This is a genomic window from Paenibacillus sp. CCS19, assembly GCF_033239625.1.
Taxonomy (GTDB): Bacteria; Bacillota; Bacilli; order Paenibacillales; family Paenibacillaceae; genus Paenibacillus_T.
In genome coordinates this window covers 1-57671 of the sequence record NZ_BTCK01000010.1, presented here as the reverse complement: position 1 = coordinate 57671, position 57671 = coordinate 1, and the positions used below count along the sequence as shown (strand labels likewise).

The following is a 57671-nucleotide window of genomic DNA, read 5'->3' as shown; positions in this document are numbered from 1 at the left end:
GAGCTCGAAACGAAGTTTAAGTTCGCTAGACAAAAGTCTAAGCTGGCCGGTACGATCCGCGGTTCGTTCTTTGTTATTAAAGGTGAATATTAAGCCATTCGTGAATGCAAAGGCACCCCGAATGGGGTGCCTTTGTGCGCTGCATTACGTCAATTTATCGTCATCGGACGGCGTTTGCTCTGTGCGATCTGTTGGCTCGGTCTGCTCTGATTGCACACTTTGCGGCGGGGCGGTTTGCGCTGTGGAAGCCTTTCGCTTGCTGCGGCGTTTCACAATGACCACTGCAAGGACGATGATTGCGATGATCGGAAGAAGCGGGAGCAGGAAAGCCCCAATAATGACGAGCGCTTTGCCGAATGAAACCACCATGTCCGCGCTCTGATGCAGCGAGTCTCCGGCTTTCTTCATCAGACCCGGCTTCTCGTTCAGCTCTAGATCGGCTTCATCGCCGTTAAGCGTCTGATACATGTCGATGTTGATTGTAGAATACTCTACATTCTGGTCAATGAAGCGCATTCTGCCTTTGATCCGTTCAATATCTTCTTGCACTTGGGCGAGTTCATTGGAGAAGGCAACGAGATCTTTTGACGTTTTGGCGTTCTCCATAAAGGAAATAAGCCGCGCCTCGGCTACTTCCCGAGCTTTCAGACGAGCGGAGAGGTCCGCGTATTCTTCGGTTACGTCTTCGCCGTTAATGCTTTTGCTCAGCTTCTTGTCCGGCAGCTTGTCGATGGCATCGATGAACGTATTGAACCCCTTGGCCGGCACCTTGATCTTGAACGAACCGCTCATACGATTGGATGATTCCTCTTCGTTAAAAGAAAGCAAGTAGCCGCCGCTGCTCGCAATCAATTGATCGATCGCATTGCGCGCGCTGGCGAAGTCTTTGACTTGCATCTGCAGATTGGCGGTATAAATCACCTGCCGATTGAAGCTTTCTTGCGCCGACGTATCGGCTATGCCGCTGCCCTGCTGCCCTGCTGCTGTGTTCACGGCCCCCGAATCTGCGTCTGCTGCTGCATCCGCTGCTGCTGAATTTGACTGCGGCGCTGCCGCCTCTGTCGAGGCCATTTCGACCGCCTTCGATTCCGACCGATCATTGCTGCTGCTGCAAGCCACAAGACCTGCTGCAAGCAATAAGACCGCCAACCATACCCCGACAAGCCGAATCCCTCTTCTTCTCTCTGTTCTCATTGAGACGCCCCCTATGGCATTGGTAACAATGGGATATTCTAGATGACTATCTGTATAGACGTATCCGTTCTTACAATGTTGCAATTCTCCAGGTTGCAGTCAAAGTCCACGGCTGCAAATTAGCAACTAGCCGCTTAAAGTGGTATCATGCAGTCAACAGGCGGCTATCCTTTAGCCTATATTTGGAATTGGCAAGATTTATTCCAACTACGATTAAACAGAAGCGAGGGGAAGACATGAAGACGGAACAGAGTGGACAGGCGTTACAGGCAGGACGCAAGCAGCCTGCTGTTGCAAGGAAGGTTCTGCGGGGACTGATGGTGGTCATTGGCGCATTCGTAACGTCCTATGGGCTTGAGGCGGTATTGATTCCGAACAATGTATCCGACGGCGGCGTGACGGGTCTTAGTATCGTAGGGTCGGAGCTCATCGGCTTGCCATTAGGACTTTTAATCGCGGTGCTTAATATTCCGTTTATTTTTCTAGGGTACAAGCAGATTGGCAAAAGCTTTGCGATCTACTCGGTGCTCGGCATAGCCTCGTTGGCAGTCGGCACAGCCGTCATGCATGAATTAACGCCGATCATTGAAGGCGACACGCTGCTCATAACCGTCGTAGGCGGTATTATTATTGGCTTCGGCATGGGTCTTGCCCTGCGCAATGGCGGTGCATTGGATGGTATCGATATGCTGGCCGTGCTGCTGTCGCGCAAGCTGCCGTTCGGCACCAGCGACCTGATTCTCTTCCTGAACACGTTCGTGTTTATCGTCGTCTCGACCATCTTCGGCCTTCAAGGTGCGATTTTGTCGGGTATTGCTTATTTCATTGCCTCGAAGGTTATCCATATCGTTGAGGAAGGTCTCAGCGGGGCCAAAACGTTCAAAATCATTACCAGGCATCCTGAAGTGATGGTCGAAACGATTCGTGACCGCTTAGGCCGCGGCGCAACCTATAATCTCGTCGAGGGCGGATACTCCAACGAGCAGTTCAAGGAAATCACCTGCGTCATTAACCGACTGGAAGAAAGCAAAATGAAAGAGATTATCCACGAGCTTGACCCAAGCGCGTTCGTCATGGTTTACGATGTGGCGGAAGTAAAAGGCGGGAACTTCAAGAAGAAGGACATTCACTAGGTGTGAAAAAGAAGAAGGGCGCCCGACGGGGCGCCCTATTTGATATTCGCTTCAATTGTTTTCTTGTGTTTTCTTTTATTCAAACGAGTGAACAATACGACTGCCAAGACGACAACGACCGTGAGAAGCAAATAAATGCGGTTATGGCTGGATGCCGATATGACGCCGAACGAGACCGAAGATAGAACGAGGCCATAGATGAAGTTGCCGATCGTCGTAGCCGTAATAAAGCGATGCGTCCGAATCGAGCTTAATCCCGATGCGATATTGATTAAGTTCGTCGGCATGAGCGGCAGAATGCGTCCGAATAGAACGAAGGCGAAGCCGTTCTTCTCGATTCGCTCCTGGAACTGCTGCATCTTCGGCGAGCCGGCGAAGATGTCATGGAACAAATGCCGAATCGATAAGAAGACCAGCGTACTGCCGATAACGCTGCATAAGCAGCCGTATAGATAGCCGTGCCAGAAGCCGAACAACGTGATATTGGCCGTAATGACGAGGATGAGCGGTATGAAGGTGAAGATGTTCTGCAGTGTCATTAAGACAAGCATAATAAGATGAAGCAATAGGATGTCATCGTGTGCGATTTCACGGATCGTATCCGGCGTTAGATCGGCTACGGTTAAGCCGCTGCTTCGAAGACAGAAGAATAGGCACAGCAGGAAGGCGATATAGCAAGCCACCCGAAAGATCAGTTTACGTTTATTCATAACGAACGAACTCCTTTAGGTTACCTAACTAACTATATTATAACGAAAATCACTTTAGAATTGTAAGAAGTAATAATCAGTAATTATGCAAATCGGGGAGACGGCGCCGTCGGTGTTATAGTAGAATGAATGCTGCTAGTGTTTATCTGTTGGTTGAAAGGATTGAAGTTACGCATCATGGAACTAACACAACATGCTAAACGCGAGCCAAGGGCACATAAGTCGGGTTTCCCGATCTCGCTGCTCTCGCTCACGATTGGTGCATTCGCTATCGGTATGACGGAATTCGTCATTATGGGGATTCTGCCGAACGTTGCTGAAGATCTGAACGTATCGATCTCCGCTGCCGGACAGCTCATTACGATGTACGCATTGGGTGTGGCGGTAGGGGCGCCTATTCTTACGGTATTGACCCATCGGATTCCACAGAAGAAGCTGCTGATCTTCCTTATGCTCTTATTCATCGTGGGCAACGGTGTATCTGTAATCGCTCCGAATTATGCCGTCTTAATGGGCGCGCGGGTCCTTACAGCCTTGACGCATGGCACCTTCTTCGGCGTCGGAGCCGTTATTGCAGCAAGCTTAGTTCATCCTGATCGAAGAGCCGGAGCCGTATCCGTCATGATGGCAGGGCTCACGATCGCCAACATTCTTGGCGTGCCGCTCGGGACCTACATCGGGCAGCATATGGGATGGCGCGCCTCCTTCGGCGCTATCGCGCTGATGGGCGTTATCGCCTTAATCGGCGTCGCCATCTTAATTCCACGTCTGAAGCAGGAGAAGTCGTCCAGCATCAAGCAGCAGATTGCGGCGCTGATTAGTCCCAAGCTGCTCGTATTTCTGCTCATCTGTGCGCTTGGCAATTCAGGCCTGTTCGCGGTATTCACGTATATCACGCCGCTGCTTGTCGATATTACAGGCTTCGCGGAGCATAGCGTGACGTGGATCCTCGTTCTGTTCGGCATCGGGGTCACGGTCGGCAATATTGTCGGAGGCAAGCTGGCGGATTGGAAGCTGATGCCCTCGATTCTAGGCATCTACGTGGTCATCGTCATCGCGCTGACGGCGCTGACTTTTACGATTCATAATGAGATCGCTGCTGTCGCGACGATTTTCGTATGGGGGGCGGGCTCCTTCGCCGTTATGCCGGGCTTGCAGGTTAAGATTATGGGCATCGCGAAGGGTGCCCCAGCTCTTGCTTCTACGTCCAGCCATTCGGCGGGCAATCTCGGCAATGCAGTGGGCGCTTTCGTCGGAGGATGGGTCATTACACATCTGTCACTGTCTTCGCTTCCGTGGGTAGGAGCGATCATGGTAGGCCTAGCACTGGCGGTTGGAGCAGGCAGCATGCTGTCGGAGCGCCGGGGAACGGTTTAGTTAGCGGACAAACTCAAATGATAATAGTCAACTATGATGAATGGGCACCTGTGAAGGTGCCCTTCGCTTTCGAATTCGAAGGGAGCATCTGCAGCTGTTATGAAATCGGAAACCTCGAATCGCATCAAAATCAACCCAGGCTTTTGGTCAGGACTAAGCCAATTAGGGATTGCTCCACATGACATTGTCCGCCAGGCACAGCTGCCTTCAACGATTGTTACCGACTTGGTTGTTTCAACGAGCGAGTACTTCGCGATCTGGCAGGCTTATTCTGAACTCATGGGCGACACGGCCGAGGCAATAATTAAACTTGCGACTGTGTTCGAAACGGCGCATTACCCGCCTGCCGCTCTAGCGACGTTCCATGCTCGCGACTATCGAGATGCGCTTAACCGAATGGCCCGGTACAAACGGTTGTGTCCTCCGGAGGGCTTCCGCATCTCCGAGAACGATGAGCGTTGTACCATCCAGCTCGAGTGGCAGAATGCGAATCAAGCTGGGCCGCCCGTATTGGTTGGCATCACGCTCGCCTATCTGTTAGAGCTTGGCCGTCGAGGCACGGGTCAACCTCTTCAGGCGTTGTCCGTTGAATTCATGCATGACATGGGCGATGAATCGGTTTTAGCCGCTTATTTCGGTTGCTCGATTCGGACTGGAGCAGCATGCAATCAGCTGACGCTGCATCGAAGGGATCTGGATCGCAGCTTTATCTCGTATAATGAGGAGCTGCTTGAGGTTCTGACGCCTATTCTGGATCAATCATTGAGCGATCAAGAGCAGAACCGATCGATTACCGACACGGTCAAATGGATCATGAAACGCAGCTTTACTAGGGGCCGTGCCGACATCCGGTATATCGCAAGTGAGCTGGGGATGAGCGAACGAACTTTGCAGCGCAGGCTTACGGATGAAGGCGTCACCTTCAAGCAGCTGTTAGCGGAGGCTCGCCATGAGCAAGCGCTTTTGTACCTGGCCGATCCCTCGCTGGAGATTAAAGAGGTGGCCTTCCTCATTGGCTATGAGGATCAGAACTCGTTCTACCGCGCTTTCCGTCAGTGGGAAGAAGATACCCCATCAAGTTGGCGCGTGAAGCAAGAACGTTGGCGCGGGGGGCTAGTTACGGATTAATCCAATCGAGCGATAATCAACTTACAGGTTGATTATAAAGGAGAAATGCACGATGGATATGGGATTAATCAATAAGACAGCGCTGGTTACGGGATCGACGAGGGGTATCGGTAAAGCAATTGCAATCGAGCTTGCTCGAGAAGGCGTGAACGTCCTCATCAATGGACGGAGCACCGAAGACGTAGAGCGAGTTGTAAACGAGATCCGAGCGGATTTTCCAACGACCTCTCCTCGCAATGCGACGGCAGATATCGTCGATATCGAGCAAAGAGAAGCTTTATTCAAACAGTTTCCCGATATCGATATTCTAGTGAACAACACCGGAATCTATGAGATGATGCAATATGAGGACGTTACCGATGAAGTGTGGGAGCGTTACTTCCGCACGAATGTACTTGCCGCCAATGCGCTGTGCAAGTTTTATTTGCCGAGAATGATCAAGAATGATTATGGCCGTATCATCTTCATCGCGAGTGAGGAAGCGGTTATGCCTTCAGGGCTTATGCCTCAATACGGCGTGACGAAGTCCATGTTGTTATCCTTGTCCAAGAGCTTATCGAAGTTAACAAGAGGGACAGAGGTAACCGTTAATACGATTATGCCTGGACCTACGCTTTCGGAGAACGTGCACCAAATCATCGACGGGATGTACTTGAACGAAAAGATCGCATTTGCAGAGAAAGAGCGAAGATTCATGTCGACCAACCTGCCTCAATCCGAAATCGAGCGATTCATCCGGCCCAGCGAAATAGGCAGGTTGACCGCTTTCGTGAGCAGCCCTTATGCATCCGCATTCAAAGGTTCACCGATTCGGATGGACGGTGGAATGGTGCCGACGATTTTCTAATCGTCTCTTCCTTCAGCCTCAAGTGGATCTCATGTTCATTGTCGTGTGAATAGGAGGATTTGCGGTGGCAAAATGGGACAATATGCTGTCCATGCTCTGGATGCTGCGTTCCGGCAGGAAGCTGACAGCAGCGCAGATTGCGGACAGTCTGGAGATCAGCGTCCGTACCGTGTATCGCTATATCGACGCCTTATGCGCCAGCGGCGTACCGGTCGTTGCGGAAGCCGGCCATGACGGCGGCGTCCGAATTCTGGAGAGCTTCAAGGAGACGCCCTTGTTCTTCAACGCAGTGGAGCTCAAGGCATTGGTAGATGCTTATAAGTTCGCGCAAGGCGCAGGCTACCCATACACAACAGAGCTGGAGAGCGCGCTTAAGAAGGTAGAGAACGGACTGCAGGAGGAGCAGCGTCAGGATCTGTCTCTTCAGACGAGCGGTTTGGATGTCATCTCGCCGGCCCGGGCGCCTTCGGTCATTTCATTATTGCGGGAGTTGGAACAGGCGGCGCAAGAAGGGCATACCGTTCGTATCGCTTATCGCAAAGAGAGTGCGGAGCAAGCCGATGAACGTCAAGTCGATCCGTATGGCCTCGCGTATGATCGGAATGAATGGTACATGGCTGCATACTGCCATCAAGCGGATGCGGTAAGGACCTTCCGAGTCGACCGCATCGAACGGTTGGAGCAGACTGACGCGAATTTCGTGAGGCCCGACAATTTCTCTGCGTCCGCCTATTTCCGTGTTCAATCCGAGAGGAACCGAGAGTCGGAAGAACCGCCAATCGTCATTCGAATAGAGGGGGACCCCGATGCGCTGAACGCACTGTGCAGTCATTGGCATCTGCGCCACTATGTCATGGAACGGACGGACCATGACGTGAGATTTCGGATCGACGCCGCGACAATGAATAAGTATCTGCCAATGTATCTGATCACATTCGGCACGGCCATTCGTATACGGGAACCGCAGGAGCTGAAGCGTACTATCAAGGAGATGGCGTATCGTATCGCGCGCAATTGTGAAGAAGATGACTCTGCTTGAACTTCGCTGACAGCGGTTGTCAGTGAAGCTGGTATACGATAGAGGCAAGGTTAGGGCAACACTCATTAACGTATACATGAAAGGTGGATTTCACTATGCTTCATCATGCACATCAATTGTACGATTACAATGTCTGGGCGAACGAACGATTATTCGCTCATCTCCAGCAGCTTCCGGAGGACGTGTTGAGCGCCGAGATAACAAGCGTGTTCCCGACTGTATCGGTCACCCTCGGCCATATGTATGTGTTCGAGATGCTCTTCTTATCCGTGCTGTCAGGGATCTCGAACGAAGCCATTTATCCCGAGATGATGAAATGGAGAGCGCATGTGCAGGGCCGCACGCTTACTGAGATGCAGGAGCTCTTCGCTGACGCTGCCGGGCAGTTCCGCGGTCTGCTCGAACGTACACCTGATCCGGATAAAGCGATAACGATCGAGCATCCGAGCTATGGCCGTATGGACACGCGTTTCTCCGAGATTGTGCAGCATGTCGTGAACCATGGCACGTATCACCGCGGCAACATTACCGCAATGCTGAGGCAGCAAGGGCATACTGGCGTTTCGACGGACTATATTTTCTATCTGGCAGAGCGTGCATCTAACTAGTACCTACTCTATATAAAAAAAACAGGCATCGGTATTCTAACCGATGCCTGCTTCATTATTTATGCTAAACGCACTTTAAAATCTTCATAACCGAACTGGCGAACGATACGGCAATCGCCGTCGCGACCTTTAACTGCAATCGCAGGAAGCGCCATGCCATTGAACGTGTTCGTCTTCACCATGGAGTAGATCGCCATATCTTCGAAGACGAGGCGGTCTCCTTCTTGAAGCGGTTGATCGAACGAGTAGTCGCCGATGACATCGCCCGTCAGGCAGGTTTGACCCGCAAGGCGGTACGTGTGCGGCTTCTCGCCAGCCTCGCCGGACGTTTGGAGCGGCGGACGATATGGCATTTCGAGTACGTCCGGCATATGGCAAGTCGCGGATGTATCAAGAATGGCAATGTCCATGCCGTTCTGATGGAAGTCGAGCACCGAAGTAACCAAATAGCCGGCGTTGAGCGCAACAGCCTCGCCAGGCTCGAGGTATACTTCAAGACCGTAATCATTCTGCATACGCTTGATGCAAGCTTCAAGCCGTGGAATATCATAATCTTCACGCGTAATATGATGTCCGCCGCCGAAGTTGATCCATTCCATCTTCGGCAGCCATTCGCCGAATTTCTCTACGACAGCGTTGAGTGTCGTCTCGAGATCGTCGGAGTTCTGCTGGCAGAGCGTATGGAAGTGCAGACCCGTTACGCCGTCAAGCAGCTCCGGACGGAACTGATCGAGAAGAGCGCCGAAACGCGAGCCCGTGGAGCATGGATCGTAGATCTCATGTCCGACTTGCGTCGAGCATTGCGGATTGATGCGCAGGCCAACCTTGCGGCCGGCCTTGAGCGCCTTATCCTTGAACTTCTCCAGCTGGGAGAAGGAGTTGAAGATGATGTGATCGCAGATGGACAGAATCTCATCCATCTCTTCAGCACGATATGCAGGGGCAAAAACATGCGTTTCTTTGCCCATTTCCTCGTAGCCGAGTTTAGCTTCATATAAGCCGCTTGCGGTTGTGCCGCTCAAGTATTCGCCAATGAGGGGATACATCGCTGTCATGGAGAATGCTTTCTGCGCCAGTACAATCTTAGCTCCCGTACGCTGCATAACGCCGCTGAGGATCTTCAGATTTCTCTCGATGAGCGCCTCGTCGACGACAAAGCAAGGTGTAGGTAGCTCTTCGAACCGCATCTTAGCGAACCATTACCGGTTGTTTGTCAGCCTTAGGCGACTCTTGACCGTCATCTACAAGTACTGGATTGAAATCTTCTACCCATGGAAGTCCCCATTTGTTCAACTCTTCCATGAATGGATCTGGATCGAACTCTTCTACATTGTATACGCCTGGTTTGTTCCATTTGCCCGTCAGAACCATTGCGGCGCCGATCATAGCAGGTACGCCAGTCGTGTAAGAGATCGCTTGCGAGCCCACTTCTTTGAAGCATTCTTGATGGTCGCATACGTTATATACATAGTACGTTTTTGCAACGCCGTCTTTTTTGCCTTGGAAAATGCAGCCGATGTTCGTTTTGCCGACCGTGCGCGGTCCGAGCGATGCCGGATCTGGCAGTACAGCTTTCAGGAACTGCAGCGGAATGATTTGTTTGCCTTCGAACTCGATCGGCTCGATCGACGTCATGCCCACGTTCTCTAGTGCGCGTAGGTGCGTCAGGTAGCTTTGGCCGAACGTCATGAAGAAGCGAATACGCTTCAGACCTGGCATGTTCTTTGCAAGGGACTCCAGCTCTTCATGGTACAGCAGGTACATATCTTTAGGGCCAACTTCTGCGAAGTTGTACTCGCGTTTGATTTCCATTGGCTTCGTTTCGATCCATTCGCCGTTCTCCCAGTAGCGGCCGTTAGCCGATACTTCGCGGATGTTGATCTCCGGGTTGAAGTTCGTTGCGAACGGATAACCATGGTCGCCGCCGTTGCAGTCGAGAATGTCGATGTACTCGATCTCGTCGAAGTAGTGCTTCAGTGCATAAGCGGAGAATACGCCCGTTACGCCTGGGTCGAAGCCGCTGCCGAGCAGTGCCGTGATGCCGGCTTTCTCGAAGCGCTCGCGGTATTCCCACTGCCAGCTGTATTCGAATTTCGCCGTATCATGCGGCTCGTAGTTAGCCGTATCCATGTAGTGTGTCTTCGTCGCGAGGCACGCATCCATGATCGTGAGATCTTGGTAAGGCAGAGCCAGGTTCATAACGATGTCTGGTTTTACTTCGTTGATCAACGCGATCAGCTCGTCAACGTTGTCTGCATCAACTTGTGCAGTCGTGATTTTCGTTTTGCCGCCATCGAGTTTTGCTTTCAGATCGTCGCATTTCGATTTCGTGCGGCTTGCGATACAGATTTCTTCGAAAACCTCACTGTTTTGAACACATTTGTGGATGGCAACCGATGCCACGCCGCCGCAACCAATTACTAACGCTTTGCCCATTTCTCAATCCCCTTACCTGATAGAATTTTGTGGTTAAAACTAACAAATCTCCGGCAAACGATCGATTTTTACGCACAAAAAAAACAAGTCGTAAAAACGCACCGTCGCGAATCACACTTGTTTGATATAAATTACGAATATTAAATGTCACCATCACATGGGACATGGCTTTTTAGGGAAGCACATTAATATTCAAAATATATCGATAACGGATCAGAGTCTATATAGCAAATAATCGCCTTTAATACTCTTATTGATCGTTTCACAAGTTGATGCGCTCTTAACGCATTGGTCGTAAAGAAACCAAAACTTATAAAATTTGAGCTCTTCGCTCAATCAATAAGGCAACAAAGTTGCCAATCGGCATTTGACCCGGCTGTCCGTATGGCCTTAACGTCCGTAAGTGGATGTGGTCAAAAATTATTCGCTACTGGAAAGATCCTCGTATATTTTGAATAACAACTTTCCAACAACACAACTCATAATATCATAAACTTCACAGATAGCAACAAGAAAATAATTAAAAAGTTTTTAGCATTTTTAGGACCGGCCTTTTCTGGCAGCTTAGGCAACAGGTCCAGGCGGTCAAATCAAGGCGATAATGGGCAAAACGGAGCCGATGCATGCGGCTTACTCATAGTGTACCGCTCAAAGTCGACAACCATACCGCCCACTTAATTCAAGCCGAACAGCTCTATAAGCGCATAACCTAAACCCGAGAGCAGCACCGATCCGATCAGTCCAGCTGCGAATGACCGCATACCAAACCGGCGGAAGGCCGCGACATCGACATGAAGACCGAGTCCTGCCATAGCCATCGCAAGGAGCAAGTAGGCCGCATTCACCAATTGACTCGCAAGCTCAGCCGGGATAATGCCAGCCGTATGAACGCCGCTCATCACAAGGAAGCCTACAATGAACCACGGGATCGGAATCGATCGCCAGCTTGCTTGGTTCTTTACGCCATTACGTTTGTTGTCCGCCCGATTCATCCATATGCCAATTAGTACAGCTGCTGGCACCAGCATGGCTACTCGTGTCAGCTTCACAATCACAGCAAGATCAACCGAATCTGAACCGGCAGGCGCCGACGCGGCGATCACGTGAGCGATCTCGTGAAGCGTTCCTCCAGAGAAGATCCCGTAGGCTGCCGCCGTCAAGCCGAGAATCGGATACAGCAGTGTATACAATAATGTGAAAATGGTTCCGAGTATCGCAACGGCAGCGGCACTAATAGCAGTCTCATTGTCATTGGCCTTTATCTGCGGCGAGATTGCAACAACGGCTGCCGCCCCGCAGATTGCGGTTCCGCATGCAGTCAGAATGGCCAATCGCTTCTCGACTTTCATCAACTTAGCAATATTGTAAACGGCGAAGATCGTAAAGGTCAGATTGATGACGGCGACGGCCAGAACCTTAGGCCCGGCATGAACGATGTCGGTCAGATTGAGCCGCATGCCCAGCAGGATGATGCCGCAACGCAGAAGCTTTTTGCTTGAGAAGGAAGTTCCCGTCATCATTGCATCCGGAACGCCGACTGCCGCCCGCCAGGCGAGGCCTAGAATAATGGCAATGACGAGCTGCCCCATTATGTTCAGGAACGGGAAGCTGGCCGCATACTTCGCGATCATGGCGAGCATCAGCGTCAGTCCGATGCCTTGAGCGAATGCCCTCCCTTTGTTGTTATGCAGTAGTAAGGCAGATGTCTGTGCCATGTCCCTCATTCCTTCCGTCGCAGGTCTATGACCTCACTATAAGGAGCTGGCATTCGGAAGGGAAATACCGATCTGCTATCTGTATCATAAGTAAAACTTATTGTTGGATTGTTAGCTGCTCGTTATGAGGGTACAATAGAAGCAGAGAGAAAGGGGGAGCTCCATGATTGTAGAGACGCTTCGCGTGTTTGTTACGGCAGCAGAACAGAGCAATTTCTCCCGGGCGGCAGAGCTGTTGAATTTGTCCCAGCCAGGCGTGAGCTTACATATACGCAATCTTGAGAATGAGTTCGGAACGAAGCTGATGGTCCGCTCCCCGAAGCTAGTCAAGCTGACGGAGGCAGGAGCCATTCTGTATCATAGGGCGAAGGAGATATTGGCCTCGTACGAAGCGGCCAAGCAGGATATCTTCCGACTTCATGACAGAGTGACCGGACCGCTTCATATTGGAGCCAGCTTTACGATTGGCGAGTATGTGCTTCCCCGCCTGCTCGCGGAGTTCGCGGAGCAGTATCCGCAGGTGGAGATGGACTTAACTATAGGGAATACAGAGGAGATCGTCCAGAGCATTCGCGAGAGCAAGCTCGATCTAGCCCTTGTAGAAGGGGAAGTCACAGTAACGGACTTGATCATTACCTCCTATATGAGGGACGAAATGATTCTGGTCGCAGCCTCCTCGCATCCGCTCTCGTCCTTACGGATCGTCGAGACCGGCCTTCTTCATGATCAAGTGTGGGTGCTGCGCGAGAACGGGTCCGGCACGCGAGCGTTCAGCGATCAGTTCATTCAGCAGGCGGATCTCCGAATGAAACGCTCTTATGTATTCAACAGCAGCCAAGGGGTTAAGGAAGCGGTGTCGGCCGGTTTAGGCATTGCCATCCTGTCGCGACTGGTCGTGCGCAGAGAACTGGAGGCGGGCGAAATGACCGAAATTCCGATGAAGGGAATTCGATTAGACCGAACCTTCTCGTTGATTCGTACGCCGGATCAGGTACCGACCATGGCTGTGCAAGCTTTTGTAGAGAAGCTGCTTGCTAAGGATTGATTGGCAAGAGAACGGGGCTATCATTAATTTTAATTATGATTCCAGAGTGGAGGGGAGCTGCCCATGACCTTACAACAGCTTAGATACATTCTGACCATCGTAAGCTGCGGCTCGATTAGCGAGGCGGCTAAGAAGCTGTTCATCTCGCAGCCCAGCTTATCGAGTGCAGTGAAGGAGATCGAGCAGGAGTTCGGCATTGAAATTTTCGTCCGTTCGCCTAAAGGAATTGTGCTGTCGAATGACGGTGCGGAGTTTCTATCGTACGCCCGGCAGGTGGTGGAGCAGGCTGAACTTCTGGAACAGCGGTACACGAACCAGAAGCCGTCGAAGAAGCTGTTCTCTGTCTCTACCCAGCACTACGCGTTTGCGGTTCAGGCTTTCGTCGGCCTGCTGAAAGAAATGAACATGGATGAATATGAGGGTACGCTGCGCGAGACGAGAACGTACGAAATCATCGAGGATGTGCGCAACCTGCGAAGCGAGGTTGGCGTTCTATATTTGAGCGACTTCAATCGGAAGGTCATTCAGAAGCTGCTCAGCGAGAATCATCTGCGATTCCATCCGCTCTTCAAGGCAGATGCTCACGTGTTCATCAGCTCGGAGCACCCGCTTGCCGGTCGCGATGAGGTCGATATCGAAGAGCTCGACGATTATCCTTGTCTCGCTTTCGAGCAGGGGGATTATAACTCGTTCTACTTCTCGGAGGAAATGCTCAGCACAAGAACGTACAAGAAGAAGATACTGGTCAGCGACCGTGCCACGCTGTTCAATACGCTCATTGGACTGAACGGCTATACGATCAGCTCGGGGGTTCTCAATAAAGATTTGAACGGCGAGCAGATCAAATCGGTGCGTCTGCGTACGAACGAGAATATGGAGATCGGCTATATTACGAACCAGAAAGCGACCTTAAGCCAGCTGGCCGCTGCTTATGTACATAAGCTCAAGAGCGTGATCAAGGATTCCGGACACCCGATCATCAACGAAGAGGATGGGCTCGATTGAGCTCATCTTTTATTTTTAGCGAGCAGGTTGTTCAGTAAAAGGGTGTTATAATTAAAGAAGAGAGTCTAAGATAGAAAATGAGGTGGAGATTATGGGAGCTAGTGCAGATGTTCTGATCGTCATCGATTTGCAAAACGGGGTTTGCTACGACAGCGAGCATTTATTTGGATTGGATCGGCTGCTTGCTAAAGTGAATGATAGAATCTCCTTGTACCGTAAGCTGCATAAACCGATTATTTTCGTTCAACACTGCGATGAGGACTTAGTGCCAGGAGAGGAACCATGGGCGATTCATGCTGAGCTTGATGTTCAAGCACATGATATTAAAATCAGCAAAATACATGCAAACTCTTTCTATAGAACGAACTTGCAAGAAGTTCTGGATCAATTGAATGTGAACCGTATCGAATTCTGCGGTGCCCAAACGGAATATTGTGTGGATGCAACGGTTAAATTCGCTCATGGTCTAGGTTACAGCAACCTTATGGTGCGCAATGCAACCTCCACATTAAACAACTCATTTATGTCTGCAGAAGAGACGATTCGTTTCTACGAGAATATATGGAATCATCGATATTTAGAGTTCATACATGAAGAGGTTTAAAATGAAAGGATAGAAACCCGCCTTGGCGACAAGGCGGGTTTTCTTGTGGTTAACATACTATCTATTATAGTGTTGCGCGAACCTCTTGCGCCGCTTGGATCAGATGCTTCAGACTTGCCCATGTTTCGGCTTCGCCGCGCGTCTTCAGACCGCAGTCCGGGTTCACCCACAGCTTCGCAGGATCGATCTTATCGAGCATACGGCCAAGACCTTGCTTCAGCTCATCGACGCTTGGCACACGCGGGGAGTGAATATCGTATACGCCTGGACCTACTTCCGTCTTGAAGCCGCATGCGTTGATGGAGTCGATAATCGATAGGTCCGAACGTGAGGCTTCGAACGTAATGACATCGGCATCCATTGCATCGATATCGCGAATAATATCGCTGAATTGGCTGTAGCACATATGCGTGTGGATCTGCGTATCGGCTTGAACGCCGCTGTGCGTCAGTCGGAAGGCAGGGATCGCCCAGCTCAGATACTCGCTCTGCCAGTCCGATTGGCGAAGCGGCAGCTTCTCGCGCAGCGCAGCTTCGTCGATCTGAATGATCTCGATTGCGTTAGCTTCAAGATCCAATACCTCGTCGCGGATCGCAAGCGCGATTTGCAGGGCGCTGTCCTTCAGGCTGATGTCCTCGCGCGTGAACGACCAGTTGAGAATCGTAACGGGACCCGTCAGCATGCCTTTGACCGGCTTGTTCGTCAGGCTCTTCGCATATGCCGAATATTCAACCGTCATCGGCTTCGAGCGGCGGATATCGCCCCAGATGATCGGAGGCTTCACGCATCGCGTGCCGTACGATTGTACCCAAGCGTTCTGCGTGAAGACGAAGCCGTCGAGGCTTTCGCCGAAGTATTCCACCATGTCGTTGCGCTCGTATTCGCCGTGAACGAGTACATCAAGGCCGATCTCTTCCTGCTGCGCGACGCATTGTGCGATTTTCTCGAAGTTGAACTGCTTATACTGCTCTTCGCTGATCGCGCCCTTCTTGAACGACGCGCGGTTCGCCCGAACGTCTGCCGTTTGCGGGAAGGAGCCGATCGTCGTCGTTGGCAGCAGCGGCAGCTTGAACTTGTCCCGCTGAATTTGCTCACGCTCTGCGAACGCAGGCAGTCTCGTGAAATCAGCGTCTGTCAGCGCAGCCGCTCTTGCTTGTACCGATTCGTCGCCAGCAAAGCGCGAAGCGCCGAACAGCTTCTCGTTCGCAATATACAGCGGTGAAGACTTCGAATATTCAAGCGCCGTGATTGCCTTGAGCTCGGCAAGCTCCTGCAGCTTTTCTTCCGCGAATGCAAAATAGTTCTTCGTCGTTTCAGCCAGCTTCGTCTCGTTCTTCAGCGTGTAAGGAACGTGGAGCAGCGAGCAGGATGGGCCGATCACGACTTGCGCTGCGTGCTGACCAATCTCTTGGACCAGCGCGAGCGTCTTCTTATAGTGGTTCTTCCAAATGTTCTTGCCGTTAATAACGCCGGCGAACAGTACTTTGCCTTGTGCGAATCCGAATTGCTTCAGAAGCGCGAGCGTTTGCGTACCTTCCACGAAGTCGAGGCCCACGCCGTCGAAAGGCAGGGATTGAAGCGCTTGATAGCAGTCGCGAACATCGCCGAAGTAGGTTTGAACAACTACTTTCACATTGCCTTTAGCCGCAAGGATCTGGGAATGGAGCTCCGCGAACAGTGCGATATCTTCCTGCGACAGGTCCGTAACGAGCGCAGGCTCGTCCAGCTGCACCCACTCGGCGCCTAGCGTGTTAAGCTGTGCCAGCACTGCCTTATAACCTTCAACAAGCGCGCCGGCGAAGTCCTTGGGTTGCTTGGAGCCCGTGAATTTCGCAAGCTTCAGCAGCGTGAATGGACCGACGAGCACCGGCTTCGTCGTAATGCCGAGCTGCTTCGCCTCGTTGAATTCGTCGAACAGCTTCGTTCCGGCCAGACGAATGTCAGCTGCATCTTCAATCTCAGGCGTCATGTAGTGATAGTTCGTGTTGAACCATTTTTTCATCGCCAATGCCTTCACATCGCCGCGTTCGCCCTGGTAGCCGCGCGCCATTGCGAAGTACGTCTCCAGCGGGCTCAGACCAAGAACGCTATATCGCTGAGGGATAATGTTGAACAGGCAAGCCGTGTCGAGCAGGCCGTCGTAGAACGAGAAGTCGTTCGAAGGGATGTAATCGATGCCTTGCGCCTTCTGCAGCTTCCAGTGCGATGCTCTCAGCTCAGCAGCCGTTTGGTTCAGCTGTTCGAGCGTGCCCGTGCCTTTAAAATAGTTCTCCGATGCAAACTTAAGCTCTCTAAGCGCGCCGACGCGCGGATATCCGATGATCGATGTTTTCATGGTCAATCGCTCCCTGTCATGTGGTGGTGGCTTCAGTATAGGGGCGATAAGCAGCCATAGAGAAACACTTAAAAACTATTCGGGGCCATAGATTTTTCCTATAGCAGGAGGCGGGATAGCACATAGAGACAGGTTAACGCTGCCGCAGCGTAGTAGATGCCGCCTACTAGGAATAGGGGAGATAGGAGCAGCTCAGGAAGGCTGCGAACCGTTAGCCCGCCCTGCAATCGGATCGCTTTCTTCCAAGTAACTCGACCAGCAGTCAATAAAATAACGTTTGCGAGAAGCAGCAACCAACTCATCAGGCATTCCTCCTCTTGTTTAATCAATAGCGATTATAGAGGAGGGTTCTTAATGCCATGGTGATGAAAAGCTTATCGAATCCTTAACTTTTGTTAATGATTTGCTGAAGGTTGGCGGATGGGCAGCGCGATCTCAAACACGGTGCGAATGCGACCGCTGCGCACGGATACTTTGCCCTCGTGCACTTCCGCAATGCTTTTGACGATAGCTAGCCCGAGTCCCGTACCGCCGCTGGAACGCGAACGGTCCCCACGGTAGAAACGGTCGAATATAAAGGGCAGATCGCTTGGCGGAATAGGCTCGCCGTAGTTCATAATCCGAACGATGGCAGCATCGCCTTCCTGTTCGATCTCAATATCCACGTATTGGCTGCCGCTGCCATAACGGATGGCGTTGGTCAGCAGGTTCTCGAAAGCGCGCACCAGCAGACCGCCGTCGGCTTCAATTAGAAGGGGGTCATCCGGTGCATCGAGCCGGTAAGACATAGACGCTTGGTCCAGCAGAGGGACGTATTCTTCCACGAGCTGCTGCAGCAGTCCAGTCACGTCGAGTTCCTCTAAGGCGAGCGGCATGCCGCTGTCGATGCGGGTATATTCGAACAGGTCGTCGATCAGTCTTTTGAGCGCACGCGCTTTGACATAGGCGATATTGATATAGTGGCGCAGCTCCACTTCATCCCGATAACGGTCTTGTTCGATGACCTCTAGGAAACCGAGAATGGAGGTGAGCGGGGTGCGCAAATCGTGGGAGACGCCGATAATGAGGTCGTTCTTCGTCTTCTCGGCGAGGCGCTCATCCTGCATCGAACGGTCCAACTGCTCTGCCATTCGGTTAATGCTTTCCGTGATGCGCGTCAGCTCTCCATAAGATTGATCCGATTCGAATCGGTAGTCGAGACGGCCGGAGGCGACCTCATTCACGCCTTCCGCGATGCGGTTGGAATACTGCTTTAATTGCTCGGCCAATCGGTCCAGGCTGGCTGCCGCTTGACCGATCTCGTCTTGCGACGGCGTTAACGAATCGACATTGAAATTACCGTTCTCTAAGTTGTGCAACGCCTTGTCCAGTTCTTCTAGGCGGCGAATCGTATTGCGGCTGAAGAAATTGTAGAACAGGCACAAAGAACTGATGCCGATGATGACAAGGACAGGAGCGGAGCCGATGCGGTTGACGACGATTGCGAGAGGGCTGCTGAGCAGTTTAATTTGAATCAGATACTGGGCGAGCAGATAGCAACCGTACAGGATCAAGGTGGTTAGCAATATGCTGCCCAGCGCGGCGCCGAAGAACTTCCAGCGAACGGACTTCAACCATTTGTATGTAAGTGGGTTCATACACGCATGTTTCCTTCCACAGGCGAATTAATCGGGGTCGATTTTGTAGCCGATGCCCCAGACAGTCTTAATATAGCGCGGCGATCGCGGGTCCGGCTCGATCTTCTCCCGGAGTTTGCGGATATGAACCATTACGGTGTTCCTGGACTCCATGAACGGTTCGTTCCACACTTCTTGGTATATTCGGTCCATGCTGAAGACGATGCCTCGATTGGAAGCCATCAGCTGCAGAATGGCGAATTCGCGAGGCGTCAGCTTCACTTCCTCGCCGTCTATCGTCACTTTATGAGTAGCGATGTTGATGCTGAGGTCGTCGATCTCAATCAACGAATTGTCTGCATCAGGGGATCGACCGAATTGTTTGTAGCGCCGCAGATGCGATTTGACGCGAGCGATCAACTCAAGCGGGTTGAACGGCTTCGTCACATAATCGTCGGCTCCCAAGCTTAATCCTGATATTTTGTCGATATCCTGATTCTTAGCGGACAGCAGGATGATGGGCAGCTCGCGCGTCTCGCGGATGCGCATGCAGGCTTCCATGCCGTCCATCCGCGGCATCATGACGTCCATAATAATGAGATCGACGGAATGACGTTCTAGAATTTCAAGCGCTTCTACGCCGTCGGACGCCTTCAGAAGGACATAACCTTCATTTTGCAAATAAATCTCCATAAGCTTAATGATTTCTTTCTCGTCATCGACGAGCATGATCGTTCTTCGGGACACTGCAAGTTCCTCCTGGGCGACAGATTAAGCCTTATTTATGTTCACTATAGCATGCTTGCAGGAATGGAAGTTCTTAAAACCTACTAAATATTTGGAAGTTTATTCACAAAACTCCTCCGTTTGCGACGCCAGCTATAGCTATTACTTATAACCTTCCATCGTTTATCCGTATGACGGTATAGCCGTTCACCCGTGCTATATTTACTCGTACCAAATAAAATCGATGAGACGAGGAGAATGAATATGAGCACACAGACAACTAAGGCTAACAAACGTACCGTTACTCCTTTCCGATATGATATCGTGGGCAGCTTCCTGCGCCCAAGCGCATTGAAAGAGGCTCGATCCAAGTACCAGAACGGCGAGATTACGGCGGAGCAGCTTACGGAAGTGGAGAACGCCGAGATCGTGAAGCTTGTACAGAAGCAGAAGGAGGTCGGCCTTCAGGCTGTTACGGACGGCGAATTCCGCCGCTCGTGGTGGCATCTGGACTTCTTCTGGGGCTTCGACGGCGTGCAGCGGACGATCATCGACCAAGGCTATCAGTTCAACGGGGCGCAATCGAGACCGGAAACCGCCTCCCTGACGGGCAAAATCAAATTCAGCAGCCATCCTTTCGTTGCGCACTATTCCTTCCTGAAAGCTGCTGCTGGCGATGACGTTGTTGCACGCCAAGCGATTCCTGCGGCTGCGCAGTTGCTGTTCGAGCTGGATCGCGCTGAGAATCAGGAAAGCACGAAGACGATTTATCCGAACCGCGAAGAGCTGCTTGCGGACATCACGCAAGCGTACCGGGGAGCGATTCTCGCCTTGTACGAAGCGGGCTGCCGCAGCATTCAGATCGACGACTGCACGTGGGGCGCGCTGTGCGACGAGCAGTTCTCGGCCTTCATGGCGCAGATCGGCGTCGATCTTGCGGATTACGCGAACGAGTTCGCGAAGCTGAACGCAGCCGTCATCGCAGACCTGCCGGAAGATCTCGTCGTCACGACGCACGTATGCCGCGGCAACTATTTATCGACTTATGCCGGCGTTGGCGGCGGCTACGAGCCGATCGCGCAGACGCTGCTCGGCATCGACAACTACGCGGGTTTCTACCTGGAGTATGATACGGACCGCGCCGGCGACTTCAAGCCGCTGCGCTTCCTGAAGGACAATCAGCAGGTGGTGCTTGGCCTGTTCTCCTCGAAGTTCGGCGAACTGGAGAGCAAAGAGGACATCTTGAAGCGGATTGAAGAAGCAGCTCAATACGTGGATTTGAATCGGATTTGCCTGAGCCCGCAATGCGGCTTCGCTTCGACGGAGGAAGGCAACCACCTGACGGAGGAGCAGCAATGGCGCAAGCTTGCTCGAATCAAGGAGATTGCGGAAGAGATCTGGAACTAATTCAATTCATATATAAATATAGAAGAGAGGGACCTCTGCCATTGGCACAGGTCCCTCTGTGTTATTCCTTTTTAGACACGACACGAAAGCCCCGATTCGCTATCCATTAGCGGTCGGGGCTTTTCCTACGTCAGCTAGCCGTTATCCTTCGGCACAAGCTTGAAAATTTCTTGCGATTCAAGCGTTTCAATAAGACGAATAAGCCATTGATAATACCGAATTGCTTCGTCGATCTTAGCAAGATCAAGCTGCACCTGCTGCTCCAGTTCATTGTCGCCGGGGTACTGCTCGACAAGCGCCAGCAGCTCGAATCTCGATTTGCGAAGCGCATGTAAATTAATTTCCGACGCTTTACGCCACTTAATCGAGAAGAAATCAGCGAAGGTCTGGTACCAGTCGTGCTCGACCTCGTACAGGTCTTTGCGGGAACCCTTCTCCCACACCTTGTTCACCATTTTGAGGTCGACGAGCGTTCGCACGCCGGTGCTCATGCTGGTCTTGCTCATCTCCATCGCTTGTCTCATATCGTCGAGCGTCATCGGTTTATTTTGAAAAAACATGAGTCCGTACAGATGCCCCGTCGATGGCGTGATGCCGTACAGATCCATATTGTTGCCAACCGCTTCGATCACTTTCTTCCGCGTCTTAAGCAAAGCCAGCTCCTGTTCAGGGCTGAGACCGCCTCTGCGCTCCATCTTCATTCACCTGACCTTTGTATATTCGTAATTGTAAAGAACAATCTCGGCCTTGTAAAGAAACCAGTTGGAAGGAGAAAGGGAGGAAACGGGAGCATTCGGGAGCATACTTTGTACAGAAATAACTGTACGTACTGTTACAACGGTTAGGATTGTTGACACTGGACGACGAAACTTTTTACACTTATAGGGAAGAAAGTGCGATCATGCAAAGGAAGGGGTGAGCTGGATGGCTATCATTGAGGTGAATCAAGTCACCAAAGTGTTTGGTAACGATCCAGAATCAATTCTCCGCCTAATGGATGACGGGTGGAATAAAGAGAAGATTTATCGCGAGAGAAAACATACGGTAGGCGTGAACAACGTTAGTTTCTCCGTTAATGAAGGCGAAATCTTCGTCATAATGGGCCTCTCGGGCAGCGGCAAATCGACGCTCGTGAGGATGCTTAACCGGCTGATCGAGCCGACTCGCGGGAGCATCGCCATACATGGCAAGGACATCGTGAAGATGAATAAAGAAGGTCTGATCAAGGTGCGCCAGAAGCAGATCAGCATGGTGTTCCAAAAGTTTGCGTTGTTCCCGCACCGAACGGTGGCCGAGAACGTGGAATATGGCCTTGAGGTGCAAGGCGTAGATAAGGCAGTACGCAGGAAGAAAGCGGTCGAGTCGCTTACGCTCGTCGGGCTTGGCGATTATGCGGACAGCCTGCCGTCTCAACTGAGCGGCGGCATGCAGCAGCGGGTCGGGCTCGCCAGGGCGCTGGCGAACGATCCGGATATTCTGCTGATGGACGAAGCCTTCAGTGCGCTTGATCCGTTGATCCGCAAGGAGATGCAGGATGAGCTGCTGGAGCTGCAAGAGAAGATGAAGAAAACGATCATCTTCATTACGCATGATCTGGACGAAGCGCTGCGCATCGGCGACCGGATCCTTCTCATGAAGGACGGCAGCGTCGTACAGGTCGGCACGCCGGAGGAGGTCATGATGAATCCGGCCAACGAATACGTTGAGCGGTTCGTCGAGGATGTCGACTTGTCTAAGGTGCTGACGGCAGCCTCCGTCATGCGCCGTCCAGAGACGATCGGTCTGGACCGCGGTCCGCGCGTTGCCCTCCAGCTGATGCGGGAGAGCGGCATATCAAACTTGTTCGTTGTTGACCGGGGCCGCAGGTTGATGGGGGTCATTACGGCTGAGGATGCTTCCGCAGCCGTTCGCGAGGGCAAGACGCTTGCGGACATTGTCATCCACGACGTTGCGGTAGTGGACAAAGACAAGCTGCTGTATCAGCTGTTCGACATCTGCAGCACATCCAAGCATCCGGTTGCCGTCGTGAACAGCAATAATCGGCTTATGGGCGTAATTGTCCGCGGTGCGGTGCTTGGCGCGCTCGCTGGCAATCCGGATCAGCGGGCTGACCAGCCTGCTGAACCAGTAGCCGCGTTGACGGAAGGGGTGAGCGCTAATGTCTAAGCTTCCGCTCGATAAGTGGGTAGAGAACATTGTTGACGCGCTGGAGACGGGCTTGAAGCCGCTGTTTCATGTTATCTCCTTATGTATTGAAGGGATCGTGAATGGCATCGCCAGCACGTTCCACTGGCTGCCGGCGCTTGTGTTTATCGTACTGGCAGCGGCGCTTGGTTATTATCTCGGCAAATGGAAGTTCGCAGCATTCACAGCAATTGGTCTGCTGTTAATCGATAATCTCGGCTTGTGGGAGCACACGATCGATACGCTGGCACTTGTGCTGACATCGGCAATTCTGTCGATCGTCATCGGCGTGCCCCTCGGCATTGGCTCCGCACAAAGTGATCGGGTGAGGGGGATTGTCACCCCGCTGCTCGATTTCATGCAGACGATGCCTGCATTCGTGTATTTGATTCCGGCTGTTACGTTCTTCGGACTAGGGGTCGTGCCGGGCGTCATTGCGTCGGTTATCTTCGCCGTGCCGCCGACGATCCGGCTGACGAACTTGGGTATTCGCCAAGTGCCGGAGGATCTGGTGGAGGCAGCGGACGCTTTCGGCTCGACAAGCAGGCAGAAGCTGTTCAAGCTGCAGATTCCGCTGGCGATGCCATCTATTATGACGGGCATCAACCAGACGATCATGCTGTCGTTGTCGATGGTCGTTATCGCATCGATGATCGGTGCGCAAGGTGTCGGCGCCGACGTATATGGCGCAGTAACGCAGATTAAGACGGGTGAAGGGTTTGAAGCGGGACTTGCAATCGTCGTGCTGGCGATTGTGCTGGACCGTATGACACAACACATCGTGAGAAAGAATAGGAGAGGGTCGAATGTTTAAACACGCTTCGAAACTGTTGTTAGTCGTTGGGTTAACGGGTGCTATAGCAATAACCGGGTGCTCGAGCGGAAGCAGTGACGAGAGCGCGAGCGGAGGCACCGTCGGGGATCAGGTGAAACATAAGATTGTCGGGATCGACCCCGGCGCTGGCCTGATGAAGCAGACGGAGAAAGCGATGGCCGACTACGAGCTGTCCGACTGGAAACTCGTCGAGGGTTCTAGTGCTGCGATGGCTGCCGCACTAGATAAAGCATACAAGAACGAAGAGCCTATCATCGTCACGGGCTGGACGCCGCACTGGATGTTCGCCAAATACGACTTGAAATATCTCGAGGATTCGAAGGGTTCCTTCGGCCAAGATGAAGAGATTCATACGATTGTTCGCAATGGCCTGAAGGAGGATGCACCTTCCGCTTACTTCATGCTCGACCGTTTCGAATGGACGCCGGATGAGATGGCTGTCGTCATGAACGCGGTTGCAGACGGTACGAAGGCAGAGGAAGCCGCCGCACAGTGGGTAGAGGCGAACGCCGATAAGGTCGATGCATGGGTGAAGGATCTTCCGCAGGAATCCGGCAAGAAGCTGAAGCTTGCGTTTGTGGCTTGGGATTCGGAGATTGCGAGCACGAACGTCGTGAAGCAGGTGCTCGAGCAGCGTCTTGGTTACAAGGTCGAGATGCTGCAGGTGGAAGCGGGCCCGATGTGGGCGGGCATCGCCAACAGCAGTGCGGATGCGATGGCAGCAGCTTGGCTGCCGACCACTCACCAAGATTACTACGACAAGTACCAAGGACAGTTTGAGGACTTGGGCGCGAACCTGGTCGGAACGAAGCTTGGTCTCGTGGTTCCGTCCTATATGGAAATTAACTCGATTGAGGATTTGAAGACGAAGTAATATTTTTACACAGGGAAGTGGATTCAGCTCTTATAGACGTCATATGGAAGCCCCGACGCGCAATCTGCGGTCGGGGTTTTGTGTTGTAACCATGGACTTAACATCGCATTGTAACCAGTAGTGTTCCTATTTATGTATGTCTTTGTTTGCTGTAGAATGGTGTCAAAACCGCTCATTATTGGAGACAGAGAATGGCGAATCCACAACTTACAGCGTATATTTCGCTTGTTACAACGTCAGGTGTATTGATTTTAGTATTATTTATTTATTCTTTTGTCAAAAGAAAACAGACGCCGTTCGCCTACACGTTTATGTTGTTCACCTTTACGCAGTGCATTTATGTATTCGGCCACGCGTTCGAGCTTGCCAGCAATACGCTGGAGCAGATCAAGCATTGGACGATGGTGGAATATGCCGGCATGCCCTTTGCGGCTGTACTCGGTTTGATCGTCATTCTGAAGTATATCGGCAGAACCGTTTCACTCCGGACGGGCTTGCTCATGTGCGTAATCCCGTTCATTAGCTTCCTGATGGTATTGACGAACGATTACCACCACCTATTCTACAAGTCTATGTATCTTAGAGCAGACGCACCTTCGCCGATGGCGGACGTGTCGATCGGACAATGGTATATCGTGCACGGCGCCTACACGTTCGGCAGCTTGTTTACGGCCACGGTGCTGCTCATCAGAAGATGGCGCAGCACGAAGAAGGCATATCGGTTCCAGCTGGCGACGCTCATTATTTCGCAGCTGCTGCCGATGTCTGCCGCTTTCGTCTACCTTCTCGGGCTTACGCCATATGGGATGGATCCGGTGCCGATTACGATGTGCGTGACCGCTTCTCTGTTCATTTGGTCCATCGCGGCGAGCCGTTTGCTGACAATCGTACCGATCGCTAAGGAAAGCATCTTCGAAAGCATGCGCGAAGGCGTTATCGTGCTGGATGCCAACCGCCGGATCATCGATTACAACCAGGCGGTCAAAGGCATGATTCCTTTCCTGCACAGCGGTGTCATCGGAACGAGCCTAGATGATATGTGGCCGCAGTTAACGGGCAGGTCCTTCCCTGAGCATGTTAGCATGGATGGCCTGGAGGAAGAAGTGCATTGGCCTTCTGCGGAAGGCATCTCGAGCTATCAGGTGAGGACGTCCCTCGTCATGAACAAGGGCGGCGATGCGATCGGCATGCTGCTGATGCTGATCGATGTGACGGAGCAGCGCATGCTTCAGGAGCAGTTGAAGAAGCTGGCGTATTATGATGGATTGACCGGCATCTACAATCGGACGCAATTTCTCGCGGAAGGGAAAACGCTCCTCGAGAATGCGGACAGCGGACCTGTCTCGTTAATCCTGTTCGACATCGACCATTTCAAACAAATCAATGACACGTACGGGCACGAAACAGGCGATCAGGCGCTGATGCACATCGTATCGGTCTGCCAGCGTTTCATTCATCCGGATATGCCATTCGCCCGTTACGGGGGAGAGGAATTCGTTATTGCGCTGCCAAGCGCCGCATTGCCTGAAGCCGTTAAACTAGCGGAGAACATTCGGGCGGCGCTTCAGCAGAGCGCGATGCATTTCAAGGGTAATACGGTCGCCGTCACCTCGAGCTTCGGCGTCGTGCAGATTAGTGACAACGAGTCGCTGGAGGCGATACTCCGCAGAGCGGATGAGGCGTTGTACACATCGAAGAAAGACGGACGCAATCGCGTTACGGCGGCGGCATAACCTACTAGAATACGTAAAGAGCTAAGGTCATCCATTATCGGACGGCCTTATTTGTTGTGCAGTGTGTCAGAACCCGTGACATTGCCTGATCCAATTGTGCCGTATCCAGGTATAATAGTGTTGCGTATGGAAGCGGGACTCACTCCTTCCTTACGATGAAAGAAACGCCTAAACAAGCGAGAATCAGAATCCACAATTGGTAGGCATACGCATTAACGTCAGCAGCGGCGGACCATCCTACCCACTCCAAGATGCCTGCTGCAATTCCAATTCCGCACAGCACGGAGATTACGGCAGCCCATCTCGGGAGATGCCCCGATTGGTATAACGTAATCGCCATCATAATTGCCCATACTCCCATTGTTGCAAAACCAAGAGTTTCACCGATCGTTACGCCTAGGTAGGTGTGAAGCGCGTCGAAGATAACTTCAATGGCTTCCCTGCGTGCTGGCGATAGGTGCTCGTTGTCGACATATTGGGCGACCAAGCTGTCCACAACAAATAACCACCTTGAGAAACCAACTACATGGAAGATAGCCGAGGCGAATCCAATGCCTGCTGCCACAAGGCTCAGGCTCCGATTTATAGGGCTTGTTAATCGGTATAGCAGCATGACGATCGGGATGATGAGCAAGCTGGATACGACCATCCCAGCCCAATACATTCGCAGCGTCACGCCGCCTTCTTCATACTGCTGCAGGATAATCGCAGTCGGCTTCCTTAGAATATCCGGATAATCGAAGCTGATCATAAGTCCTGTCCAAGAGATCACAATCAAGACGGGCATCGCCAGCAGCTGCATGCCCATTATTCGCATGCCATAACGGCTCATTATGCACTCACTCCTCTGTTTATAGATGGGATACCATCATCTTAAGAGGAGGAGTCTTCGATTCAAATGTTCCAAAACGCAGAAAAGGTATTCCGTTGCGAAAGGTGCGGTGCTCAAGTGAGCTATGGTCTGTCTGCTCTTCTTATTCATCCAATGTTAAGCTACATGGTTCAGAAGGGGTATGATATTGATTCATTTTGCCGCATGGCTTCATGCGATCGATCCATTCTTCAAGATGCGGAGATGCGAATCGCAGAGGAGGAGTTTGACCGATTGCAGGATGCCGCGGCTGATTTTACGAAGGATGAGCGCTTAGGTCTTCATCTCGGTCAGACGATTGAGTTGTCCAGTCTTGGCATTCTTGGCTATGTGCTTCTCCACTGCCCCACGATAGAGGATGCACTGGCAGCCTACCGGAGATATAACGTCATTGTGTGCAGCGGCATTGATATCGACTGGGAAACGGAGCAGGAAGGGACGACGATTAGGTTCAAGGTCAGTGACCCATATCGGCAAGCTTCCAGACATGCGATTGAGGGCATGGTCAGCTCTTTGTACCACATTCTTCTGAAACTGAGCTGCCGCAGCATCGTGCTTAGCAGGCTGCAGTTCATGCATCATGCACCCGAGGATCAGCGTGAGTATACTGCCATGTTCGGCGTGAACCCTGCGTTTGAAAGCGGGATGACTCTCATTCGGTTAGCGAACGAAGTGATGCAGTATCCGATAGTCCTCTCTAACGAGGGGCTGTTGAACACGTTCGAGCAATATGCCGAGGAAGCAAGAAACGAGCTGCTGCATGGCCGGACGTTGGCCGATCAGGTGTACAAATGGATTACCGAATGCTTGCCCGCCGTGTTTCCAAGCGTGACAGAGGCGGCACAGCATTTCCATTTGAGTGTTCGGTCCCTGCAGACGAATTTGAAGCAGGAGCATACGACCTACAATCAGCTGTTCAACAAGGCTAGGATGGCGTTTGCCATTCAGTATTTGAAGAACCCGCGCTTCACCGTTGGCGAGATCGCTTACCTGCTGCAGTTCTCAGAACCAAGTGCATTTCAGAGCGCCTTCAAGCGATGGACAGGATTGCCGCCGGGGCAGTATAGGCGAAGAACGAATGATTGATGGCGGCAGGAGCGCGTAATCATTCGGCGTGATGAATAATGAGAGATCGTCGCATCGGACGGTCTCTTTTTGTATACAAGATTTTGAGTTAAATAAGGACTTCAGATATAGAAAAGGGCTGTGCCGTGGACATAGGCGGCAGGAAAACATAGCGTGTTAGGCGCATATCTTCCGCGTGCCAACAGATGGATTTGGCCTATTTTGAAGTAGGACTACTATGATGCAGGCAATCGATGATTATTGAATAATAAACATGAGAATTTGATAATAACGGGTGGTTTGAATAGCTGGAACGTCATTATTAAAAATAAATTTAATTAATTTTTAGAATATAGGACGATACATATTCACTAGGTCTTTGGAAACTAGCGTATTAGTTATTGATTGTCTAAGATAACCGCAGGAATAATATTACATCATGTAAGGGGAATCGAGATGACGATTACGCAGCAAGCAGCATGGGAGAAACTCACTTTTCATACTCGTGCATCTAAGCTAGTGTTTGGATTTGGATTGATGGTACTGGGGCTTGCCTTCCTGTTCGGGTTCTCTGGCAAAGCTTTCGCCCATGGCTACATTGAATCGCCGACTAGCCGAACGCTGCTGTGCCAGCAGGGAACGAACAAGGATTGCGGCGCCATTCAGTACGAACCGCAAAGCGTGGAAGGCATAGGCGATTTCCCATCTTCGGGACCGGCAGACGGTAAGATCGCAGGAGCGGGCAAATACTCGGAATTGGATGCGCAGTCGTCCACTCGTTGGAGTAAGGTCAATATGAAGGGCGGCAAGAACACGTTCACCTGGAAGCTCACAGCGAATCATGTGACCGAGGGCTGGCGTTATTACATTACGAAGATCGGTTGGGATCCGAACAAGCCGCTGACACGCGATCAGCTGGAGTCGAAGCCGTTCTGCACAGTCGACGGCGGTAATGTGAAGCCCGAGATGTCCGTATCTCACACCTGCAATGTGCCGACTGACCGCACTGGTTATTACATCATTCTGGGCGTATGGGAGATTGGCGATACGGTCAATGCCTTCTACCAAGCGATTGACGTTAATCTGACGCAAGACGGCAGTACAACGACGCCTGATCCAGAGCCTGTCTTGCTGCCGACGATTCCGGCCGATGCTCTGTGCTCGGGTCATACGACCAGCAGCATCACGCTCTCTTGGACGGCATCGATTGCATCGGCAGGCATCAAAAATTATGAGGTCAGCCGCAACGGTACAGTCGTCGGAACGACGACGCAGACAGCTTATACCGATAACGGACTGCCAGCCAATACGACGTACACTTACACGCTGGTAGCGGTGGATAACAAGGGCAATCGCTCAGGCGCAAGCGCGCCGATAACGGCAAGCACGCTGTCTGTATCGACACCGGCACCAGACACAACGGCACCGTCTCGACCAACGGGACTAGCTTCCAGCAATGTGACGGAGTCAGTTGTGACTTTAAGCTGGGCAGCAGCAACCGATAACATTGGCGTAACCCAATACGAAGTGTACCGCGATGGTAAGCTGATTGGCACTACAGCTTCAAGAACGTACACGGATAGCGGTCTCCAAGCTGCGACGGCTTATTCGTACACCATTGTTGCACTGGATGCCGCGAATAACCGCTCCACGGCCAGCGCTGCGCTGTCGGTAACGACGAAGGCTGCGACGGTTACGCCTCCGACGGGAACGACTGCTGCTTGGGACAGCTCCAAGATCTATCTGGCGGGCGACAAAGTTACTTATAACGGAGTAGAGTATACGGCAGGCTGGTGGACGCAGGGCGAACAGCCGGATGTATCCGATGTATGGAAGGCTGCTGCTTCAAGTGCCGTTCCAGCGTGGAATACTTCGAAGGCGTACAATGCTGGCGATAAGGTCGTCTATGCAGGGCATACGTATCAGGCCAAATGGTGGACGAAGGGCGAGACGCCTGGCAAAGCTGACGTATGGAAGCTAATCAACTAATTCAACTAACTCAGCCATTCAAACCGATCATTCGATGAGCAAAGGGCACCTCAAGAGGGTGCCCTTTGTCGTATTCGGCGATTGCAAATCCGTATCAGGCGCATCTTCTGTTGCGAGCTTGGCTTACTCCGATCCGCACTAGAAGCGGCCGACCGCCACTAATGCAGCTAATACGATGAATGCAACGTTCACGCCGATCTCCTTATATTCCTTGCGCGTCATGTGTAGAATGGCGCCAAGAAGAACGACTGCGGCAAGCGTTGTTGCGGCGATCGGCGTCCATACGGGTGCAACATCCAATGCCTCAGGAAGAATGAGTCCAACCGCCCCGACTAACTCCGCCAGACCGATGAAGACGACGAGCGTCCTCGGCATGTCAGACACCCATCCCCACGATGATACGGCCTTATTATACTGGAAAGCCTTCAGCCATCCTGCATAAATAAACGCTAGCGCAGCGAGTCCTTGAACGATCCATATGGCAATATTCATGCGCATTTACAACCCCTCGACTACTTATTTGATATGCTCTACAGGTATAATAGGGGGAAGTCCATGCTTCAAGGAAGTAGGCACTTTATCTAAACCGAGTAAACAAAAAGTTACCTTGCATCAGTATGGGAAAGCGGGAGGGGGGGCTGCCATGAAGCAGTATTGTAAATTCGAATCCGCATTGGATATTCTTATCGGCAAATGGAAGCCGGTCATTCTGCTCCAGCTCATCGAGAACGGAACCATGCGATTCAGCGAGCTGCAGAAGGCGATACCGGATATTAATAAAAAGATGCTCAGCCAGCAGCTAAGGGAGCTGGAGTATAACGATATCGTACATCGCGAGGTGTACAGCCAAGTGCCGCCGAAAGTAGAATATTCGATCTCGGAATACGGCGCGAGTCTACGTGCCGTATTGCAGGTAATGAATGATTGGGGAACATCTCATATTGAACATATGAATGTGCTTTATGGGGAAGAACAAGCAGAGAATAAGTGAGAACAATCGGGTCACAACTATTTATAACGAAACAGGGCCGCCCATAAGGGCGGCCCTGCGGCGTTATTCCACGCTCTTCAGCGACTCGATCATATTAATGTTGGTCACTTTGCCCCGAAGCATCAGATTCGAAAGTATGGTCAGCGTGAATGCAGCGATAATCGATACGACAATAACCGGGAAGCTTAATTGATTCGGAATTTGCTGATGCGTGCTGGACAGCGCCTGAATGATGATCCCATACACATAGCTGCTGATCGGCAGTGCGACGATGGCTGCGAACACGGTGAGCGCGACGTTCTCAAGGAAGATGAGCCGATAGATTTTGCCCCGCTGGTAGCCAAGTACTTTCAATGTGGCAAGCTCGCGATGACGCTCATAAATGTTGATGGATGAAATTGTGTAGATGGCGCCGAAGGACAGGATGATGGCCGATACGATGAACATAATGAACACGAAGTTGTTCTGTTTCACGATATACTGCGCCGACTTCTGCAGATCCTGCTGGTCCGCAATCGTATCGACGTTCGGATTGTGCTCGAAGAAGGTGCGCACCGATTCCAGCTTCTCGGCATTGTCCACCTGAACGAGCAATGAAGTCGGGCGATAGTCGATGCCGAGGCTCTTCAGGTAAGCTGGCGTCCCGTAGAAAGACGGATTCGAATATTGTGTCGACAGCCCGGCAACCTTCATCTCCACGGTCCTATTGTTCATCGCCGGAGCCGTGAATTTAAGCTTGATGATGTCTCCAACTTCAATCTGATAATAGTCAGCGTATGATTGAGGCACAAGTACGCCATCGTTCATTAACGACATCTCTCGATTATCCGCATCGAAGTAATGAATGAGACGGTTCCCCGGCTCGGTCACGATCAGCGTTGCATTCTCCTTCTCGTTCTCTTGGAGAAGCACAACAGGATTGGAGCTCAGTTCGTAGCTGGATGTGATGCCAGAGGGCAGACTTGCCTTGTCGGGCGAAGTCCCCATTTTATAATCGATGCGCAGGTCGTACGTGAACACCTCTTCCGTCTGACTGGCAACCTTCAGAAGAGCAGTCTGCGTGCCGAATGCGGTGATCAATAGAACGGTGCTCACAACGACGCCAATGGAGCTTGCCAGAGCCTTCTGTTTATTGAGAGCGATGTTCCGCACAATCAGCTTGTAGCTGTAAGAGATCGACTGCCACAAACCTGGAATTCGTTCGATGACGAGCTTCTTCATCTTCTTGGGAGGCTTAGGCCGCATCGCCTGCGCCGCATGCTCCTTCAATATCGATCGGCTGCTGAAGTAACAGGCGAGCATGCCGAATGCTGCAGACAACAGAAGGGGAGGAAGGACGGAATACAAGGACATTGAGAACGCAATGCCAGGCAGTGAGTAGGCTCTTGCATTGGACTCCCTAATCATCGGAACGAATAAGACTGCGGCGAGGACACAGCCGACAACGGAACCCATGATACTGACAAGGATAGGGTAGTTCATGTAATGGAGCATAATGCTGCGATTTCGAACGCCCAGCGCTTTCATAATGCCCACCTGTTTGCGCTGAGAATCAATCATTCTCGACATGGCCAGGAATAGGATGATGGCTTCAATGACGAACAGAACGAATGGGATGACCCTGCTCATGAGCTTGTTGTTGTAGATCGTTGCGCTGATTTGGGAATAGTTGAACGTTTGTTCCTTCGTCATAATATCGAGAGAGGGGAGGTCCATCCGGTTAGACTGCTCCTCGACGGCTTGCCCTAGCTCTTCGAGATCATAATCATCCTCAGCGATAATCATGACTTCGTTGAAGGAGGAACCGCCCGAAATGACAGGAATAGCGGCTTCTGCTATATAGGCTGCACCGTAGATCTGATGATCCTGCGTGTCGCTCAGCTTAGCGTGCTCGACATTCTCGCACAACCCGCTGATTGTGAAGGTAAATCTCCGTTCGCCAGCGCTCATGCGAATCTGATCACCTACGGTATATTGATGCTCGGCAGCGTAATGGGAATCCAGTATGATTTCTTGTTTGTTTGATGGGAGGCGGCCCACTAGCAAGGTCGGTGTATTGATGCGGTTGTCGGCAGGTATCGAGTGGATGGCAAGGGTTGCTTTGTAACCGTCCCAAGTTTGTGTGGCATCGAGCGTATAGCGGCCTTCTATCTGCCTTATACCGTCAACCGAGCGCAGCGCGGCCACATCGGCTGTGGACAGCTGGTCATAAGATACATATAAGTCGCTAAGCTGATGTTCTTGAAAATAATCTTCCGCATAAGCGCTGAGGTTGCTGCTGTACGTGACAAGTCCAGCGTAGAAGAACGCCCCCACAGCGATAATGAGCACAAAGGCGATGAACTGTCCCTTAGCCTGCAGCATATCCCGTAATGACTTGCGCCACAGTTTGCTCATTACCACTCAATCCCCTCAATGCTTTGTTTGTTAGGGTTATAAGTAATACTCTCGATTCTGCCGCTCCTCACCTTAATGACCTTATCGGCAATCGGCGCAATGGCCGTATTATGAGTGACCAGCACAACGCATTTCTTCGTATCCCGGTTCAAATCCTGAAGAAGCTTCAAGACAGACTTGCCTGTGACATAATCAAGCGCGCCGGTTGGCTCGTCGCAGAGCAGCAGCAGAGGGTTCTTCGCTACCGCTCTAGCAATCGCAACGCGCTGCTGTTCGCCGCCGGAGAGCTGAGAAGGGAAGCTGCGAGCACGATCCCGTAACCCCACTTGGTCCAGAACGACTTTCGCATCAAGGTGGTCGCTGCACACCTCGGTGGCGAATTCCACGTTCTCGAGCGCATTCAAGTTCGGGATCAAGTTGTAGAACTGGAAGACGAAGCCGACCTGCTCGCCCCGGTAGACTGTCAGCTGCCGATCCTTGTACCGCGTAATATCTTGGCCGCCGACGAGCACTTGACCCGAACTAGCCGTGTCCATCCCGCCAAGGATGTTCAGAATAGTGCTCTTGCCCGCGCCGCTGGCTCCGAGAATGACGACAAATTCCCCTTCGGCGATCGAGAAATCAACCCCGTCGAGCGCGTTGATTGTCACCTCTCCAATTCGATATTGTTTCTTCACCTGCTTGAATTCAATGAGTTTATTCACCTGTTTCCGCTCCCCTATTATGAATGTGAAAGGACCACTATTGACCGATAGAACGCATCCTCATGTTATAACCAACTATAATTTAGCAAAATAATCGGGACGATCCATGGTTCGGAGTAATGAACTTACCGTCAGTCCTCGGATGGAGCGGCACTAATCCCTTTGAATTAGATGGTTGCGCGCCGGCATTATCATCGATATAATAAGCCGATGGAAAAATAGGGTAAGGAGTGGGACTATGAGGGAGCAGCGGAAGAGACACATGAATCTGACGGTTATCCCTTATATTCTTGTTCCATTGAGACGCTAAAGCATTTATTGCTTTAGTGTTTTTTATTTGATGGAGGTGGACGTGGGATGAGGTATTCGAGGGTTCTGATTAAGCTAAGCGGCGGCGCGGTCGCGGGGAAGAGCGAATTCGGCTTCGAGCCGGATCGGCTGGAGCATATCGCGAACGAAATTATGTCCGTCGTGAACGTTGGCGTTGAAGTGGCGCTGGTCATTGGCGGGGGTAATATTTTTCGCGGGGATATGGCGGAGAGCTGGGGAATCGAGCGGGCGGAAGCGGATAACATAGGTACGCTCGCCACGGTCATTAATAGTTTGATGCTGCGAGGCGTACTGAAAGCGAAGACGGACAAAGAGGTTCGCGTCATGACCGCCATCCCCGCGACATCCGTAGCAGAACCGTATATCCGACTAAGGGCCATTCATCATTTGGAAAAAGGCTATATCGTCATCTTCGCCGGGGGCAACGGGCAGCCTTACGTCACAACCGACTACCCTTCTGTCCAGCGGGCTATCGAGGTGAACTGCGATGCGCTCCTAGTCGCCAAGCAGGGCGTCGAGGGTGTTCTTAACGCAGACCCTAAGTATGATCGGAACGCGAGAAAATATAGATCGCTGCATTATAACGATGTACTAAATCACAACTTGAAAGTCATGGATCAGTCCGCCTTCATCCTAGCGAGAGATTATAATCTGCCGATGCATGTATTCAATTTCGATAACCCGGGAGCTATGAAAGAGATCTGTGAAGGAACGAATCACGGAACGATCATAAGCGGGGAGTCGGTTCTGAAATTGGATTAATCATTTGGATAAGAGACAACGCTCACGGCTGAGATCAGCGTGAGCGTTGTTTGGGTTTGGTAGATATTCAATTAAGCATAGAACGGATTCAGATGCACAAGCACTTCATCTACATCGTTGTGGCGATTCATAATGGACTGCTTGATTTCGCGCGAGATGTCATGTCCCTCTTGAATCGTCAGCTCAGCGGGGATGCTTACGCGAACATCGACCAGAATGTAATGGCCATGATCCCTTGCCCGCACGCGGTCGATCCGTTTCACATGTTCGATGGACTGGATGATCTTGCAGAAGTCGTCCAGCTTCTCCTTGCTGACATTGGTCTCCATCAGCACGTTCGTGGCCTCTTTGCCGATATCGATCGCCAACTTCAAGACGAAATACGACACGATAATGCCCGCAACCGGGTCTCCATACGATAAGTAGGTGATCTCGTAATGCTCACCGATAAGGGAAAGGCTGATGCCGAGCACGGCGGCGATCGAGGCATATACATCGGCAAGGTGGTCATAAGCCGTTGCCAGCAGCCCTTTGGAGTTCGACGCCCGGCCTAATTGAATCGTGTATCGGTACAGCCAGAATTTCCACACTAACGAAATAAAAGCAGCCAGCAGTGCGATATAACTTGTCGGTTCGGGGTCTGCGAACAACCCTAGAATCGCATGATAAGCCATATAGATCGACGCGGCGGCCAAGATAAGGCCAACGATACCGGACGCGAGCACTTCCGCCTTGCCGTGTCCATAGGGATGATCCTCATCCGCCGGACGCTTCGAAATTTGCATAGAGCCTAGGGCAGCGCCTGTTGCGATAACATCGCCCGCGTTATGTACGCCATCGGCCAAGAGAACGGGACTATTGAATACAACCCCAACTGCGATCTTGCCTACGGTTAGAAAAATATTGCTGAATAAGCTTATCCAAACGGCGATGATGGATTGATTACTGTCCTTACTCAATACAAGTGCCTCCATTGTTCACAATATCCTGTGTCATTATAGTTTACAGAAACGGTGTGGGTCTAGAGAAACAGTCTTGCCCCAATCAACCACTTTTCGTTGTGACCAAAGAAGTTTTAACGCGCTAATAGTTTTGCCTTGGGCCAACTATTCGCACTCTTCGATAGTATTCCACTTCGAAACGGTGCTAAATCATGGGAGACGTAATCTTAACAGTTAGATGGAGGCATGAGTTAAGTTTACATATTAGTCTTGAGACTTTAAAATAAAGTTATCAAGACTGTTTACAAGTCTTGAAAGTAGATGTTAATATTGTTCTAAGACAATTATCGAGAGGTGAAGATAAGTGAGAATGACGTTAGAGATTGATCTGAATGATATCGATTCGTTAAAGCAGGCGAGAGATTTGCTGGATTTCCATCTCGGCCAGCTTCAAGGCCAGCAAGGGAAGGCGAAGCAGCCGTCAGAATCGTCAGCATCCACTTCGGAGCAGGTACAGGAGCAGGAAAGTGAGCACCTTAAGATGCTCAAACGTTTTGCCGATGGCTTATCGCCTAAGCAGGAGAAGGTGTGGGATTATTTCCTTGCGCATCCCGGTCATGCGATCGCTACGGATTTGAAGGCGGCGATTCCAGAGCTGCAGCCGCAAGGCGCTATAACGGGCGTGTTCAAGGCGACGCAGCGCTGGGTCTCGATGGGCGGCCAGCGAGAGACGAGCCCTTTTGTAGCGGTTGATTGGTCGAAGGCCCATGGCTGCGGGATTTATCGGGGCTTAAGCCAGGAAGAGATCGATTACCTTACACAATAATCCTATTCGGATCGGAGCGGAGGATAACATGGTACTGAACATGCTCCGCCAAGTAGGGAAGCAAGAGCAAGAGAATACATAATTCCAACAGAAGCCGATAGATGAGGAGATACTTGAATGGACGAGCAGCAGTGGACCATCTCGCAGGCACAATATCAGACCTTGATTTCCTATATGGGATGCGGCAATTTCCCGACTGCCAAGATTGTGTTCTTCGGCATTGAAGAAGGCACTGGCGGTTATAAGATTCCGGAGAATGTTGTTGCTCGGGCGGAAACCTTCGGACAGTTCGAGAATGGCACTATAGTATCGTCTTTCACACCGGGCAGCAGAGAAGATGGCTTTTGGGAGCCTGACGCTCAACATGGCGGACATAAAGTTCGTCATGTGTTAGGCCTTCCTCCAGATGTTCCGTTCACGGGCGGTCACTACAATCCATTAATTGCACGGATAAGCCTGGCGCTTGAACAGCCACAGACAAACCCGAATCACTGGTTCCGTCTGTACCCTGACGATCTGGATGCCAGTGCAGAGATCAGACGAAGAATCGGACAACTTTATCGCAAAAATTCCGAGTGTAGAATAGATTTCGCACTGACGGATTGGCGTCCGCTGCCGAGGCCTAATATGAAGCAGTGGTACCTTGAATACAGCACCGTCAGCAAAAAGCTGTTTAATAAAGCCTTCGATAATATCGATTTCAAACGCGTCCATCAAGACGACTTCAGTCATTATACGAACGATACGATCAAGCGGGCGCGTCTGCTCCATCAATTGATTACGTCCTTCTCTATTCCCCTTATCATCGGCTTGGGCAAAATTCCAACAAAGCGAGTGCTCCTAGAGAAAATCTTCCCCGGGCTGCAGTTTGAATCGTTCCAATCGACGGTCTTCCCTAACCATCCGGGACTGCTCGGCCGAGTGCAGCTCAACGGTCAGATGCTGCATGTGCTGCTGCTGCCTTTCCCAGACCCAAGCCGAGATCCATGGAAGTCGAATAATGGCGATGTCCGCCCAGGCATATTCGCCCTGCAGTATTATCAAGAGGTTACCAGCCAGTTCATCAAGCCTTTAGTTGAACCTTATCTATAAAATCATATTTCGTTTCGGAATCAGCCGCTCCAAGGCAGGAGCGGCTTATGGTCTTGCGCTCAGAAGGGTATCGACCCCTTAATATGGAATATATTATGTTAGTTCTAACTAGTAGTAGTCTCTAGTCCAATTAGGAGTGAAATACCCGTGAGCAGTTACTATGGCGAGCTTTGTACCAAATTATATGAGATAGACAAGTCAATTGCTGCAGGCAAAGAGCTTGAGTTCTACCTATCTTTTGTGGATCGCAGCAATCCGAGGTTCCGCGTGCTTGAGCCGATGTGCGGGAACGGTCGGATGCTCATTCCTTTTATGCAAAATGACATTGCAATCGACGGCTTCGACATCTCCGAGGATATGCTCCAGGCGTGCCGGGCGAAAGGTGAGCGGTTAAATCTTACGCCGCAGGTGTCGCTGCAGAAGATTGAGGAGTTCGTCAGTCCGAACCGTTACGACCTTATTATGATCCCATTCGGATCGTTCTCGCTGCTGCCCGATGAGCTAGTTGGGCCAAGTCTTGCGAATATGAAGGCTGTTCTTGCGGACGGCGGCAAGATGCTGCTGACCACTATGATGAAATACGACGGCATCGTCGAGATTCCAGATTGGCAGGAGTCGAGCAGGAAAGACGTCGACGACGGATGTATGGTGACCTATCGGAAGGTTCAATACGACCAGGAGCGGGCTATGCTTCTCACCCAGTTAAAATACGAGTTCGTGAGGAATGATCAAGTCATACAGACGGAACGGATGGATTTCCCGCTGCGCCTTTATGAATTTGGAGAATTCGAAGGCGTGCTAGAGGCGAACGGCTTCCAGCACGTGCTGCACGATGTGAAGGACGGGTACGGAGCGGGCACAAGCTTCCATGTATTCGAATGCCAACCGGTCCGCACCTAGTCCAAGTTTGAAGAGAGGCTGCTGCATTGGCTATAATAAGAGGGACATTGATATTATGGAGGGAACATACCTATGTACCGCGTGACTGAAGATTTTGTACAAGATTGGGCTGTATCGGCGCAAGGAACGCTTGCAGTTATGAATTCCATTACGGATGAGACGATGGCGACTGCAATTGTAGAAGGACACAGCACACTCGGCTGGCTGGCTTGGCACTTGACGAGTACGGCAGGTTTCTTCGGACAACTCGCTGGCCTGCAAATTCCAGGCGTAGGCCACGGCGCTCCAATTCCGGCCCACATTACGGATATCATCAGCAAGTATGAGGAAATCAACGAGGCTTATGCGCGTGAAGCGGTCAAGCTGTCGAACGAGCAGCTGGTGGAGGAGATCGATGCATTCGGTCGTAAAATGCCACGCGGCAAATTCCTGCGCCTGCTGGTTGATCATCAGACGCATCACCGCGGTCAAATGACGGTTCTGCTCCGTCAGGCTGGCCTGCCGGTGCCGGGCGTTCTTGGCCCGACGCGCGAGATGCAGCCGAATAAATAAGCTCACAAGAACCGTGATAGCATTACGCTATCACGGTTTTTTAATACACGGTAGTTGTGCAGGAACATGCGGCCAGAGCTTCGAACCCCGACCAAAGTCCATGGCCCGAACCGTTCCGCAGCAGGTATGTGCCAGCTCCCAATTGATGTAAACTGAGTCTAAGATAAACGCATGGAGCAAGACCTCTTAGGTCAATAGGGAGGAATCAAATAAGATGAGCATGAAACGGTTTGTCGGCTTTATATTAATTCTGGTCGGCGTTGTTTTCTTCATCCAATATCAGTTCGGCGGCAGCGGCGGCAAGAGCACAGATTATGATAAGACGTGGACTTTCGACAATAACGAGCTGCAAGAGCTTGCGATTACAACGGATAGCATGGGCTTGGATGTGAAGTTCGTGAAGAGCACGGACGGCAGCAACGCTGTTCGGATTGCAGGGCGAGCGAAAGAAGATATCGTAGATAACGTGAAGAGCACGAAGCTGGAAGACGGACGATTGGACATCGACCTCAATGGCAAATGGCATTGGGGCTGGAGCTTCACCGAATTCCGTTCGAGCGAGCAGACCGTAACCGTGTCGCTGACCGATGAAGCAGCGCAGCAACTCAAGGCTTTGAATATTAGCGGCGACTCCAGCTCCGTGAAGGTTACAGGGGCTGCCGCATTGAACGGAAGCATCAAGACGGATTCGGGCAGCATTCGACTGGAGAACTACGAGGGAGAAGGGCTGTCGGTGAAATCGGATTCCGGGAGTATCAGGCTTGACGATTATAAGGGCGATACGTTATCGATCAAGTCAGACTCGGGCAGCATTCAGGCGGAGAACGTTCACGCGGAATTGAAAGCCGTCTCCGATTCAGGCAGCATTACGATCGATCGTTTGACCGGTGAAGCCGAAATAAGTACGGACTCGGGCCGGATTCAACTGGCGAAGGCCGATGATAAAGGCGCCACTGTGAAGAGCGATTCCGGCAGCGTGAGAATCGAAGTGCCTGCTTCATACGGCGGCGCCTACGATCTGGATTCCGATTCGGGATCGGTCCGTGAGCCGGATCAGCAAGGTACGTCCGGCGAAGTGATCAAGGTTCGCACGGATAGCGGCAGCATACGAGTTGAGCAGGGGCAATGATAACACAGGGCCACTCCACGATGGAGCGGCTCTTTGTTATATAGCTATCGCCATGCTGACCAATTGGAAATCGCTTGAGCTTGACAATGGTTCATCCTAATCGATAGGATAGTTGTATGACTATCAAACAATCGACTGTTGATGACGACAAGCGGGCACTTGCCTTCAAGGCACTGTCAGAGAAGAAGCGAATCGAGATCGCACGTTACCTTCAGGAGCAGCCTGACCATAACAGCTGCGGCGAAATCGCCAGAGCTATGGGGATGGATAAATCCAACGTAACGTATCATCTGAAGATCATGTACGACGCAGGCCTCATCCGCTATGTGCGCGAAGGCCAGAATAAGAAAATTTTCTTGCAAGAGGATCAATTTCAGGCCATATTGCCAGGTTTCTTGGACAGCCTATAAGGTGCCGGGGACCTTATTTTTTGGACATATAGTTTGAAAGTTTTAAAACTATTAATCGAATTCGCTTGCTGTCATCTAGCTCAATTGTTACACATTATCTATAGACGAAAGTGGGAACTATGCCATGATGAATAAACAAATTACGCTGCAATCGCGTCCGCAAGGGTATCCGACAGACGATACATTTGCCGTGAAGGAAGCGCCGGTTCGTCAGCCGGAAGAGAACGAAGTTGTCGTCAAATCGCTCTATCTGTCTGTCGACCCGTACATGCGCGGAAGAATGAGTGCAACCAAGTCATACGTCGAGCCGTATCGGATCGGCGAGGTCATCGAAGGCGGCGGTGTAGGTGAAGTTGTAGAGTCGCGTTCGGAGCAGTTCAAACCAGGCGACAAAGTGCTCGGCATGCTGAACTGGCAGCTGTACAGCGTGCATAACGCCAGCGCGCTTCGCAAGGTTGATGATCAGGTGGCCCCACTGTCGGCGTACCTTGGCGTTATCGGCATGACCGGCCTGACGGCGTACTTCGGCTTGATGGATATCGGACGTCCGAAGGCAGGAGAGACCGTCGTTGTTTCCGGCGCGGCAGGTGCGGTCGGATCGATCGTTGGGCAGATCGCTAAAATTCAAGGCGCACGCGTCGTCGGCATCGCGGGAACGGATGAGAAAACGAAGTGGCTGACGGAAGAGCTTGGCTTCGATGCCGCAATCAACTACAAAGAGGCAGATGATCTATCCGCGGCAATCGCGCAGGCTTGCCCGCAGGGCGTGGACGTTTACTTCGACAACGTCGGCGGTGCGGTTACGGACGCAGTCATGAACCATCTGAACGACTACGCGCGAATTCCGCTGTGCGGTTCCATCTCGGCTTACAATGATGCCTCCGGAGGCGGTGACATCGGCCACCGCCCTTACGTGAAGCTAATCAAGACGCGTTCGCTTATGAAAGGTTTCGTGCTCGGCGAGTATATGGATCGTCTGCCGGAAGGCGCCCGAGCGCTGGGCCAGTGGCTGTCCGAAGGCAAGCTTCGTTATGAAGAGACGATCTTCGAGGGCTTCGATCGTATGCCGGAAGCATTCATGGAATTGTTCAAGGGCTCTAACATTGGCAAAATGCTCGTGAAGATTGACTAAAGACGGCCGTAAATGCTGCATATCGCTCGCTATGTACAGCCGTGCGAAATAATAAAGCCCCATCCGCCTAATCGGTGGATGGGGCTTGTTTGTTCTTTGCAGCTGCAAGCACACTGCTCGGGCAGCGATGCACATTCATCGAGACACGATAAGCAGTGTCTCGAAGGCAATCATGCTGGCTAACGAATTATAGAGATCTAATTTTGCGTGCTTATGCCGATGTGAGAATGCTAACGAACTAAGGAGACGCTAAATAGTGATGGACAGGCTTACCTTCGTCCTTGAAGGTCCACTAGTGACGCTGGGGTTCGTTAGCATGGAACATATTGCATTGGCGCGACAATAGCGCGTTCTCCGTTCCTTAGCGGGCCGAACGTTCCTCAGCCAGCACATATGTTCATCCAATAGGATCTACATCGCTAGTCGGCTGCAGCTTCTGTGCCCTCGAGTTTGCATGGCGCTGTGCGTACCGCTGTTACAGCAGCCATGAGCGTGACCGATCATGTACCTGGAAATAAAAAAACCGGCCATCAGCCGGATTATGTAACATATGTAATTGCACGCAAAGAGTTGAAGTGGTATGATTAGAAAACCACTGGACACTTTTTTGTCGGTAAGCAGAGTTAATGCATCTTACTTACAAATTAATCTTACCATGATGATTGAAACAATGTCAAATGTTTTTTTGTGAATTCGGGAAGGAGTGTTTTCGTAGCCATGATGAACGAACAGGACTGGAAGCAGGAGCAGGAACGGCTGGATCAGGTGACGGAGAAGCTGCAAGCGAGAATCGAGCAGCTCGAGCCGGAAGTAGCTGGACTTCGCAATCAGGCAAGCGACATTCGCAAACGATTCTGGGAAGAAGTGACGGTCAATACAGGCTCGCACGAAGATTTCGAGGAGACGGTCTACAGTATCAGCCAACAGGAGGCGCTGTTATCGGATCGCGAACGCAGCTACCGGATGCGGCAGCAGCAATGGCGCAGCGTGAACCGATTGCTGCCGTCGCCGTACTTCGGACGAATCGACTTCAACGAGGACGGTCTGGGCCTCACCGAACAGATCTATATCGGCGTTTCCTCCTTCGCGGATACGGATGGCATGAGCTTCTTGATTTATGACTGGCGTACGCCGATCGCGAGTATGTATTATGATTTTGCGCCTGGGGCGGCTGCATACGACACGCCTGGCGGTCAAATTACAGGGGAGATGGAGCTGAAGCGGCAGTACCAGATCCGCGGGGGCAAGCTCCAGAACGTATTCGATACGAGCGTAACGATCGGCGACGAGCTGCTCCAGCAGGTGCTGGGCAAAGGCGCAGACCCTCAGATGAAGAGCATCGTGGCCACGATTCAGAAGGAGCAGAATGCCATTATTCGCAATGATAAAAGCCGAATGCTCATCGTGCAGGGGGTTGCCGGCAGCGGCAAGACATCTGCAGCGCTTCAGCGGGTCGCCTACTTGCTGTACAAACACCGCGAGCGGCTGAAGGCCGACCAGATCGTGCTGTTCTCGCCTAACCCGATGTTCAACAGCTATGTGTCGACCGTGCTGCCTGAGCTAGGTGAAGAAAATATGCAGCAAGCGACCTTCCAAGAGTATTTGGAATATGGAATCGGCAAAGGAATGCAGCTGGAGGATCCGTTCGACCAGATCGAATTCGTCCTGAACGAGCAGTCTACGCAAGCGTATCAGGCAAGGCTGCAGGCAATTGCCTATAAGGCTTCTGACGCGTACCTTCAGGCGCTGCGGAATTATGCGGATTGGCTGGGACGCGAGGGCATGCAGTTCCACAGCATCCGGCTGCGGGACCGCGATCTCATTACGGCGGAGCAGATGAGCGCCCAATTCTATGGATATGATCCTTCGATCCGTCTTGCGAATCGGGTTGTGCTGCTGCAAGAGTGGCTGTTGAAGCAGCTTGCGGCGCTGGAACGCAAGGAGCTTGAGGCCGATTGGGTAGAGGAAGAGATCAACTATCTCGACAACGACCAGTATGCCGCCATCGATAAGGAGCTGCGGGACGATCGAAGCATCTTCGAATTTTCTCAGCTGTATGAGGATGCCCGCGAGAAGATGAGCAACAAGCTTCGGCGGGACGAAGGGGATATCGACTACGCCGAGCAGGAGGAAGAGCTGCTGCGCAAGATGGTGGTGAAGGAATACTTCGCGCCGCTGCGGCGCAGCGTGAAGCGAATGAAATTCATCGACGTACTCAGCCTGTACACGCAGCTGTTCACGGATAAGGATACTTATGTGGCGATGACCGGAGAGACGCAAGTGCCGGAGCTGTGGACCGACATTTGCGAGCAGACGAAGGAGAAGCTTAGCCGCCGTGAACTGTACTACGAAGATGCGACACCGTTCCTGTATATGAAGGAGCTGGCAGAGGGCAGCCGGATGAATACGCAGGTACGGCATATATTCGTCGATGAGGGTCAGGACTATTCGATGTTCCAATACGAGTTTCTCAAGAGGCTGTTCCCACGCGCACGGATGACGGTGCTCGGGGACTTCGGGCAGGCGATTTTCACGCAGGCGACGGAGCTGTACGGGGCGCAATCGCCGCTGATTCAGCTATACGGGGAGTCGGAGACAAGTCTGATTCGCCTCGTTCGCAGCTATCGTTCGACGCGCGAGATTGTGGCGTTCACGAAGTCGCTGTTGATCGGAGCGCAGGAGATCGTACCGTTCGACAGAGGCGGGGAGAAGCCGCTCCTCTTGCAGGTCGAGAATGCCGATCAGCTGGCTTCATCCGTGTCCGAGCAGCTAGCGGTTCTTCGAGCAGAGGGCTATGATTCGATCGCCGTCATCACGAAGACCGCAGCGGAGAGCAGTGAGGTGTATGAGCTTCTGAAGGCGCAGGACTGCCCTTCGCTGCGGCTCATTACGAAGCAGACGCCTACGTTCGAGAAGGGAACGCTCGTCATTCCAGCGTATCTGGCGAAAGGTGTTGAGTTCGACGCGGTCATTATTTACGATGCCTCGTCCAGCACGTATTACCGTGAGAGCGAGCGCAAGCTGTTCTATACCGCGTGTACGCGTGCGATGCATCGACTTGTCCTATGCTCAGCAGGAGAATGGACACCGTTCCTGGCGCAGACGGACGCGTCGTTGTATGAGGAAGGTTCTTTTGCATAGAAAAATGGCAGCACGTGTGTTGAAGTTAATTTAGGAGTGGAGCAAGCTCCGTAATTAGGGCCGGCCAGGGTAACCTGGTTGGCTTTTTTTGTTTCAGTCATACAGCTGTTCCTGACACTGGAGTGGGAAGTGAATGCTGTGAAAAGCAGCATCGCTCAAATGGAAAACCACTGCTATAATGGATGTCGAGAAAGGGGCTGCATCATTCATGTCGCCAAGAAATATAGAGAGGGACATTCAACAAAGGGAGATCAGAATCAATCATATTCTCGACTCCGCCCTCGAGATTATTGCGGTCAAAGGCATTGGCTCGGTAAATATCAACGATATCGCTGCAGCAGCAGGCATGGGCATCGGGAGCCTGTATCACTATTTCAAGTCCAAGAACGAGATCATCAGCGAGATTCTGAGAAGAGGTCAAACCGACTACAGGAGACATGTCACCCACATTGCGGAGCAGGAATGCAATGCGCTGGACAAGCTCCACCTGCTATGCGACTCATGGCTGGCATTGGACAATAGCTGGGCATACACGATTCTCATCCATACCGCACGTCTGTCCGATGCTTCTTCCGAGGAGATTCGCAAGGCTGTAACGGACCGCTTTACGAACAACCTTGGTCCGGTCGCAGAGATTATGGGGCAAGGACAAAGGGATGGTCTCGTCGTAAAAGGTGAACCGCTGGAACTGGCTTATTATTTCGTAAGCTTAATTCAAGGACTGACGCTTCAGAAAATGCCGGGAACTGAGGTGCCGATCCGCGCACAGGCCAGTTCGATTATCGCTTTATTCACTGCAAGATAACGGCAGTCATTATTCCCTAGTAAGTTTATGTGCTTTATTTGAGAAACGGCATTGACAACCACTATTAGCCACTGCTACAATTTAGCCATCCACAAACCGAATAAAGATTCGGTTTGTAACAGAACGTACATCGATCGATCCACTGGACGACCAACGATTGATCATGCATTCGACCCGAGGGCAAAGGCCCTATTTTTTTCAATATTAAACCCGAGTAAACAGGTGTGAAAAATAAATTTAAGCGGAGGCGGCATCTCATGCTGAATATTGAGCGTTTGAACAAAACGTTCGCTGCTCCTGCAGGACCGGTTGTCGCGCTAAGCAATATTCGGCTGCAAGTGGAGCAGGGACAATTCATTACCTTCATCGGACCAAGCGGGTGCGGTAAGAGTACGCTGCTCAAGATCGTAGCCGGAATCGATACGGCTTATGAAGGAACGGTGGAGTTGAACGGCAGAACGATTACGGGTCCTGGAGTGGACAAAGGGTTTATTTTTCAAGAACCCCGCTTGTTCCCTTGGTTGACCGTCGAGAAGAATATCGCTGCCAATCTGCCGCTGAGCAATCCGCAGGTTCGCAAGCAAGTCGACCAACTGATCGAGCTGGTTCGGCTGAAGGGCTTCGAGAAGGCTTACCCGAAGGAGTTGTCAGGCGGTATGGCACAGCGTGTCGCGATTGCGAGAGCGCTGCTGCGCAAACCGGAAATTCTGCTGCTCGACGAACCGTTCGGAGCGCTCGACGCTTTCACCCGAGCTCACCTGCAAGAGGTGCTGCTGGACATCTGGCAGAACAGCAAGACGACGATGTTGTTCGTCACGCATGATTTGGACGAAGCTGTATTCCTAGGCGAGAAGGTTGTCATTATGAATCCTCGCCCAGGTCACATTCGCAAAGTCATTGATATTGATCTCCCCTATCCGCGCAAACGGGTCGGGCCTTACTTCCAGGAAATTCGTACCCGCGTCCTCAGCGAGTTCGAGAAGGTCGAGCAGCCGCCGCTGATCGATCACGGTGCTGGCATTTAATTCGTACGAACCGAACTAATTATCGATTTTAAGGAGATGCGTATAGATGAGAAGAAAATATGGCTTTATCGCGTTAGTGCTTGCTCTGGTATTGGTCGTAGCGGGCTGCGGCAATTCGAATAAAGAGGATAAATCCTCTGACTCCGCCAGCACGACAACGAGTTCGAAGGAAGGCGCTTCGACGACGCCTGCTTCCTATGACGGTGTGACGGTGAAGATCGGCGTGCAAGGCAAAGGCGGTCTGTTCGGCAAAGCGCAGGAAGAGAAATGGTTCGAAGACGCGTTCGGCGAGCTGGGCGCTAAGGTAGAGTGGGTCGAGTTTCAGAGCGGTCCTCCAATGATTGAAGCGATGGCTTCGAATCACCTCGACTTCGCTGGCATGGGCAACATGCCGCCGGTTTCTGCACAAGCAGCGGGCATTGATTTCAAGATCATCTCGCAGATGCTGGACGGCAAGAACAATGTGGCAATCATCGTTCCTACGGACAGCGACATCAAGTCGATCGCCGATCTGAAGGGCAAGAAGGTTGCCGTTACGAAGGGCAGCAACGCTTATAACTTCCTCTATCGCGTGCTTGATAAGGCGGGTCTGACGAAGTCGGATATCGAAGAGATTCAATTGCAGCCAGACGAAACGCAGCCTTCGTTCGAAGGCGGCAAAGTAGATGCTTGGGCGGTATGGGATCCGTACATTTCCTTGAATACGCTTAGCGGCAAAGCTCGCGTGCTCGCCGATGGCGAAAGCGAAGGCGTATTGTCTCCGTCGTTCCAATTGGTTCGCAGCGATTTCGCGAAGCAGTATCCGGATCTAGTAACGCTGTACCTGAAGACGTTCGAGAAGACTCGCCAATGGGAAGCGGGCAACCAAGATGAAGCCTTCCAGCGTTACGCTGACGAGCGCAGCATTCCGGTTGAACTGATCAAAGGCATTCAGTCCCGTTCCACGATGATCAATATTCCAGTAAGCGACGAGACGATCGCCGATCAGCAGAAGACGGCTGACTTCCAGCTGGAGCTTGGTACGATTCGCAAACAGATCAACGTAGCTGACGTATTCGACAATCAATACATCGAAGCGGCGCTTAAACAATAAGAAGAGGTGCGGCCATGCAGATCATGAGAAATAAGCTTATGTTCCGGGCTATTCATCTCCTGATCGGGATGCTCATTCCGCTGGCAGTCATCATCATCTGGCAGATTGCGTCCGTGAACGGGTGGGTGAATGCCGTACTAATCCCGCCGCCGAAGGATATCGTCGATGAATTCGGGCGGATGCTCTCCTCAGGTGAGCTGCTGTCGAACCTGCGCATCTCGGCAGGGCGTGCAGCGCTTGGGTTCTTGTTCGGCGGAGGGCTCGGCTTGGCCGCTGGCTTATGGGTCGGCTTCTCGCTCAAGGCGGAGCGGCTGCTCGATCCGTCGCTGCAGCTGCTGCGCACATTGCCTCATTTGGCGGTAGCGCCATTGTTCATTCTATGGTTCGGTTTCGGTGAAACATCGAAAATCGTGCTGATTGCGAAGGGGGCGTTCTTCCCCCTCTATGTGAATACGTTCTTGGGTGTTCGCTCGGTTGATCGCAATCTGTTCGATGTAGCACGTGTATTAGAATTCACGAGATGGCAGACGATCACGAAGCTGATTCTGCCTGCCTCGCTTCCTTCCATCTTCCTCGGCGTCCGGCTCTCGATTGCAGTAAGCTGGCTCGGATTGGTCGTCGCAGAGATGATGGGCTCGAGCTCCGGGCTGGGCTATATTATCAACGATGCACGATCGTTCTCGCTGACGTCTGTTATTTTTGTCGGGATTATCGTGTTCGCGATTGTCGGCAAGGTAACCGATTCACTGGTGAGACTGGCGGAGAAAAGACTGCTGCGCTGGCGGGATTCCTTAGGCGGGGAGGGTTAATGAGATGAGTACGAACGATGTTACGTTGGTTTCGAAGGCGGTCGACAAGAAAGCTTCGATCAGCCAGAAACGCCGAACGGGGCTGCCGAACTGGCTGCAAGGCTGGATCCTGCCTGTTGCCGTGCTCGTCTTATGGGAAGCGGCCTCGGCGCTTGGGTTGGTGTCCGACTCGGCGCTCCCAGCACCTTCTCGAATCGCGAAGGCATTCTGGCAGTTGTGCGTAAGCGGCGATATGGCTGAGCATCTCACGAGCAGTGCAATTCGCGCTGGCGGAGGCTTTCTTCTTGGCGGCGCAACAGGTTTGCTGCTGGGCATATTCACAGGCCTCGGCAGATGGGCGGAGCGAACGCTCGACCCGACGATTCAGATGCTGCGGACGGTTCCGCTTCTGACGCTCATTCCGTTGTTCATTCTGTGGTTCGGAGTAGGCGAATTCTCGAAGGTGCTGCTTATTGCGCTTGGCTCTTTCTTCCCGCTATACTTCCACACCCATCTCGGAGTGCGCAGCGCGGACCGCAAGCTCTATGAGGTAACGCGTATTCTGCAATATTCCAAGCTTCATCTGCTTACGAAGCTCATTATTCCTGCGGCACTGCCGAACATTCTGCTCGGCATCCGGTTATCGGTCGGCGCCTCCTGGCTGCTGCTTGCCGTAGCTGAGATGATGGGCGCAAGCGCCGGAGTCGGCTATATGATTCAAGATGCGCGTGTGTATGCACAGACCGATATTGTGTTCGTCGGCATCATTATGTTTGCCTTGGTCGGCAAGCTGTCGGATTCGATCGTTCGGATGGTAGAGCGCAGATGCCTGCGCTGGGACAACAATTATAAAGGCTGATATGCGCCATATAGGCTTACGAATAGCATGGATCATTAGAAAGCGAGGGACGAACATGGCTCGACAACGACAAGGCCAGCTTCATCTAGGTGCATTCATTTATTTTACCGGACATCATCACGCTGGATGGCGTCATGCGGAATCAGGCGTGGAGCAGATGTTCGACATCAATTGGTATAAGCGGATCGCTCAAACGGCGGAGAGAGGCAAGTTCGATATGATCTTCTTCGCGGATCTGCTGCACTTGATCTACCCGAACCGTGCTGCCGCAGGCATGCTGGACCCAGTGGCGCTGCTATCGGCATTGTCGGTCGTGACGGAGAAGATCGGTCTGACGGCAACGCTGTCGACTACCTATAACGAGCCATACAATGCCGCTCGCCGCTTCGCGACACTGGACCATCTCAGCGGCGGCCGGGCTGGCTGGAACATCGTGACGTCCCAGGTGGATACGGAAGCGCACAACTTCGGCAGAGCGAAGCATCCGGAGCACGCGACGCGTTACGAGATGGCGAAGGAATTCGTCGACGTTGTGACTGCGCTGTGGGACAGCTGGCCGCAGGAGTCGATCGTCATGGATCGGGCATCGGGCACATTCGCCGATGAATCCAAATTTAATAAGGCCGATTACAGCGGGCAGTGGTATTCCACGAACGGATTGCTAAACGTACCGCGTCCGCCGCAAGGCTACCCGGTGCTCATTCAAGCGGGTTCTTCCGGGCCGGGGCAGGACTTTGCCGCAAGCGTCGGCGAAGTGATCTTCACCGCACAGACGTCGCTGACTGCTGCGCAAAGCTTCTATCGTACCGTTAATGAGAAGCTGATCGGAGTCGGCCGCGAGCGGGGCAGCTTGCTCATTATGCCGGGGCTGTCACCGATCCTCGGCTCGACCGAAGAGGAAGCTCGCCGCAAGGAGCGGGAGCTGCTGGATCTGATCGATCCGCAGGAAGCGGTCATGATGGTGTCGGGCATGCTGCAGACGGACCTGAGCGGCTACCCAGCGGATGGACCGCTGCCGGACATTCCGGATCCGGTCGAAGCAAGCAATGGAATGAAGAGCCGTGTTCAGCTCATTATGGATCTTGCGCGCAAAGACAACTTGTCCATTATCGAGCTTGGACGCAGACTTCTCGGCGCACGGGGCCATATGCAGTTCGTCGGTACGCCGGAGCAGCTGGTCGACCTTATGGAACAATGGTTCGACGGCTATGGCTGCGACGGCTTCAACATCATGCCGCCGGTCCTGCCGGGCGACCTTGACGACTTCGTCGACCATGTCGTGCCCGTGCTTCAGCGCCGCGGACTGTATCGTGAGGAATACGAGGGTTCGACGCTTCGCGAGCATCTGGGCCTCGCGAAGCCGTCGATCGACCACTTCAAGAAGCTGGTGGCCAAGGCTTAATGTAATTTCACCTATTACGCTCAGCAAGCAATCATGTTATAACAAAAAGGCACCCGTCGCGGGTGCCTTTTTCTCATGCCTGCTTACTCTGCGAACGATACGCTTGCTCCTATAATCTCGCTGAAGAAGCGGACCGGCACATACATTTTGCCTCCAATCAAGACCGGAGCAGCGCCGAGCGATTTCGTCGTCTGATCTACCGCGTATTGATCCTTGCCTGTCATGACGCTCGTTTTGAAGGAAGCGCCCTCCATCGTCAGCTCTGCGGACCGCTGCACCGCATTCCACTTAATCTTGAACCCTAATGCCTCTGCCACACTGCGAAGAGGGAGCAGAGACGCCTTGCTATTCGCATCCGTCAGCGCTGCAGCTGTTGTTTGTTTACCGTCGAAGCTGATTGCAATGGCATCGCCACTGTAGCCCTCACTCTCCGACAAACCTGTCTTGTTCAGTGCAATTCGGAACTCGGGTACGCCGACATAGCCCGGCGCGATCGAATATTTTGGGAATACGATGACGGCTTCATTGTTCTCGATATAGAAGGGTTGCTCTTCGCTAATCCCGTTGAAGTCATCCGCGAAGTATTGGTCCGGATTCGCGCTCATGGCCTTGCGAATCTGTGCATCAATGACGGTTTTATAATCGGGTCCGAACAGCTCGGGCAGCGTAACTCGCGCCGCTTCACTCAGGTTGCGAATCGTGTAGGTGTCCACCCTCGGCATGCTCGTTCCTCCCGTAAACCCCTCTGTCGTGATAACCAGCGAGACGATGCCATTGTCTGCGCCGTCTGATTTCTGCTCATAGCTGATGTAGAGCTCGTAAGGATGGTACGTATAGCCGTCCGATGCAGCTTGTTCGCTTGCGCTTGCGGCCTCCTGCTCCCAGTAAGCGAGGTCCTTCTGCGCATGGGACAACAGAATGTCGTTCAACTGCTCCTGATAGTGCGTATCCAGCATGCCTGCCAGCTGCGGAACACGAATGCTGGTGTTCAGCAGATCGGTCTTGGAGGTAAGCACCTGCTCCTGTATCGTGACGGACTGCATCAGCTTAGATGCGATGGGAACCGCTGCAACAGGGGACAGTAAGGGAGCGGCAGATACGTTAGCGGCACCTCCGACACTAATGGCGCTTACGCACAGCGTGAAAGCAACGCCTAATTGAAGAACATGTTTTCTCATAAATTGGATCTCCTCGTGGTTTGAAATTGGAACATCTGCAAGACACACGAGCAGTGAGATAAAGTTTGGCCGTCACATAATGTTCACAATCGGTTGGGAAAAATGAGGAGTGTCCGATTTTCGCAAACTTTTGCCCTAGGCTCCGTCGTCTTGCCTGTGGTTAACCAAGCAGGTCTCATACAGATACAGATATAGATCAGCTACTCTCTGGCTCTGTACATTGTCATGACAACAAGAGGAGCGATATCCCATTGTGAGCAGTCGAAACTCCGCACTCATTCCATTCATTATGGAGCATCAGGACAACATCTATCGATTAGCTTTCAGCTATGTCCATAACAAAGAGGATGCGCTGGACATCGTCCAGGACGCCATCTATAAAGCGATGAAGACGAAGTCGCCGCTGCAGGACGGCGGCGCGATCAAGAGCTGGTTCTATCGTATCGTCGTGACCACGGCGCTCGACTTATTGAAGAAGCGCAAGCGGGTGCAGCCGATCGAAGATGAGCAGCTGCACGCCTTCCTGGAAGACTCAGAGGATCGCTATCCCGATGTGGATATGAGACGTACGTTGGAGCAGCTTCCGGACAAGTATCGGATCATCATTGTGCTGCGTTATTTTGAAGATATGAAGATCGAGGAAGTGGCAGAGGTGCTGCATGAGAATGTGAGCACGGTGAAGACGCGTCTGTACCAGGCACTTCGTCTATTACGAATGGAAATGACATCATATGAGCAGGAGTTGTCCCGATGAATCCCCGTCTCGAGCAATTGAAAGAGCAGTATTCGCAAATCCCGATACCTGAGGAACTGAATGTTGTCGTGCTTCAAGCTTTGAACCGAGGCAGCAGAAGAAGGACGGCCCGCCGCCGGTGGATTTCCGCTGCCGCAGCAGCGCTTCTCATTGTCCTCGCAGGTATCAATGCAAGTCCCGCCGTCGCCAACGCCTTTGCCTCCATTCCTGGCATCGGGCAATGGGTGAAGGTTGTCACGATACGTGAATACGTCGTAGATGAAGAACGGCATAATGCCGATATTAAAGTTCCTGAGATTTCGAATCTCGGGAATGATGCACTAAGTGACGCGTTGAATGAGAAGTATCTGGCCGAAGGCAAGCAGCTGTACGAACAATTCCAGAAGGATATGGAGGAGCTGAAGGATGGCCATCTTGGCGTGGATGCCGGGTATATCGTGAAGACGGACACCGAGGATTTATTAGCGATTGAGCGATATGTCGTCATCTCGATGGGATCGTCGGAGGAGAAGCTGAAGTACGACACGGTCGACAAGCGCAACCACATCGTGCTGACGCTGCCGATGCTGTTCAAGAACGATCAGTATGTACAGGCGATCAGTAATAACATTATTGAGCAGATGAAGCAGAGGATGATTGACGATCCGAACCAAATGTACTGGGTGGAAGACGCAGAAGCTGACATATCTGCAGATGAAACGTTCAAGACGATCACGCCGGATCATAATTTCTACATCGATGCATCTGGGCACCTCATCATCGTCTTCGACAAATACGAAGTAGGTCCTGGCTACATGGGTGTGCAGCAGTTCACGATTCCAACTGCCGCTATCGCAGATCTGCTGACGAGCAGCCAATATATTAAGTAGCAGCCGAACCGGCTTGTCTGATTAGGCGCAATAACCCCCTCCACTGCTGGAGGGGGTTTGCTCATTCTAATGCAACTCAACGGACTGATTCAGGTCAGTCCCTTCCGTGTTCCGGCCAATCAGCCTGCTGAACAGAAACTTCGCCATCTTGAACTTGTTATGATAATCCCAATATTCGGCCGCGTCCGCGTTTACTTTGATAAGAACGAGATTGGGATCGTCATAGGTCGTTTCGAGCAGCTTCTCGTACATCGGATTCCAGAATTGCCGGACCTTCTCCGCGCTCTCGACCAACTCGGCTTCACCTCGAACGGAGACGTACGATTGTCCGGCATAAGCGACGTTGACCTGTTTATTATGAAGCAGCTCATGGAATTTGCTCGTATCCTTCTTCGTCAGAAACCATAGTGTCCCATCGAAAGCGGCATCCTGTGTCTTCATGGGACGTGAAACTAACCCTTCTTGAGATACGGTTGTCAGCATGGCGTATTCAATGTCTTTAATCAATTTATACACGGTTTCGATTGCTTCTTCGTTGTGAGAGGCAGCGTCCATTGTCATCGTTATTGATCACCTTTACTCGCATGGATTTCTGACTAGTATGTCCGATCAAGCTGTGGTCTACATGCGGGCAGATGATGGCCTTAGGCCGATACCGGCTCCGAACTGCCTTGTCTGTATTTGATTGTCTGGCGGGTCCGATAATACAGCGCGATGAAGGTAATAACGAATAAGAGCGAGATGATCTCGGCGAGCGCCGTGCTTACCTGATCCCATTGGCCGATGAGGATCAGGAAGCCAGGGATTGTAGCGGTGAGCAAGGCTTCGATTAGCGTGACCCATCCTGTAAGAACGGCAATATTTTTGTTCAATGCGAGCAGTAAGAAGAATAACGTCCATAAGAATGCCCACATGAGCCAAATGATCCCGAACTTCACGTCATCGAATTGGGTGAAGCTTATTGTCGAGTAGGCGAGAGCAAGAACGGCAACCCACAGCGAGAACCAGCCGATACCCGATGAGCTATAATTCGTCAGATTGGATATGCCTACGAATAAGAACGTTAATCCGAACAGGAAGACGCCGGATGCGTTGAAGATTGTCCACTGGTCGGCACCAGCGGTGAAGATGACATAGAACGGCGTAATGATTTGAATGGCGCCGATAAAGATGTTGAACAGGCCGGCGCTCTTCTGGTCCACATGTCCAAGCAGCATCAGCGCGTTGAGAAATAGGACGGCTCCACATAGCATGAGTCCAACGGTTTGCATGGAACGATTCCTCCGATATCGATAAGATCTAATGGGTTAATAATTGGTCCGCAAGCTCGACTTCCCTTGCCCGGACGAGTGGAATGACTTGTTCGCCGAATGCTTGAATATCCTCATCGTAGTGAAGGAAGCCGGTTAGAATAAGATCGACCCCGATCTTCTTCAGCTCGATAATGCGGTCTGCGACCTGCTCAGGCGTGCCGATTAATCCTGTCTTGAAGCCATCGTTATATTGCACAAGATCGTTGTAATCGGAGTTCGCCCACATGCCTTCCCGCTCAGGAGACGCTTTGCCGGCAAACTGAACTTGGCTTCGGAAGCCCTCTACCGCTTCGGGATCGGAATAAGCGATGATGTCCCGCAGCACTTGCCGGGCCTCTTCTTCTGTATCCCGAACGATAACGAAGGCGTTCACCCCAAACTTAATGCTGCGGCCGTTGACAGCGGCGAGCGCCTTCACTTCTTCGATTTGCTTCTTGAAGCCGTCGATTGTGTTGCCGTTCATGAAGTACCAATCGGACACTCGCGAAGCCATCTGCCGGGCGGCAGAGGAGTTGCCCCCTTGGAACACCTGTGGGACTGAAGCGGGCTTCGGCTTCAATGGCGCACTATTCAAGCGATAGAAGTCTCCTCGGAAGTTTGTCTCGTCCTTCGTCCATAGATCGCGCAATACTCGGATAAATTCCTCTGATCGGCGATACCGCTCATCGTGATCAAGCCAAGGCTCGCCGTAGCTTTGGAACTCCCCCTTGAACCATCCGCTTACAATATTGATGGAAGCACGCCCATGACTGATCTGATCAATGGTGGAGAGCATCTTGGCCACCGTGCCTGGATGCCATAGTCCAGGGAGTACGGCTGCGATTAGATTAATCTTAGTGGTGACGGTTGCGAGAGCAGATGCGAGCGCAATAGCCTCCAGCTGATTCTCGGCACCGTAACTTGCAATGAATCTTGTCTGCAGAAGAGCATACTCGAACCCGGCTTCTTCGGCGATTTGCGCATACTTGGCATTGTCTTCGAACGACCATCCTGTGCGCTGCGGGATTTTGGAGATGACCAGCCCTCCACTAACGTTTGGAACCCAATAAGCAAATTTCAATGACATGCGTATCGCTCCTTTGAATGAATTGGATTGGATATATCAAGAGGTAAGCCTCGTGGCGTCTAATTACATTAATCCGATGTAAATTATAAGATTTATAGCCTCATTATATCGATCCGCATGAGGTTTACAACAATCAGATTGTTGCATTGTGATGCGAATCCGACGATTGTGAATCGGTCTGTCGTGAATCTACGAGATAATCCTATAAATCGATTTGTTATGTGTGAATAGAGAATTGGAGGCAGAGGAGGGGATGTAATCGACGCAGCGATGGAGTCGGTGAGAGCGAGTTGGGTGTCGCGGTTTACTGCTGTTGTTTTTCCGACGAAGCGATCGTAATCGTTGGATTCGGGCTTCTTCTTCTTGTGCTTACATGCCGCTATTTGCATGACATACGATCTCTCAGGGCAACCTGAAACGTCATCAATCGTTGCAAAGGAGAATGGCGATGGATTTCCACAATGTCACGGTGGCCGGGAGCGGCGTGCTCGGCAGTCAAATTGCGTACCAGTCCGCATTCAAAGGATTCAAGGTTACCGTCTACGATATTAATGATGAGGCGCTCGATAAGGCCAAGGATCGAATTGCGAAGCTGAAGCAGCGGTATCAGGAAGATCTAGGCGCTTCGCGGCAAGATGTTGATGCGGCATACGAGCGGTTGTCCTTCAACAGTTATTATGAACGAAACAGACTCCCCGAATTGCAACACCTTAGGTTACTTTTGGGAATAATGGCG

Annotated in this window: 55 protein-coding genes (1 of these 55 running past the window's edge); 36 read left to right on the top strand and 19 right to left on the bottom strand. The window is 51.9% G+C overall.

Translation table 11 applies throughout. The features are described from left to right. A protein-coding gene (locus tag SBI19_RS09665) for a phage tail protein (protein WP_317967438.1) crosses the window boundary here: on the top strand, positions 1–93 show its 3' end. It extends 372 nt beyond the left edge of the window; only the last 93 of its 465 coding nucleotides appear in the window; the start codon falls outside the window, past its left edge; the stop codon is at positions 91–93. A 51-nt stretch (positions 94–144) separates the two neighbouring features. On the opposite strand, the gene SBI19_RS09660 is transcribed toward SBI19_RS09665, so the two are convergent. Continuing rightward, a complete protein-coding gene (locus SBI19_RS09660; protein ID WP_317967436.1) occupies positions 145–1194 on the bottom strand; it encodes a DUF4349 domain-containing protein in 1050 nt (349 codons plus the stop codon). 317 nt (positions 1195–1511) lie between these two features. Here SBI19_RS09660 and SBI19_RS09655 point away from each other — a divergent pair, with 317 nt between their 5' ends. Beyond that, complete coding sequence (locus SBI19_RS09655; RefSeq protein WP_317967597.1) at positions 1512–2327, top strand: YitT family protein; 816 nt, start codon at positions 1512–1514, stop codon at positions 2325–2327. A gap of 35 nt (positions 2328–2362) precedes the next feature. Here the strand turns inward: SBI19_RS09655 and SBI19_RS09650 are convergent, their stop codons facing one another. Then, positions 2363–3037 carry a TVP38/TMEM64 family protein gene (locus SBI19_RS09650; RefSeq protein ID WP_317967434.1) on the bottom strand — a complete coding sequence of 225 codons (675 nt, stop codon included), beginning with the start codon at positions 3035–3037 and terminating at the stop codon, positions 2363–2365. A gap of 177 nt (positions 3038–3214) precedes the next feature. Here SBI19_RS09650 and SBI19_RS09645 point away from each other — a divergent pair, with 177 nt between their 5' ends. The 5 genes from SBI19_RS09645 (at position 3215) to SBI19_RS09625 (ending at position 8036) form a co-directional block, all read left to right on the top strand. Beyond that, entirely contained in the window at positions 3215–4414 is a 1200-nt protein-coding gene (locus SBI19_RS09645; RefSeq protein ID WP_317967432.1) for an MFS transporter, read from the top strand. A 99-nt stretch (positions 4415–4513) separates the two neighbouring features. Continuing rightward, positions 4514–5542: an AraC family transcriptional regulator gene (locus SBI19_RS09640; RefSeq protein ID WP_317967430.1), complete on the top strand. Its 1029-nt coding sequence runs from the start codon at positions 4514–4516 to the stop codon at positions 5540–5542. A 52-nt stretch (positions 5543–5594) separates the two neighbouring features. After that, entirely contained in the window at positions 5595–6389 is a 795-nt protein-coding gene (locus tag SBI19_RS09635) for an SDR family NAD(P)-dependent oxidoreductase (RefSeq protein WP_317967428.1), read from the top strand. Between the two features lie 64 nt (positions 6390–6453). After that, the gene (locus SBI19_RS09630) at positions 6454–7428 is read left to right on the top strand and encodes a helix-turn-helix transcriptional regulator (protein ID WP_317967426.1); all 975 of its coding nucleotides are present in this window, start codon (positions 6454–6456) and stop codon (positions 7426–7428) included. 95 nt (positions 7429–7523) lie between these two features. After that, positions 7524–8036: a DinB family protein gene (locus SBI19_RS09625; RefSeq protein ID WP_317967424.1), complete on the top strand. Its 513-nt coding sequence runs from the start codon at positions 7524–7526 to the stop codon at positions 8034–8036. Positions 8037–8095: 59 nt separating this feature from the next. Here SBI19_RS09625 and nspC read toward each other — a convergent pair whose 3' ends face one another. The 3 genes from nspC to SBI19_RS09610 form a co-directional block, all read right to left on the bottom strand. Beyond that, a complete protein-coding gene (nspC, locus tag SBI19_RS09620; RefSeq protein ID WP_317967422.1) occupies positions 8096–9223 on the bottom strand; it encodes a carboxynorspermidine decarboxylase in 1128 nt (375 codons plus the stop codon). A gap of 1 nt (position 9224) precedes the next feature. Next, positions 9225–10472, bottom strand: coding sequence for a saccharopine dehydrogenase family protein (locus SBI19_RS09615; protein WP_317967420.1), 1248 nt, complete (start codon positions 10470–10472; stop codon positions 9225–9227). 674 nt (positions 10473–11146) lie between these two features. Further along, positions 11147–12187: a YeiH family protein gene (locus SBI19_RS09610; protein ID WP_317967418.1), complete on the bottom strand. Its 1041-nt coding sequence runs from the start codon at positions 12185–12187 to the stop codon at positions 11147–11149. A gap of 163 nt (positions 12188–12350) precedes the next feature. Between SBI19_RS09610 and SBI19_RS09605 the strand changes: the two genes are divergently transcribed. The 3 genes from SBI19_RS09605 to SBI19_RS09595 all read left to right on the top strand — a co-directional run bounded on the left by SBI19_RS09605 (position 12351) and on the right by SBI19_RS09595 (position 14841). Then, complete coding sequence (locus tag SBI19_RS09605; protein WP_317967416.1) at positions 12351–13232, top strand: LysR family transcriptional regulator; 882 nt, start codon at positions 12351–12353, stop codon at positions 13230–13232. Positions 13233–13295: 63 nt separating this feature from the next. Next, the gene (locus tag SBI19_RS09600; protein WP_317967414.1) at positions 13296–14237 is read left to right on the top strand and encodes a LysR family transcriptional regulator; all 942 of its coding nucleotides are present in this window, start codon (positions 13296–13298) and stop codon (positions 14235–14237) included. Between the two features lie 91 nt (positions 14238–14328). Next, entirely contained in the window at positions 14329–14841 is a 513-nt protein-coding gene (locus tag SBI19_RS09595; protein WP_317967595.1) for a cysteine hydrolase family protein, read from the top strand. A 64-nt stretch (positions 14842–14905) separates the two neighbouring features. Here the strand turns inward: SBI19_RS09595 and metE are convergent, their stop codons facing one another. The 4 genes from metE to SBI19_RS09575 form a co-directional block, all read right to left on the bottom strand. Next, entirely contained in the window at positions 14906–17176 is a 2271-nt protein-coding gene (gene metE, locus SBI19_RS09590) for a 5-methyltetrahydropteroyltriglutamate--homocysteine S-methyltransferase (protein ID WP_317967412.1), read from the bottom strand. A 98-nt stretch (positions 17177–17274) separates the two neighbouring features. Further along, the gene (locus SBI19_RS09585) at positions 17275–17478 is read right to left on the bottom strand and encodes a hypothetical protein (protein ID WP_317967410.1); all 204 of its coding nucleotides are present in this window, start codon (positions 17476–17478) and stop codon (positions 17275–17277) included. A 93-nt stretch (positions 17479–17571) separates the two neighbouring features. Beyond that, positions 17572–18813, bottom strand: coding sequence for a sensor histidine kinase (locus SBI19_RS09580; RefSeq protein WP_317967408.1), 1242 nt, complete (start codon positions 18811–18813; stop codon positions 17572–17574). Positions 18814–18840: 27 nt separating this feature from the next. Next, positions 18841–19521, bottom strand: a complete 681-nt coding sequence (locus tag SBI19_RS09575) for a response regulator transcription factor (protein ID WP_483312266.1) — start codon at positions 19519–19521, stop codon at positions 18841–18843. A 261-nt stretch (positions 19522–19782) separates the two neighbouring features. On the opposite strand from SBI19_RS09575, the gene SBI19_RS09570 reads away from it, so the two are divergent. Further along, positions 19783–20925 carry a 5-methyltetrahydropteroyltriglutamate--homocysteine S-methyltransferase gene (locus SBI19_RS09570; RefSeq protein ID WP_317967404.1) on the top strand — a complete coding sequence of 381 codons (1143 nt, stop codon included), beginning with the start codon at positions 19783–19785 and terminating at the stop codon, positions 20923–20925. A 134-nt stretch (positions 20926–21059) separates the two neighbouring features. Here SBI19_RS09570 and SBI19_RS09565 read toward each other — a convergent pair whose 3' ends face one another. Continuing rightward, positions 21060–21620, bottom strand: coding sequence for a GbsR/MarR family transcriptional regulator (locus tag SBI19_RS09565; RefSeq protein ID WP_483312263.1), 561 nt, complete (start codon positions 21618–21620; stop codon positions 21060–21062). Positions 21621–21849: 229 nt separating this feature from the next. On the opposite strand from SBI19_RS09565, the gene SBI19_RS09560 reads away from it, so the two are divergent. The 4 genes from SBI19_RS09560 (at position 21850) to SBI19_RS09545 (ending at position 26551) form a co-directional block, all read left to right on the top strand. Beyond that, complete coding sequence (locus SBI19_RS09560) at positions 21850–23091, top strand: quaternary amine ABC transporter ATP-binding protein (RefSeq protein ID WP_317967400.1); 1242 nt, start codon at positions 21850–21852, stop codon at positions 23089–23091. Beyond that, the gene (locus tag SBI19_RS09555; protein WP_317967398.1) at positions 23084–23923 is read left to right on the top strand and encodes an ABC transporter permease; all 840 of its coding nucleotides are present in this window, start codon (positions 23084–23086) and stop codon (positions 23921–23923) included. Before SBI19_RS09560 ends, SBI19_RS09555 begins: the two co-directional genes overlap by 8 nt. Next, positions 23916–24818 (top strand): glycine betaine ABC transporter substrate-binding protein, encoded by a 903-nt coding sequence (locus SBI19_RS09550; protein ID WP_317967396.1) that lies wholly within the window; start codon positions 23916–23918, stop codon positions 24816–24818. Before SBI19_RS09555 ends, SBI19_RS09550 begins: the two co-directional genes overlap by 8 nt. Positions 24819–25009: 191 nt before the next feature. After that, a complete protein-coding gene (locus tag SBI19_RS09545) occupies positions 25010–26551 on the top strand; it encodes a histidine kinase N-terminal 7TM domain-containing diguanylate cyclase (RefSeq protein WP_317967394.1) in 1542 nt (513 codons plus the stop codon). A gap of 139 nt (positions 26552–26690) precedes the next feature. Here the strand turns inward: SBI19_RS09545 and SBI19_RS09540 are convergent, their stop codons facing one another. Beyond that, on the bottom strand, positions 26691–27383 hold the full coding sequence (locus SBI19_RS09540) for a DUF4386 domain-containing protein (RefSeq protein WP_317967392.1): 693 nt from the start codon (positions 27381–27383) through the stop codon (positions 26691–26693). Positions 27384–27500: 117 nt separating this feature from the next. Between SBI19_RS09540 and SBI19_RS09535 the strand changes: the two genes are divergently transcribed. Both SBI19_RS09535 and SBI19_RS09530 read left to right on the top strand, forming a co-directional pair. Next, entirely contained in the window at positions 27501–28508 is a 1008-nt protein-coding gene (locus tag SBI19_RS09535) for an AraC family transcriptional regulator (RefSeq protein WP_317967390.1), read from the top strand. 435 nt (positions 28509–28943) lie between these two features. After that, entirely contained in the window at positions 28944–30476 is a 1533-nt protein-coding gene (locus SBI19_RS09530; RefSeq protein WP_317967388.1) for a lytic polysaccharide monooxygenase, read from the top strand. A gap of 138 nt (positions 30477–30614) precedes the next feature. Here the strand turns inward: SBI19_RS09530 and SBI19_RS09525 are convergent, their stop codons facing one another. Next, positions 30615–30968 carry a DoxX family protein gene (locus tag SBI19_RS09525; protein ID WP_317967386.1) on the bottom strand — a complete coding sequence of 118 codons (354 nt, stop codon included), beginning with the start codon at positions 30966–30968 and terminating at the stop codon, positions 30615–30617. A 151-nt stretch (positions 30969–31119) separates the two neighbouring features. Between SBI19_RS09525 and SBI19_RS09520 the strand changes: the two genes are divergently transcribed. Then, entirely contained in the window at positions 31120–31467 is a 348-nt protein-coding gene (locus tag SBI19_RS09520) for a winged helix-turn-helix transcriptional regulator (protein ID WP_317967384.1), read from the top strand. A gap of 63 nt (positions 31468–31530) precedes the next feature. Here SBI19_RS09520 and SBI19_RS09515 read toward each other — a convergent pair whose 3' ends face one another. Further along, a complete protein-coding gene (locus tag SBI19_RS09515; RefSeq protein WP_317967382.1) occupies positions 31531–33864 on the bottom strand; it encodes an ABC transporter permease in 2334 nt (777 codons plus the stop codon). Further along, positions 33864–34568, bottom strand: coding sequence for an ABC transporter ATP-binding protein (locus SBI19_RS09510; RefSeq protein ID WP_317967380.1), 705 nt, complete (start codon positions 34566–34568; stop codon positions 33864–33866). The genes SBI19_RS09515 and SBI19_RS09510 overlap by 1 nt, the downstream gene beginning before the upstream one ends. A gap of 357 nt (positions 34569–34925) precedes the next feature. Between SBI19_RS09510 and pyrH the strand changes: the two genes are divergently transcribed. Beyond that, positions 34926–35660, top strand: coding sequence for a UMP kinase (gene pyrH / locus SBI19_RS09505; protein WP_317967378.1), 735 nt, complete (start codon positions 34926–34928; stop codon positions 35658–35660). Positions 35661–35731: 71 nt separating this feature from the next. Here the strand turns inward: pyrH and SBI19_RS09500 are convergent, their stop codons facing one another. After that, positions 35732–36619, bottom strand: a complete 888-nt coding sequence (locus tag SBI19_RS09500; protein WP_483312262.1) for a cation diffusion facilitator family transporter — start codon at positions 36617–36619, stop codon at positions 35732–35734. Between the two features lie 346 nt (positions 36620–36965). On the opposite strand from SBI19_RS09500, the gene SBI19_RS09495 reads away from it, so the two are divergent. From SBI19_RS09495 to SBI19_RS09430, 14 genes are all read left to right on the top strand, one after another. Further along, the gene (locus SBI19_RS09495) at positions 36966–37427 is read left to right on the top strand and encodes a hypothetical protein (protein WP_317967374.1); all 462 of its coding nucleotides are present in this window, start codon (positions 36966–36968) and stop codon (positions 37425–37427) included. Between the two features lie 117 nt (positions 37428–37544). Then, positions 37545–38519, top strand: coding sequence for a hypothetical protein (locus SBI19_RS09490; RefSeq protein WP_317967372.1), 975 nt, complete (start codon positions 37545–37547; stop codon positions 38517–38519). 147 nt (positions 38520–38666) lie between these two features. Continuing rightward, positions 38667–39419 carry a class I SAM-dependent methyltransferase gene (locus SBI19_RS09485; protein ID WP_317967370.1) on the top strand — a complete coding sequence of 251 codons (753 nt, stop codon included), beginning with the start codon at positions 38667–38669 and terminating at the stop codon, positions 39417–39419. Positions 39420–39491: 72 nt separating this feature from the next. Continuing rightward, positions 39492–39971 carry a DinB family protein gene (locus tag SBI19_RS09480; RefSeq protein WP_317967368.1) on the top strand — a complete coding sequence of 160 codons (480 nt, stop codon included), beginning with the start codon at positions 39492–39494 and terminating at the stop codon, positions 39969–39971. Positions 39972–40185: 214 nt separating this feature from the next. Further along, on the top strand, positions 40186–41100 hold the full coding sequence (locus SBI19_RS09475) for a DUF4097 family beta strand repeat-containing protein (RefSeq protein WP_317967366.1): 915 nt from the start codon (positions 40186–40188) through the stop codon (positions 41098–41100). 116 nt (positions 41101–41216) lie between these two features. After that, positions 41217–41510, top strand: a complete 294-nt coding sequence (locus tag SBI19_RS09470; RefSeq protein WP_317967364.1) for an ArsR/SmtB family transcription factor — start codon at positions 41217–41219, stop codon at positions 41508–41510. A gap of 124 nt (positions 41511–41634) precedes the next feature. Further along, positions 41635–42642, top strand: coding sequence for an NADP-dependent oxidoreductase (locus SBI19_RS09465; protein WP_317967362.1), 1008 nt, complete (start codon positions 41635–41637; stop codon positions 42640–42642). Between the two features lie 720 nt (positions 42643–43362). After that, entirely contained in the window at positions 43363–45783 is a 2421-nt protein-coding gene (gene helD, locus SBI19_RS09460) for an RNA polymerase recycling motor HelD (protein WP_317967593.1), read from the top strand. 208 nt (positions 45784–45991) lie between these two features. Further along, a complete protein-coding gene (locus tag SBI19_RS09455) occupies positions 45992–46588 on the top strand; it encodes a TetR/AcrR family transcriptional regulator (protein WP_317967360.1) in 597 nt (198 codons plus the stop codon). 257 nt (positions 46589–46845) lie between these two features. Continuing rightward, complete coding sequence (locus tag SBI19_RS09450; RefSeq protein WP_317967358.1) at positions 46846–47613, top strand: ABC transporter ATP-binding protein; 768 nt, start codon at positions 46846–46848, stop codon at positions 47611–47613. Between the two features lie 46 nt (positions 47614–47659). Next, positions 47660–48706 carry an aliphatic sulfonate ABC transporter substrate-binding protein gene (locus SBI19_RS09445; RefSeq protein WP_317967356.1) on the top strand — a complete coding sequence of 349 codons (1047 nt, stop codon included), beginning with the start codon at positions 47660–47662 and terminating at the stop codon, positions 48704–48706. Positions 48707–48729: 23 nt separating this feature from the next. After that, entirely contained in the window at positions 48730–49515 is a 786-nt protein-coding gene (locus SBI19_RS09440; protein ID WP_483312265.1) for an ABC transporter permease, read from the top strand. Between the two features lie 4 nt (positions 49516–49519). Then, positions 49520–50353 (top strand): ABC transporter permease, encoded by an 834-nt coding sequence (locus tag SBI19_RS09435; protein WP_317967352.1) that lies wholly within the window; start codon positions 49520–49522, stop codon positions 50351–50353. 55 nt (positions 50354–50408) lie between these two features. Then, positions 50409–51755 (top strand): LLM class flavin-dependent oxidoreductase, encoded by a 1347-nt coding sequence (locus SBI19_RS09430; RefSeq protein ID WP_317967350.1) that lies wholly within the window; start codon positions 50409–50411, stop codon positions 51753–51755. Between the two features lie 83 nt (positions 51756–51838). On the opposite strand, the gene SBI19_RS09425 is transcribed toward SBI19_RS09430, so the two are convergent. Next, positions 51839–52933: a stalk domain-containing protein gene (locus SBI19_RS09425; protein WP_317967348.1), complete on the bottom strand. Its 1095-nt coding sequence runs from the start codon at positions 52931–52933 to the stop codon at positions 51839–51841. Between the two features lie 253 nt (positions 52934–53186). Here SBI19_RS09425 and SBI19_RS09420 point away from each other — a divergent pair, with 253 nt between their 5' ends. Together SBI19_RS09420 and rsiV are read left to right on the top strand one after the other, a co-directional pair. Continuing rightward, positions 53187–53687, top strand: a complete 501-nt coding sequence (locus SBI19_RS09420; protein ID WP_317967345.1) for an RNA polymerase sigma factor SigV — start codon at positions 53187–53189, stop codon at positions 53685–53687. Then, a complete protein-coding gene (gene rsiV / locus SBI19_RS09415; RefSeq protein ID WP_317967343.1) occupies positions 53684–54556 on the top strand; it encodes an anti-sigma-V factor RsiV in 873 nt (290 codons plus the stop codon). The genes SBI19_RS09420 and rsiV overlap by 4 nt, the downstream gene beginning before the upstream one ends. A gap of 66 nt (positions 54557–54622) precedes the next feature. Here rsiV and SBI19_RS09410 read toward each other — a convergent pair whose 3' ends face one another. The 3 genes from SBI19_RS09410 to sfnG all read right to left on the bottom strand — a co-directional run bounded on the left by SBI19_RS09410 (position 54623) and on the right by sfnG (position 56935). Further along, entirely contained in the window at positions 54623–55117 is a 495-nt protein-coding gene (locus tag SBI19_RS09410) for a pyridoxamine 5'-phosphate oxidase family protein (RefSeq protein WP_317967341.1), read from the bottom strand. An 83-nt stretch (positions 55118–55200) separates the two neighbouring features. Continuing rightward, complete coding sequence (locus SBI19_RS09405) at positions 55201–55827, bottom strand: AmiS/UreI family transporter (protein WP_317967339.1); 627 nt, start codon at positions 55825–55827, stop codon at positions 55201–55203. A gap of 28 nt (positions 55828–55855) precedes the next feature. Next, positions 55856–56935, bottom strand: a complete 1080-nt coding sequence (gene sfnG / locus SBI19_RS09400) for a dimethylsulfone monooxygenase SfnG (protein WP_317967337.1) — start codon at positions 56933–56935, stop codon at positions 55856–55858. 448 nt (positions 56936–57383) lie between these two features. On the opposite strand from sfnG, the gene SBI19_RS09395 reads away from it, so the two are divergent. After that, positions 57384–57671, top strand: a 288-nt coding sequence (locus SBI19_RS09395; RefSeq protein WP_317967334.1) for a 3-hydroxyacyl-CoA dehydrogenase NAD-binding domain-containing protein, incomplete at its 3' end; no start/stop codon positions are given.

Excerpts from the sequence above, each read along its gene's own strand:
- SBI19_RS09520 (WP_317967384.1), top strand. The coding sequence starts at position 31,120 with ATGAAGCAGTATTGTAAATTCGAATCCGCATTGGATATTCTTATCGGC.
- SBI19_RS09595 (WP_317967595.1), top strand. The coding sequence starts at position 14,329 with ATGGGAGCTAGTGCAGATGTTCTGATCGTCATCGATTTGCAAAACGGG.
- SBI19_RS09450 (WP_317967358.1), top strand. The coding sequence starts at position 46,846 with ATGCTGAATATTGAGCGTTTGAACAAAACGTTCGCTGCTCCTGCAGGA.
- SBI19_RS09640 (WP_317967430.1), top strand. The coding sequence starts at position 4,514 with ATGAAATCGGAAACCTCGAATCGCATCAAAATCAACCCAGGCTTTTGG.
- SBI19_RS09575 (WP_483312266.1), bottom strand. The coding sequence starts at position 19,521 with ATGCTCGTCGATGACGAGAAAGAAATCATTAAGCTTATGGAGATTTAT.
- rsiV (WP_317967343.1), top strand. The coding sequence starts at position 53,684 with ATGAATCCCCGTCTCGAGCAATTGAAAGAGCAGTATTCGCAAATCCCG.
- SBI19_RS09410 (WP_317967341.1), bottom strand. The coding sequence starts at position 55,117 with ATGACAATGGACGCTGCCTCTCACAACGAAGAAGCAATCGAAACCGTG.
- SBI19_RS09610 (WP_317967418.1), bottom strand. The coding sequence starts at position 12,187 with ATGGCACAGACATCTGCCTTACTACTGCATAACAACAAAGGGAGGGCA.
- SBI19_RS09615 (WP_317967420.1), bottom strand. The coding sequence starts at position 10,472 with ATGGGCAAAGCGTTAGTAATTGGTTGCGGCGGCGTGGCATCGGTTGCC.
- SBI19_RS09605 (WP_317967416.1), top strand. The coding sequence starts at position 12,351 with ATGATTGTAGAGACGCTTCGCGTGTTTGTTACGGCAGCAGAACAGAGC.
- SBI19_RS09570 (WP_317967404.1), top strand. The coding sequence starts at position 19,783 with ATGAGCACACAGACAACTAAGGCTAACAAACGTACCGTTACTCCTTTC.
- SBI19_RS09425 (WP_317967348.1), bottom strand. The coding sequence starts at position 52,933 with ATGAGAAAACATGTTCTTCAATTAGGCGTTGCTTTCACGCTGTGCGTA.
- SBI19_RS09545 (WP_317967394.1), top strand. The coding sequence starts at position 25,010 with ATGGCGAATCCACAACTTACAGCGTATATTTCGCTTGTTACAACGTCA.
- SBI19_RS09490 (WP_317967372.1), top strand. The coding sequence starts at position 37,545 with ATGGACGAGCAGCAGTGGACCATCTCGCAGGCACAATATCAGACCTTG.
- SBI19_RS09660 (WP_317967436.1), bottom strand. The coding sequence starts at position 1,194 with ATGAGAACAGAGAGAAGAAGAGGGATTCGGCTTGTCGGGGTATGGTTG.
- SBI19_RS09645 (WP_317967432.1), top strand. The coding sequence starts at position 3,215 with ATGGAACTAACACAACATGCTAAACGCGAGCCAAGGGCACATAAGTCG.
- SBI19_RS09445 (WP_317967356.1), top strand. The coding sequence starts at position 47,660 with ATGAGAAGAAAATATGGCTTTATCGCGTTAGTGCTTGCTCTGGTATTG.
- SBI19_RS09565 (WP_483312263.1), bottom strand. The coding sequence starts at position 21,620 with ATGGAGCGCAGAGGCGGTCTCAGCCCTGAACAGGAGCTGGCTTTGCTT.
- SBI19_RS09530 (WP_317967388.1), top strand. The coding sequence starts at position 28,944 with ATGACGATTACGCAGCAAGCAGCATGGGAGAAACTCACTTTTCATACT.
- pyrH (WP_317967378.1), top strand. The coding sequence starts at position 34,926 with ATGAGGTATTCGAGGGTTCTGATTAAGCTAAGCGGCGGCGCGGTCGCG.
- SBI19_RS09585 (WP_317967410.1), bottom strand. The coding sequence starts at position 17,478 with ATGAGTTGGTTGCTGCTTCTCGCAAACGTTATTTTATTGACTGCTGGT.
- SBI19_RS09470 (WP_317967364.1), top strand. The coding sequence starts at position 41,217 with ATGACTATCAAACAATCGACTGTTGATGACGACAAGCGGGCACTTGCC.
- SBI19_RS09635 (WP_317967428.1), top strand. The coding sequence starts at position 5,595 with ATGGATATGGGATTAATCAATAAGACAGCGCTGGTTACGGGATCGACG.
- SBI19_RS09430 (WP_317967350.1), top strand. The coding sequence starts at position 50,409 with ATGGCTCGACAACGACAAGGCCAGCTTCATCTAGGTGCATTCATTTAT.
- SBI19_RS09560 (WP_317967400.1), top strand. The coding sequence starts at position 21,850 with ATGGCTATCATTGAGGTGAATCAAGTCACCAAAGTGTTTGGTAACGAT.
- SBI19_RS09525 (WP_317967386.1), bottom strand. The coding sequence starts at position 30,968 with ATGAATATTGCCATATGGATCGTTCAAGGACTCGCTGCGCTAGCGTTT.
- SBI19_RS09465 (WP_317967362.1), top strand. The coding sequence starts at position 41,635 with ATGATGAATAAACAAATTACGCTGCAATCGCGTCCGCAAGGGTATCCG.
- SBI19_RS09600 (WP_317967414.1), top strand. The coding sequence starts at position 13,296 with ATGACCTTACAACAGCTTAGATACATTCTGACCATCGTAAGCTGCGGC.
- SBI19_RS09555 (WP_317967398.1), top strand. The coding sequence starts at position 23,084 with ATGTCTAAGCTTCCGCTCGATAAGTGGGTAGAGAACATTGTTGACGCG.
- SBI19_RS09480 (WP_317967368.1), top strand. The coding sequence starts at position 39,492 with ATGTACCGCGTGACTGAAGATTTTGTACAAGATTGGGCTGTATCGGCG.
- SBI19_RS09405 (WP_317967339.1), bottom strand. The coding sequence starts at position 55,827 with ATGCAAACCGTTGGACTCATGCTATGTGGAGCCGTCCTATTTCTCAAC.
- sfnG (WP_317967337.1), bottom strand. The coding sequence starts at position 56,935 with ATGTCATTGAAATTTGCTTATTGGGTTCCAAACGTTAGTGGAGGGCTG.
- SBI19_RS09435 (WP_317967352.1), top strand. The coding sequence starts at position 49,520 with ATGAGTACGAACGATGTTACGTTGGTTTCGAAGGCGGTCGACAAGAAA.
- SBI19_RS09655 (WP_317967597.1), top strand. The coding sequence starts at position 1,512 with ATGGTGGTCATTGGCGCATTCGTAACGTCCTATGGGCTTGAGGCGGTA.
- helD (WP_317967593.1), top strand. The coding sequence starts at position 43,363 with ATGAACGAACAGGACTGGAAGCAGGAGCAGGAACGGCTGGATCAGGTG.
- SBI19_RS09550 (WP_317967396.1), top strand. The coding sequence starts at position 23,916 with ATGTTTAAACACGCTTCGAAACTGTTGTTAGTCGTTGGGTTAACGGGT.
- SBI19_RS09475 (WP_317967366.1), top strand. The coding sequence starts at position 40,186 with ATGAGCATGAAACGGTTTGTCGGCTTTATATTAATTCTGGTCGGCGTT.
- metE (WP_317967412.1), bottom strand. The coding sequence starts at position 17,176 with ATGAAAACATCGATCATCGGATATCCGCGCGTCGGCGCGCTTAGAGAG.
- SBI19_RS09580 (WP_317967408.1), bottom strand. The coding sequence starts at position 18,813 with ATGAACCCACTTACATACAAATGGTTGAAGTCCGTTCGCTGGAAGTTC.
- SBI19_RS09625 (WP_317967424.1), top strand. The coding sequence starts at position 7,524 with ATGCTTCATCATGCACATCAATTGTACGATTACAATGTCTGGGCGAAC.
- SBI19_RS09455 (WP_317967360.1), top strand. The coding sequence starts at position 45,992 with ATGTCGCCAAGAAATATAGAGAGGGACATTCAACAAAGGGAGATCAGA.
- SBI19_RS09650 (WP_317967434.1), bottom strand. The coding sequence starts at position 3,037 with ATGAATAAACGTAAACTGATCTTTCGGGTGGCTTGCTATATCGCCTTC.
- SBI19_RS09440 (WP_483312265.1), top strand. The coding sequence starts at position 48,730 with ATGAGAAATAAGCTTATGTTCCGGGCTATTCATCTCCTGATCGGGATG.
- nspC (WP_317967422.1), bottom strand. The coding sequence starts at position 9,223 with ATGCGGTTCGAAGAGCTACCTACACCTTGCTTTGTCGTCGACGAGGCG.
- SBI19_RS09515 (WP_317967382.1), bottom strand. The coding sequence starts at position 33,864 with ATGAGCAAACTGTGGCGCAAGTCATTACGGGATATGCTGCAGGCTAAG.
- SBI19_RS09540 (WP_317967392.1), bottom strand. The coding sequence starts at position 27,383 with ATGAGCCGTTATGGCATGCGAATAATGGGCATGCAGCTGCTGGCGATG.